Origin of the sequence: Salsuginibacillus halophilus (assembly GCF_003014715.1) — a bacterium.
Classification (GTDB): domain Bacteria; phylum Bacillota; class Bacilli; order Bacillales; family Marinococcaceae; genus Salsuginibacillus; species Salsuginibacillus halophilus.
Window position 1 is genome coordinate 1 of sequence record NZ_PYAV01000007.1, and the last position, 57,671, is coordinate 57,671.

The window sequence follows — 57,671 nt, forward strand, 5'->3', positions numbered from 1 at the left end:
ATTAATTGACTCACAGCAAAACCCTTGTCACATCAACTTTTATTCAATTTCATGTTGGTTGCAATCAGCGCAGTGACCATATATTTCAAATTTATGAGCTGTGATCGAAAAATCTGTATTATCCATTTCTACACTATCCATCGGGCATGCATTCACATGCTCGGTTCGTCCACACGCTAAGCAGATCATATGATGATGGTGATGCGGGGTTTCACAAGTCAATCTGAAGCGTTTTTCACCATCAAGCTCAGTCATTTCTAACAGACCGATCTCTGCAAAAGTTGCAAGATTCCGGTACACTGTATCATAGCTCAGACCATCGTGACGGCTCTTCATATCTTCTAGGACATCCCGCGCGGAAATGTAGCGCTCTTCATCTAAAAAAAATTCGAGGATTTCACGGCGCTTTGCCGTATTTTTAAACCCTGCTTCTTTCATTTTCTCAAGCGCTGTCTCAAGTTTCATGAACGTCACTCCTTTGATTATTTCGGCGGGTAAGCATAAACTCAATACCATGCGCTGCAATTAACAACAGCACAGCTGTCATGACAATCGTACCCCCGGTAGCGACATTTAAATGATAAGACGTATAAACACCTGTAAGTACAGAGATCTGACCAAACAGTACACTTAAAATTAAATTCTGCCGAAAACTTTTAGCAAGACGAAATGCAGCTGCCGCCGGTAGCGTAACGAGCGCACCAACGAGCAGAATGCCAACCACTTTCATAGACATAGCGATTGTTAATGCAATCAAAACAGCAAACAGTGCATTCACTCTACCTGTTGATATACCGGAGACGCCGGCAAACTCCGGATCAAATGAGACAGCAAGAAGTTCTTTAAAAAAGAACAGCAGTACGGCAAGTACAACAGCCGCTGTAATGATCATAAACTGTAAATCATCCAGCGTTACAGAAACAATACTGCCAAATAAATACGTAAACCATTCATTATATCCGCGGTCTGCAATACTGATAAACACTGCACTTAAGCCAATACCTGCCGACAAAATGATCGGAACCGCAAGCTCTTGAAAATGTTGATATTCCGCACGAAGCCGTTCAATTAAAAGCGAGCCGACAAGTGCAAATACTGCACCGAAATACATTGGATTCACATTTTGAAAAACCACCGTCACCTGTGCTGCCAGCACTCCTGCTGAAATCCCTGTTAAAGTGACATGGGATAATGATTCAGAAATAATCGTCATGCGACGGACGAGTAAAAAGACCCCAATCAACGGACAGATTAAACCGACCAGCACCGCGGCAAACACACCGCGCTGAATAAAGGTTAGTTCCTGCAGTAATTCCATACTTCATTCGCCCCAATGGCTGTTCAGCCTCAATTTTACATAAAACGCGTACGTCTGAAAAGCTGTACGCTTATTCAACCGATGTAGTGCGTCGGTTGTTCATCTGTACTGCTACTTTTGTAAGCAGGCGCCGACCTGCCATAGATAAAAGCAGGAGCCCGACAGCTACAAGAACGATGGTCCCGCCGGCGGACCAATCGAGTTGAAATGCAAAAATCAAACCAGTAACAACAGAAACCTCTCCAATGAGCACAGCATAAACAAACATCTGCTTAAAACTCTTCGCCCACTGCATCGCTGCAGCGACGGGCAACGACATTAATGCTGATACGAGGAGAATCCCGACAATCCGCATCGAAGCTGTAATAACAAGCGCCACCATTACAATAAATAAAAGATGAAGCCATTGCCTCGGCAGTCCGGCTACAGCGGCATGCTCTTCATCAAATGACAAATAAAAAAGTTCTTTATAAAACAAAGTTAAAAGTACCGTAACAACAATTGTAATTATAGCAATCAACCGGACGTCTTGAATCGTCACTGCAACTACGCTGCCGAATAAGTAATTAAATAAATCTGTTGTAAAGCCGTCAGCAAGTGAAATAAATACGACACCAAGGCCAATTCCACCAGACAAGACAATCGGGATCGCCAGCTCTTTAAAGCTCGTATACATCCGCCGGAGCCACTCAATAAATAAGGCACCGCTCACCGAAAACGCTAAACCTAAATACAAAGGTGTAACAGCTGCAATCGTCGGGTTATAACGTGCTAACAGCATATGGAACGCAATGCCGGTTAATGTAATATGAGACAGTGCATCTGCAATTAAAGACATTCGTTTAACCACAAGAAAGACGCCGAGAACCGGCGCCAAAAATCCAATCATAAGACCCGTGAATAACGCGTACTGTAAAAAATCGAAACGAAAAAATGCTTCAATCATCAACCTCTGCCTCCACCCGCATGCGCAGGTTCATGCTCATGTGTAATTAACTGCACATCATGACCATAAAACGCGGATAAGTCTTGGTTTCTTTCAAATTCACCAGGTGTTCCGTGAAAGTGAAGATGTTTATTCAAGCAGGCGACATCGGTCACGTAGCGGGTCATCGCCCCAATATCGTGCGTAATCAACAGCAGCGTCAATCCGCGTTCTTGATTTAACTCCGACAACAAATCATAAAAACTCTGTACCGAATAAGCATCCACACCGACAGTCGGCTCATCCAAAATTAACAATTCCGGCTCACTAACTAACGCCCGTGCAATAAAAACGCGTTGCTGCTGTCCGCCGGAGAGCTCTCCAATATTTCGCTTTTCGTACTCGCTCATACCTACTGCCTGAATCGCTTCACGAACTTGTTGTTTATGCTTACGGTTTAAAAAACGGAGCATGCCGACTTTACCATAAAGCCCCATTGATACGACTTCAAAAACAGTTGCAGGAAAACCGGCATTAAAGCTGTTGGCTTTTTGCGAGACATAACCGATGCGGCTCCACGCTTTAAAACGCTGTTGTGGACGTCCAAAAAGCTTTACTGAACCACTTTGCGGAGATAATAAGCCGAGAAGAGACTTAACCAAGGTGGACTTCCCAGAACCGTTGGGACCGACCAAACCAACAAATGATCCCGGCTCGACGGTTAATGAAATATCTTCTAGTACATTTTGTGAGCCGTACCGATATGTTAAATGATCAATCTCAACCACCGGGTTTTCATTTTCAGTCACAGCTCATGCCTCCTTCATTTATCACTTTACTGAAATCAAAATAATTACGATTTAGCCAGCTCATAGTATAGCGAATTCCAGCCGAGCTGTAAACCATTCTGCTTCTGATTTTAAAGCCGTTGAGACAAAAAATGAGCCGCCCGCTTCAACGGGCGGCTGCAATTAATCGCCGCGTGCAGCAAGTTCCTTTTGTTCAGCTGCTTCTACTTGAATATCTTCAGCATACCAGCTTCGAGCTGTGCCATTTTCTTCTTTATAAGCTGCTAAGCCGCCTTTACCTCGATGATAAGCTGTTAAGGCATTATCCCAGTCCCCGTACTCCTCATACAGATAATCAAGGTAGGTGACCGTCAATTCCATGGAATAGTATGGGTTATATAATAATGAATGCTCGTACGGAAGCCCAGCTTTTTCTGCCATCCAAGGAGCTGTGTTTTTCATAAACTGGCCTAATCCATACGCATGACCGTACTGTGTTTCCGGCCCAACAAGATCAGGGTCAAATGTGTCGCCGGTTTCAATCCGCAGAAGCTCATATACAATGTGTGGATCAATATCTTTTTCCAGCGCCTTTGTCACTAAAAACAGTGACCAGTCTTCTTTAAAATCCCCTTCACTTTCTTCATGAAAATACGCAGCGGTTTCTTGCGCGTCCATCCATTCGTGATAACTCATATCCTCAAGATCACGATCAAACGTAATCGCCTCTAAGTCTTCTGTTTCCCAAACTTCAGCGTCATTTAGCTCTTCTTCTTTCTCTTCTAAAGCTTGAATCCGGTCCTCAAGTTGTTCTTGCTCAAATCCGGTCAGCATAAGAAAAGCCGTAAGAAGAAGAACGAGCCAACGTGCTGTCATTCGGACACCTCCATCCATAATCTAGGTCCTTTATCTTAAGATTTGTGCGAACTTAATAAAGAACCTTTTTTAACACACAATCATGTTGTTTCCCGTGTCTCTCTAGCATAAAACATGAAAAAAAGCGCCAAATACACCGGCGCTTAAACAACTCACAATTGATAACTATACCAAACAGGGTATAACTCGTCAACCAAAATATGATTAGAAAGTTTATCTTGCTTTACGAAAAATTAAGAAGATTTTACTAAAGATAGCCAAAGGTTCTGCTACGGCAGTAATGGAAACTTCGCATACACCGACGTTCCCTCGTTTTCTTGAGTTTCAATCTCAAATTCCCCGTGATGGTCTTCAACGATACGTTTGGAAAGTGGAATGCCAATCCCTGTGCCTTTATCTTTCGTCGTGACAAATGGTTCTCCAAGCTGTGCCAGTGTTTCATTTGGAATTCCCGGGCCATTATCTATAAATTCTATACAGTAAAAATCGTCTTTAACATACGTGTTCATGTGGATATGTTTCTTCTTTTGACTTTCTGGGAATGCTTCACAAGCATTTCTAAGCAAGTTTAACACGACTTGCTTCACCATCGTTTCGTTCATTAAAGCTTTGCGGCTGCCTTCATACAATGCTGAAGTGTATTCAATATTTTGAAGCATACATTCTGAACGAAGAATATCATCAATAGGAGCAAATAGCTTGCTCGGTGCTAAAATGACTGGCTCTGCATTTTGCCGTGCCATGGACAAAAAGTTCTCGATGATTTCATTCATCCGCCCAATCTCGGACATAATGGTTCCTGCATATTTGTCGAAGTTCCCTGTTAACTGGGAAAGCTGTAAAAAACCTTTGATGACTGACAGCGGATTGCGCAGCTCATGAGCAACACCAGCTGCAAGGTGTGAAACTGATTCCATCTGCTGCTTATACGTCAGCAGCTCTTGATACTTCTTCTGACTTGAGATGTCTTGAAACATAACGAGCACAATCTTTTCACGACGAATATACATGGCAGACATTTCGATACACGTCCAGCCTTGTTCATAGACATCATGTTGAAATTTCTCTTCTTCAAAAGCTTTTTTGATAAGGTTTGTTAACTGCTCCCCAGTAGACGCTTCACTACAGCTGAAACCACCGTCATTTAAAGCACCAAATTCTTCAAACCTGTCTTTATATGCTTGATTGACATGACGGACACGATGATTATGGTCAATGATCATGCATGGAAAGTAAGCTTCGTTAATAAAGTCTCTGCATCCCGGCATGATCGCATCCCAGTTTGTCCGACGCTCGCTTGGTCCAGCGGGCGCTTCTTGTAGCACAAAGTGACCTGCATCATACATCCCTTTATAGTTCAGGGTAAAAGTACGGCCACACCAGTGGTGAACGAGCGTTCGCTCTTTCATCCGCTGATCATAATAAAGATCTTGTAAAAATAACTGCCCGGCTCGTACGTTTTCCAGCGTTTCAAGCCAGCTCTCCGCATCTTTAAACAATGTTTTCGCCTCGCTATTGAGTGAAACAAGATTTCCCCGGTGTCCAAGCACAAGCTGTGCGCCTTCGCTTAATTTCATGAACGTGTCCGAAAAATCCTGAAGCTCAGGCTTATAAGTTAAGTTGACCATCAAAGTCCCCCTCTAACACATAACCTTTACTCATTTGTCAGAATTTTTTTCCTTTTTTATTCCAAATTGATTATACTAAATTTTAAACAGTAAATCTATAAAATTTTCCAAAAATCTATAATCTCTGTTGGATCTTTGAATGAAAAGTTGCTTCTTCTATGCTTCAAAACCCCCTTAATAGCAGATTTCACACGAATATTTTTGCATAAAAAATTTTTTGAAAATTATGTGCTGGTCACACCTTATCGTATGTTTCAGTTTTTTTTGTTAGAAGCTAAAAAAAGCACCTCATTTCGAGATGCTTCAGCGTGCAGATTAAATCTTTGTTGACTTCGCAATGTGGTGATGCTTTCGGCATTGAAGATAAGCGCGGTTTAAGTGTCTGCTCTCATCGTTTCTAAGATGCGCTCACGAAATGAGGCGTCAAACGACTTTTCCGAAAGCATTGCAATTTCATGAGCGTAAGGCGGCTTTTTATTTTTCTTATCTTCACCAACATAAGGCGTTTCTAAAATTTTAGGGATGTTTGCGAAACGCTCATCGTGCACAATCCTCTCAATCGCTTCATAGCCAATGTAGCCAAAACCAATGTTTTCGTGGCGGTCTTTACGAGCACCTTGTGGATTCTTACTGTCATTAATATGAAGAACTTTTAGCCGGTCAAGGCCAATCACTTGATCAAATTCATCAATGACACCATTAAAATCATTAACGATATCATAGCCGGCATCATGTACGTGACATGTATCAAAACAAACCGAAAGTTTATCATTTTCATCTACAAGCTCGATAATCCGGGCAATCTCTTCAAATGACCGCCCGACCTCGGAACCTTTACCAGCCATCGTCTCAAGCGCAATCTGCGCCTTTGTGTCTTTTGTTAAGACTTCATTTAACCCTTCAGCAATCCTTTGAATACCGGCATCAGCCCCTGCGCCGACATGTGAACCAGGATGCAGCACAATTTGTCCGGCACCAATCGCTTCTGTCCGCTCTAATTCAGACCGGAGAAAATCCACCCCAAGCTGAAAGGTTTCCGGCTTTTCTGTATTTGCAATATTAATAATATACGGTGCATGGACAACTACATCCTGAATGCCATTTTCCTGCATATGTGCATGTCCATTTTCGATATTTAAGTCTTCAATTGCTTTACGACGCGTGTTTTGCGGCGCACCGGTGTAAATCATCATCGTTGTCGCATTGTAAGAGGCAGCCTCTTCACTTGCATTTAAAAGCATCTTTTTTCCGCTCATCGATACGTGTGATCCGAGCAGCATGTCATCTCCCCCTCATTATTTCTTTATCTTTTCCCCCGTCTGCCTTGCTGTTTCTTTTTGTAACCAGGTTTCACCTGTTTCGGCTTTTTCGGCGGCGGGCCTGCCTCTTTAGCCTTTGTTGGTTGTTTCGGCTGTTTCCGCTTCGCCTGTCCCGGCCGCGAGCCACTGCCGAGGTGTTCAAGCACTTCCCATTCACCGCGTTTCACATCGCGGTAGCCGAAACGGATGCCGCGTGAGGCGAGCTTTTCAATTAACGTCTCCTCTTTTTTATCGACAATCGTGAACACTTCACCATCAGCTCCGGCACGACCTGTACGACCGGAACGGTGAATATAATATTCTAAATCCGACGGCAGCCCGGTGTTAATGATGTGGCTCACACCGTCAATGTCCATGCCGCGCGCTGCTAAGTCTGTGCATACAACAAACTGTACGCTTGCATCATTTAACCTGCGAAACACCTGCTTTCGCTGTCGTGGTGCGACCCCTCCGTGTAAAAGGTCTACATTAAATCCTTCAGCAATCATGGCGTCAAATAACTCATCAGCTTCTTCTTTCGTGTTGGCAAAAAGTAAAGCCAAATACGGACGAACCGCTTTTGCGGCACTCACTGCCATCTCCACACGCGTCCGGTTTTTCACCGGGATTAAGTAATGATGAATACGCGCCGGTGCTGCTTCTTCTGGTTTTACATGAGCGTGGCGCGGCTGATTCATATACTTGCGGAGAAACGGCTTCAATTTCTCTGGAATTGTCGCGGAAAATACCATCGTTTGTACATTTTCCGGCATACGTGCAGCAACTTGGTCCGTGAGCTCAATAAAGCCCATATCAAGCATTTGATCGGCTTCATCAATGACGAATGTGGCAGCGCGGTGCACATCAAGCACGTTTTGCTTCACGACCATATCATGCAGCCGTCCAGGCGTGGCTACAACGATATGAGGAGGATTTTTTAAACTTTCGACGTTTTGCTCCCGGTCCGTTCCACCAATCGCTTTTTTTGTCCGGATGGATGTATTTGGTTCATAAGCCAAAAGAGCTAACAACTCATCGTGAATTTGAAAGGCAAGCTCGCGCGTCGGCGCAGTAATGACTGCGTGCACATGCGCTGATTCTGGTTGAACGTTCTGCACAATCGGCAGAAGATAGGCAAGTGTTTTACCTGTTCCTGTCTGCGATTGACCGATCACATCTGTTCCTTTTAAGCCGGCTGGCAGCAGGCGCTGTTGTATATCTGTCGGTTTTGTAATCCGCCGATTTTCTAATACTTGAATTAATCCTTGGTTGATTCCCATTTGTTGAAATGCTTTTGTCATTATATTCACTCCTGACCTCGGTTGAAAGGCTCTAATATTTTAACACATCTCAGTTGACATCGACACATTTTGTCAGTGATTCAGCTAAATGAAGCTTACGGCTTTCGTTCTTTTACTCCAGATAGTATAATGAGGTTTGAGTCGAACAGAGCTTTGATTCTAGCTTTGAGGAGGCCTTTTGATGGAAGTATTGAAAATTTCTCCGCGCGGCTATTGCTACGGCGTAGTTGACGCGATGGTTCTTGCCCGCCAGGCAGCAGCAAATATGGATCTGCCACGGCCGATCTACATTCTCGGTATGATTGTTCACAATAAACACGTTACTGATGCATTCGAAGATGAAGGCATCATTTCACTGGATGGTCCAAACCGTTATGAAATCTTAAAAGAAGTTGAGCATGGCACTGTTATTTTCACCGCTCACGGTGTGGCTCCTGAAGTTCGCGAGCTCGCTAAAGAAAAAGGCTTAACAACGGTGGACGCTACATGCCCGGATGTGACCCGGACACACGACTTAATCCGCGATAAGCGGGATGAAGGTTATAAAATTGTCTACGTCGGTAAGCGTGGTCACCCAGAGCCTGAAGGTGCTGTCGGGGTTGCCCCTGACATCGTCAACCTTGTTGAAACAATGGATGATGTTGAAGCGCTCGATTTAGCCGAAGATGATAAGATCTTAATCACAAACCAAACGACGATGAGCCAGTGGGACGTTTCTGACATTATGAAGCGGACGATGGAAATCTATCCACAATCCGAAGTGCACAACGAAATTTGTATGGCTACGCAGGTTCGTCAAGAAGCTGTAGCTGAACAAGCGAAGGAGTGCGATTTATTAATTGTTGTAGGAGATCCGATCAGCAATAACTCCAATCGCTTAGCTCAAGTTTCTCACACCATTGCCGGTACGCCAGCTTACCGTATTGAAAGCGTAGAAGATCTTCAGTTTGATTGGCTTGAAGGGATCGAAAAAGTTGGGGTTACTTCTGGTGCTTCTACCCCGACACCAATCACAAAAGAAGTTATTACCTTCCTACAGCAGTACGATCCGAATGATCCAGCAACTTGGGATAAGGAAAGTAAAGTTGAAGGTCGTAAAATTCTACCAAAAGTAAAAGCGAAGAAATAAAATAAAGGCGGACAGCAGAGGGCTGTCCGCCTTTATTTTATTAGCTTATTGAAAACGAAACGGCTCAGTCGAACGTTGTGAAGCTAAAACTTCAACAGCAAACCCCATCTCGTTCACCTGATTTTGCAGTCGTTGTTGTACGCCTTCTTTCATAACCGCTTCAACGTGGTGCCCCGGGTCAACCATATTTAAACCTTCCATCTGCGCGTCTTGTGCCGTATGAAAGTAAATGTCGCCGGTCACATATACATCAGCCCCTTGCTTCTGTGCTTGTGGCCAGAACTTATTCCCGTCCCCGCCGAGCACGGCGACCCGCTCTACAGTCGCATGTGCCGGGCCGACAACTCGAACAGCCGGTACATTCAAATCTTCTTTCACTTTTTCAGCAAAAGCCTCTAATGTCATTGAGGATGCTAACTGACCGATCCGCCCGAGACCGTAAACTTCTCCCGGAAGTTCTACAGGATAAATATCGTATGCCGGCTCTTCATAAGGGTGGACACCGGTTAACACTTGAAGCACTTCAGGAAGTTTTGAGACAGGCACTACCGTCTCCATCCGCTTTTCATCGACAAATTCAAGCTCGCCCTGTGTACCGATGTGTGGATTTGTCTCATCCCCTGGTATAAATGTACCTGTCCCATCAACACCATACGTGCAGTGACTGTAATCGCCAATATGTCCGGCTCCTGCATCACCGAGGGCTTGACGCACTTCTTCAACGTTTTCCTGTGGCACAAAGACAACGAGTTTTTTTAACTTTTCTTCGTACGTTGGAACAAGAACATTTGGAGACTGAAGCCCAAGTGCTTCAGCGAGCATATCATTGACCCCGCCACGAGCTGCATCTAGGTTTGTGTGTGCTGCATAAACGGTAATGTCATGCTTAATGCATTTTTCAATGATCGGACCCTGCCCGTGCTTTACATCAATTTCTGTCAGCGGCTTAAAAATGAGTGGATGGTGAGCAATAATTAAGTCCACACCCTTTTCAATTGCCTCATCGACGACAGCTTCTGTAACATCAAGGGTCGTAAGTACTTTTTGCACCGGTTGATCGAGCGTGCCGATCATCAATCCGCCCGGATCCTTATCTAAAGCAAGTTTCCGTGGTGACCATTGTTCAAACAAAGAAATGATCATATCTTTTTGCGCGACTTTACTCATAAAACCGCCTCCTCTACAATGTTCATCTTTCGTTTGAGCTCATCTCGTTTTTGCAAAACAGCTTCGTCATCAGCTGCATGCTCGAGCGCTTTTAATACACGTTCCCATTCTTGATATTCCCGCTTCCATTTTTCAATAAAAGCAGTTTTTTTCTGCTGAAGCAAAAATGGGCCAAGTAAAAGTGCTGCATCTCTGTCAACATCTTGATAAGGTTTATAAGGATCACCTGATTCAGCGGCAAGTACTTCATAAAAACGATGACCTTCCTGAACAACATCTTCAGCAACAAGTTCATACCCGTGATCGATCAGAAAGCGGCGAATAGAAGCTGCTGCCATATTTGGCTGCAGTACAAGCCTTTCTTTACCACTCAAGCGCGATTTTCCTTCTGTAAGCAGCCGGGCAATTAGCTCACCGCCCATCCCGCAAATCGTAACAACATCTACAGCTTCTTCAGCATGAAGCACAAATAAGCCGTCGCCATGCCGGGCTGTAATTGTAGAGGCAGCGCCGTAAGCATCAATGTTTTTGACAGCAGCTTCAAAAGGTCCTTGATTGACTTCTCCGGCAACCGCTTCATCAATTTGTCCCCGCTTGTGCAAAGCTAGCGGAAGCAAAGCATGATCACTTCCAACATCGAGCAGCTTTTTCTGACGATGAACAAAGCTTGCGACTGACTCAAGCCGTGGTGAAAGTTGAATATCTCCCACGCCAAATTCTCCTTTCACATAAAAGAAGCTTCCCTCCAATTCACCATACAGTTTCGCTGCATGAGTGCCCTGTTGGAAGAAAGCTATCTTGTCTTTCATTATGTTTATCATTTACTCATAGTTTTCAACATACTCTGCTACGGCTTCTGCATCTTCTCCTTCAGCAGTGCCTGCAGGCATAGAACCTGGGCCTTCTTCAATGGCTTGAAGTGTATCATCGGCATCATAACCGTCAATAGCCGGACCACTTCCACCTTCAAGGTTGTCCCCGTGACACTGGAGACAGCTCTCCTCATAAACAGCCTCTCCATGTTCAATTGGGTCCTCAAACTCCTCTTCTTCTTCCTCTCCATTTTCCTCATCGTCTTCTAAAATTTCGGCCTGCTGTGTTACACCGAAAAACGAAATGGATAACATAAGAAGAATACCAAAAATCGCAATCATTAAAAACGGGATGAGCGGTGATCGTTTCATACGCTTTCCCTCCTTTGCCGAAAATTTTAACTTGCTTCCACGATGTTTATTTTACTCGAAAATCACCAGTTAGAAAAGCATTTGCTTAGACTTTTGCCTAATTTGTCACGTGCTCATCTTACCAAATGATAAAAAAGCCGGCCATAAGCACAACACCTGCAGCGCCGGCAATGGTTAAGTATTTCAAACGCCAGTAAACTCCGGCTGCAAGCCATCCCGCACAATTCATAAAGACGGTAAGTATCACCGGCAGACTCCCATCTCCACCATAAACATCGGCCATTTGGGTTGTCGTTAAAAACAACATCAACGCCCCTGCAAATATAAAAATATGCCTTAATAAGTCTACACGGGCTTTCATCCGATAACTTAAATAAAGCGTTCCAGTGATGAAAAGGAAAGCGGTTAGCATTTGCAAAAGAAAGGAAATTTCAGTAAAATAAAACATGACAAGCAATAAGAAGAAAGCAGATAACACGAACGTAGCTGCCCAAATCTGCTTTAACCGCTCAATAAAAAAAGAGCGGCTGCTTGCTGTTTCTTCTGATGTCTCACCTTCTGTATAAAGCATAAGTAAAAAATCACAATAAGCTGCCGGCAGCAGTTGATGCTTTTTCCAATACTGAATTTCCTGGATGATGATGTCTTTTCGATCCTGGTCTTGTGCCATAATGATCCCCCGGATAAAGCGATAATAAACAAGGTTTTCCTGTTCGGAAAACCTTGTCGAGTATTTTATTCCATGAAATCTTTTAGACGTTTACTCCGGCTCGGATGGCGAAGCTTACGAAGCGCTTTTGCCTCAATTTGACGGATACGTTCGCGCGTAACACCAAAGACTTTACCTACTTCTTCAAGCGTACGTGTACGGCCGTCATCAAGACCAAAACGGAGGCGGAGAACATTTTCTTCCCGATCAGTTAACGTGTCCAGCACATCTTCAAGCTGCTCTTTAAGCAGTTCATATGCTGCTGCATCAGAAGGCGCTAGTGCTTCTTGGTCTTCAATGAAATCACCAAGATGAGAATCGTCTTCTTCACCAATTGGTGTTTCCAGAGATACAGGCTCTTGCGCGATTTTAAGAATTTCCCGCACTTTATCCGGGGTTAAGTCCATTTCCTCGGACACTTCTTCCGGTGTAGGCTCACGACCAAGATCCTGTAGAAGCTGACGCTGCACACGGATCAACTTGTTAATCGTCTCAACCATGTGTACCGGAATACGGATGGTGCGTGCCTGGTCAGCAATTGCACGAGTAATTGCCTGTCGTATCCACCACGTCGCATACGTACTGAACTTATAACCTTTATTGTAGTCAAACTTTTCAACAGCTTTAATTAAGCCCATGTTACCTTCTTGAATTAAATCAAGGAAGAGCATGCCCCGTCCGACATAACGCTTGGCAATACTTACAACAAGACGCAGGTTGGCTTCAGCTAAACGGCGTTTCGCCTCTTCATCACCTTGTTCAATGCGCTGTGCCAGTTGAATCTCCTCATCTGCTGATAGAAGTGGAACACGGCCGATTTCTTTTAGATACATACGCACCGGATCGTTAATTTTAATTCCCGGCGGCACACTTAAATCATTTAAATCGAGTTCGCCTTCTTCTTTTTCAACTTGTTCCATACTAGGAACTTCTTCGCCTTCATTTTGAATGTCCACGCCTTGTTCACCAAGGTATTCAAAGAATTCGTCCATCTGCTCAGAATCCTGGTCATATGGTGCCAGCTTCTCGGTAATTTCTGCGTACGTCAAAACGCCACGCTTTTTTCCGAGTTCAAGCAGTTGGTCTTTCACTTGATCAATGGTCATTTCACTATCCGCGATGGGGCGCTCCTGCTGTTGTTGTTCTTGTTCCTGCTTCTCTGCCATGCGGGACCCTCCTTCCAATCTTCACACTTATCATCAATGATCGGCTTCGCAAGTCGTATGCTCGTTCACATCGGCGCATGCCGTTGGTTTTGTAATGCCTTGCGGAGTTGAAGCACTTCGTTCGCAAGTGCGACAGCTTCTGTCATGTCCTGCCGCTGCTCTGCCAATTTCACCTGTTTTTCTTTTTCTTCTATTTCTACCCACTTTGGATACATTCTAATCTGTTCAATATAATCGAAAAGCGCTTCTTCAGTCAAGTATTCCCCATTTTCGATCATGTCAATCTCACATACCCGCCTTTGTAACTCTTCATCTTCAAGGCGCTCTAAAAATGCGCTCACATCCGGTGGACGGCCTTCATTATAGTACGCATAAAGATAAGCTGCGATGGCTGTATGCTCATTAACGTTAAATTCCCCGCCAAGCTGCTGTTCCACTGTATATGCGGTCGACCGGTCTCTAAGCATATGGTGCAGCAGATGACGTTCAGCATTCTCAAAGCGTGAGCGAAGCCGTCCGCTTTCAAAAGTTTTAGGTGTACGTTCACGTTTTTGCTGCTGTGGCGCTTCACCGCGGCGCCGTTTTTGCTTATACATTCTGTACTGCTCCTGCTTTAATGCATCAAGAGACAGTGAGAACTCTTCGGCAAGCTGCTGCATATAATGTTCGCGCTCGACTGCACGCGGAACGTCTGTTAAAGCCGCAAGTACATCTTCGATATAAGCCAGGCGGTCTCCTTCCTGCTGAAGGTTTCTTCCTCGTTTTAACGACTGAATCTTGAAGGCCACAACTGGTAGAGCCCCTTCAATGATATCGCTCAAAAATGCCTGTGTACCATAAGAACTGATATAGTCATCCGGATCCATGCCTTCCGGTAAAAGCGAAATCCGTATATCTACATCACCGCCATCAAGCAGTTCAGCTGCTTTAAGTGCAGCCTCAACGCCTGCACCATCGCCGTCGTAGCAAACTGTAACCTGCCCTGCATTGCGGCGGAGAACACGGGCCTGTGCTTCGGTAAAAGACGTACCAAGCGTTGCAACACCTTCTTCAAGACCGGCGCGATAGGCAGCAATCACGTCCATGTAGCCTTCAAATAATACCGCACGTCCGGAGCGGCGGATCGCCTGACGGGCTGCAGCAAAACCGTACAATGTTTCATTCTTTTTAAACACCGGCGTCTCTGTGCTGTTTAAGTACTTCGGTTCATCTTCTCCAAGCGCCCGGCCGCCAAATGCAATAAGTCGTCCGCGCCGCTCAGCAACCGGAAACATCACCCGGCCACTGAACCTATCAAAGTACTCACCGGTCCGGTCAGAGCGAACCAGCAGCCCTGCTTCTGTCATACGCTCTAGCGAATAACCCCGCTTTTCAAATAAAGAAACAAGCGTCTGCCTGTGTTCTGGAGCATAACCAAGTTGATAAGCCTGCATCACTTCTTCTGTTAGGCCGCGGCTCTGTAAATATTCATAAGCCGCCTCACCTTGAGATGTATTCATCAAAAGGTGATGAAATAACTTTGCTGCAAGCTCATGACCCTCAATCATCTCCCTTTCCGAAGCTCGTTCTGGACTGTTGTTGTACCCGTCGTGCGGTAATGAAATCTCGACGCCGGCCACCGGTGCCAGCTGGGAGACAGCTTCTGGGAAGCTGATTTGTTCCATTTCCATCATGAAGCTGATTGCATTTCCACCGGCCCCACAGCCGAAACAATGATACAACTGCCGCTCTTCTGATACCGAAAACGATGGTGTGTTTTCTCCGTGGAACGGGCAGAGCCCCATATAGTTTCGACCTTGCTTAGTCAACTGAACGTAGGTGGAAATTACATCGACAATGTTCACACTGCTTCGAACTGCTTCCACCGTTTCTTCAGGAATCCGCTGGTTCATCCACGATCACCTGCTTCATTAGTCTACGTGTACGAACGTTTTAATGCACAAACGATTCCTTCCCTGCTTATGTTGTATTCGACGGGCTTCTTGAAATTCCTTTCGAAAATTGCAGAAGGTGCAAATTTCACTCGCTTTTTGTCCCCGAGACGGGCAAAGAAAAAGCGCCGGTACAACCGCCCGACGATGATCGTCCTGTTTGTTCACGTTAGAAGACACATTAAATCATTATAATAAAAAAATTGCCGTTTGCCTACGAAAACGCACAGAAAATTTCTGTACGTTTTCTTAAATCACTTAACTTGAAACATGCTTGATATAACATTGGCTGTTTCTTCAACGGCTTTATGGCTCACATCGACAACGGTACAGCCGATTCGCTCCATGATTTGCTCTGCATAGTGCAGTTCATCATAAATTCGGTTTTTACTTGCATAATCCGCCTCCGGTTTTAAACCGAGTGCCCGAAGCCGCTCCACCCGGATATCGATTAATTTCTCCGGGCTGATTTTTAAGCCGATACACTTATCAGGACTTACTTTAAACAATTCTTCCGGCGGTTCTACTTCCGGCACAAGCGGTACATTTGCAACCTTTAATCGTTTATGCGCCAAATATTGTGACAGCGGCGTTTTTGACGTTCTTGATACACCGATTAAGACGACATCTGCTGCCATGATACCGCGAGGGTCCCGGCCGTCATCATATTTTACTGCAAATTCAATGGCCTCAACTTTTCGAAAGTAGTCTTCATCAAGCTTATAAACGAGCCCAGGCTCATTTTTAGGGGCTTCTCCAGTCATTTTTGAAAGAGGATCCATCACCGGACCTAAAATATCAACCGTCTCCACGCCTAAACCGTGTGCCCGGTCTAGTAAGTAATTGCGCCTTTCAGGTACAACGAGTGTAAAAGCAACGAGGGCGTTCACTTCCCGGGCCAGCTTCAACACTTCTTCAATCGTTCCCTCGTCTTCAACATAAGGGATTCGGCGCACTTCAACACCAGCCTCGCCGTACTGACTGGCAGCCGCCTTTACAACAAGTTCGGCCGTTTCCCCAACCGAATCTGAAACAACATAAACAATGGCTTTATTTTGTAAACTCATAGTTCTCTCCCTTCAAGGCCTGTGGTGCACGGGAACAAGCTTTTGCAGACAAAGCTTCAGCCTATTGTAAAAGCATATCTTTTTACGAAAAGAACCTAACTTTTATGATGTAGCTAAAAGGTTTCTCTAAATTATTCATGTTCATCATTGGCGATTTCAACAAGCAGCTTCGTAATATTTGTTTTCGTCAGGCGTCCAACGACCTCAAAACCTGCACTGTCTTTACTTTTCACAACAGGGAGAGCATCAATTTGAAACTCAATCAACTTGCTCGCCGCTTCAATGATATAATCATCCTTTTCACACACCGTTAAGTTTGGCGCACGGGTCATGATAATGCTGACCGGAATACTTTCAAGCTCTTGCTTTCCAATACTTGCCCGAAGTAAGTCTTTACGAGACAAAATGCCGACAAGTTTTCCGTGACTATCTACAACAAATAAGGTACCGACATCTTCAAGAAACATGCTGCAAATTGCATCATAAACCGATGATGATTCTTTTACAACAACTGGTAATGATTGGTGATCTTTCACTTTTAACTGCTTAATTTTTTCTGTTAAAAGCTGTGAACCTGTTTTCCCCGTGAAATAATACCCGACCCGCGGCCGGGCATCCAAAAATCCAGCCATTGTTAATATGGCCAGATCCGGCCGAAGAGTGGCCCGGGTTAAGCTTAATTTATCTGCAATTTGTTCACCTGTGATCGGTCCTTCTTCTTTTACAATCGTTAAAATGTGTTCCTGCCGTTCTGATAATTCGATGGTCATCACCGCCTTCATAACACAAATGTGTTATGCTATTTCGTCTAATATTATATACGAATCAGGCGGCCTACAGCAAAGAAAAGTTTACGCAGCACATAAATCGCGTATGCTTATTCACTGGCAAAAACAACAGCCTGGAAATCAGCGAACGCATAAATCATCGCTGCTAAATGTTTCATCTGCAGCAAACGATTGTGACGTACAGCTTCTTCCTCAGCCATAACCATCACTTCCTCAAAGTATTGATCAATGACCGGCGCAAGGTTTGCCAACTGCTCATAGGCCTGCTTCGTATGGTGGTCGCTCAACAACTGCGGCAGCTCCTCCAGTTCGTGATAAGCGTTATAAAGCGCCTTTTCTTCTTCTTTTTCAAAGTGTTCCGGCTGTACTTCCCCTGTCAGGCCTTCTGCTTTCTTTGCAATGTTGTTAACGCGGCTGAACGCTTCAACTTCACGCTTAAATGCTGCATCTAAAGTTTTTGCCTGCAGCAGTTCTGCTTTTTCAAGAAGTACATCAAGACGGCCCGGTGCATGAGCAAGTACTGCATCAATGATGTCATAACGGATACCTGCTTCTGTTAGTTCGTTTTTCAAGCGGAGACGGAAAAAGTCAAGCAGCTCTTCTTTCAGCTTTTGCTCATTTTCTGTCTGTAAACCTTCTTGAAGTACAACTTGCACCGCCTCATCAATCATCACTTCAAGTGCCTGCGGCCAGCGGTGTGTCATTACCGTCTGTACAACACCAGCAGCCTGGCGGCGGAGCGCGTAAGGGTCTTGTGAGCCTGTCGGTATAAGCCCGATTGCAAAAGATGTAACGATCGTATCAAGCTTGTCTGCACACGCAACAATGGCCCCCGGGGTACTTTCAGCTGGTGTATCATCGGAATGGCGCGGGCTGTAGTGTTCATTAATAGCTGATGCAACCGCCGGTGTTTCCCCGGCTTCTAGCGCGTACTTTTCACCCATAAGCCCTTGCAGTTCTGAAAACTCGTCCACCATGAGTGTGACCAAATCAAACTTCGCAATTTCAGCCGTACGCACCGCCTCCTCAGCGGTAGGCTCTTCGACTTCAAGCAGGTTGTTAAAGCGTTCAGTCAACTTTTTCGTACGGCGTACTTTATCACCCATCGTTCCAATATTTTCGTGGTGTACGATACTGTCAAGCTGCTTAACCGCTTCATCTGGTGCAAGCTTTAAATCCTCACGGTAGAAAAAGGCCGCATCAGCAAGACGGGCGTGCAGTACTTTTTCATTTCCTTTACGAACATTATCAAGATGCTCGTGATCACCGTTACGTACAGTGATAAAGTATGGAAGCAGCTTGTCGTTTTCATCTTGAACCGGAAAATATCGCTGATGTTCTTTCATCGATGTAATTAATACTTCTTCTGGAATTTCGAGAAAGCTCTCTGTGAACGAGCCATACAGCGCTGTCGGATACTCAACGAGATGCGTCACTTCATCAAGCAGCGCTTCATCCGCCGGGATTTTCCAGCCTTGTTCTTGTTCAATCATCACAAGCTGCTTACGGATCGCTTCTTTACGTTCGACAGGGTCTACGATGACATGTTCACTAAGCAGCTCTTCACGGTACTTAGAAGCTTCTTCAAGCTCCCGTCGTCCGCCGAGCGGGCGGTGGCCGTAAGTTACGCGATTAGTTGCTACATCCGTAATTTCAAACGGAATGACTTCACTGCCATACAACGCAACAATCCAATGAATTGGGCGAACAAAGCGGAGGCTGTAATGGCCCCAGCGCATATTTTTTGGAAACGACAAACTCGTAATCACCGTCTTCATTTCCGGCAGCAGTTCAGCAGCCGGACGTCCTTTGCGCTCAATCGAGGCAAATACGTATCTACCTGCATCTGTATCTTTAATTTCAAGCTGCTCCGGCGCTACACCTTGACCACGGGCGAAGCCGAGTGCCGCTTTTGTCCATTCGCCGTTGTCATCAAGTGCGATTTTTTCTGCCGGGCCGCGCGCTTCTTCTACGACATCTTCCTGCATCTCAGCCAAACCATCAATCAAGAGGGCGAGACGACGCGGCGTTGCATAGCTTTGTACACGTTCATACGTAAGGCGGCGGCTCTTTAACCACTCAGCTGCAGCCTCTTCAAGCTGCGTCATTGCATCCGGCACAAAACGAGCCGGCATTTCCTCCATACCAACTTCAAGTAAAAACGGCTTACTCATTCGTCTTTTCCTCCTTCAACATCGGAAATCCAAGCTCTTCACGCTGCTCTAAGTATGCTTTTGCACATTTACGGGCCAAATTACGAACACGGCCGATGTACCCGGTCCGCTCTGTAACTGAAATGGCACCTCCAGCATCAAGCAAGTTGAAAATGTGAGAACACTTTAATACGTAATCATAAGCCGGGAAGACGAGGTTCTCTGCAAGCGCACGGTGCGCTTCTTTCTCGCTCATATCAAAGCTGTCAAACAACATTTGATGATCGGCTACATCAAATGTGTATTTCGAGTGTTCATACTCCGGCTGATAAAAAACATCTCCATACGTAAAGCCTTCGACCCATTCGAGTTCAAAAACGTTATCTTTATCCTGAATATAAGAAGCAAGACGCTCGATCCCGTATGTAATTTCAACACTTACAGGATCAGCGTCTAAACCACCTACCTGCTGAAAGTACGTAAACTGGGTGATCTCCATACCGTCGAGCCATACTTCCCATCCAAGTCCTGCAGCACTTAAAGCTGGGTGCTCCCAATTATCTTCAACAAAGCGAATATCATGTTCGCGCGGGTTAATGCCGAGCGCCTCTAAACTTTTAAGATACAGATCTTGAATATTTGCAGGCGACGGCTTCATGATCACTTGAAACTGGTGGTGCTGATACAACCGGTTTGGGTTTTCACCGTAACGACCATCCGCCGGACGCCGGGACGGCTCAACGTAAGCAACATTCCACGGCTCAGGCCCGATGCTTTTCAAAAATGTCATCGGATTCAGCGTTCCAGCTCCTTTTTCCACATCATATGCCTGCATAATCAGACAGTTTTGTTCAGCCCAGAAGTTCTGAAGGTTTAAAATCATATCCTGCACATTCATATTGAACCCTCCCAAAAAAATAAAACCGTCCCTACGCCTTGTGTAAAGGCGTAGGGACGGTATAATCCGCGGTTCCACCCTACTTGCCCGCACTTAAAAGCGGGCCGCTTTCATCCTTCGTGCTCAGAAGTGCCTTCACTGCCATCACTTGCCGGGCTTCCACCATCCCCGGCTCGCTTACAAGCGAGCGGACAAATACTACTCTTCATCTTTGCACAACTATATCATTTTGGCGTTCAACTTTTTGAACGACTGATTTCGCTAACCATTATCATAACCCCACCGCTTCCATTGGTCAAGGAATCGTTTCGATTTTAATACAAGACCCGCATAGCTATCGTAGTATGCATCAATGACAGTTTCAATTTCACGCCGTGTTTCTTCTTTTAATGAAATACTCCCAAGCTGCTCCGGCGCTACATGCATCAGCTGCTGCAATACCCTGACAGAGGCTTGTGATATATCGTAACGACGCGGGTCAATATGTATACAACGATGACATAAAAAGCCTGCCTCACGAACAGAAAACGAAAATTTCCCTTCCTGGGAGCTACAGTTAACACAACGCTCAAGTAACGGTTGAATACCTGCAGGCACCGTCATCTTCAACTCTAAGTAACCAAGCAGCACATCCGGAGGGTCTTCAGCATTCATCCGCTCAAGGACTGCGCTGAGCAGCTCAAACCAGCGTCCGCTTCTTTCTTGGTCATTTGTCGCTTTATCCATCAGTTCAACAGCACAGCTCGCGTACGCCGTTAAGAGTAAATCTTTCCGGATCGACGGAAAAGATTGAATGACATCCCCTTGACTTAAGGTGTGTACACCTTGGCCACTTCCCGCTTTATAAACGTAAATCCCATGCGCAAATAACTGCACGCTGGAAGCCAGCGTGCTTTTCGTCTTTTTTGCGCCTCGGGCCATAACGGCAATTTTTCCCCGTTCTTTTGTCAGCAGGGTGACAATCACATGCGATTCACCGTAATCGACGGTACGAATGACGACCCCTTCAACTTTTTGCAGCATCACAACTCACTCCGGAAGTTCTACCTGGAGTTCCCCAGATACTTCAGTTTCATGCTGGCTATTTTGAGAGCCATCACTTGTTTCTGCTTCTTTTAGATCTAAATAAACATCAACGCGTCCAGTTCGTTCAAACATGGTCCAATCTGGAATTTCCATTGGTGATCCCTCTTTCCATGAGAACTTCATTGTACAGTTTATAGTTTCGCCAAACGACAGCCGATGATGTCATCTAAAATCAACCAGATTCGGAAGCAGTTAGTAGTCGCTCTCGTTATAACCATATTCCTGCAGCCAGCGAGGCCGGTTGCGCCAGTCTTTTTCTACGTTGACGAACAAATCGAGAAAGACGTTCGAACCAAACATTGCTTCAATATCTTCACGTGCCTCCTGGCCGATTTTTTTCAGCATCGAGCCTTGTTTACCAATAATGATCCCTTTTTGCGAACTCCGCTCTACAGTAATCGTTGCGCTGATATACACAGCCCCGTCTTCACGTTTTGTCAGCTCATCAATCCGGACAGCAACCGAATGCGGGATTTCATCGCGGGTATGGTGAAGAACTTTCTCACGGATAAATTCAGATACAATAAACTGTTCAGGGTGGTCTGTTACATGATCATCCGGGTAATATTGCGGACCTTCATCCATATAATTTAACAACTGCTCTTTTAACGTTTCAATGTTGTTGCCTTTTTCAGCTGACACAGGAATGACTTCGGAAAAGTCATACTTATGACGATAAGTCTCAATTTTTTTCAATAACTCATCGGGATGAACAAGGTCAATTTTGTTAATGACGAGAAAAACAGGTGTCTTCGTCTCTTGCAAAAGCGATAAAATGTATTCTTCACCCGGCCCGAAACGTTCTTCAGCATCTGCTAAAAAGAGGATGACATCGACTTCACGAAACGCATTGATCGCAGAGTTGACCATAAAGTCGCCTAGCTTATGCTTCGGTTTGTGCATACCAGGAGTGTCAATAAACACAATTTGAGCGTCCTCGGATGTGTAAACGCCCTGCACTTTATTTCTCGTCGTTTGCGCTTTGTCACTCATAATCGCGAGTTTGTAGCCGAGAATTTCATTCATTAACGTTGACTTGCCGACATTCGGACGACCTACAAGCGCTGCAAACCCTGATTTAAACTGATCAGTCATGAAGATCGCCTGCCGAGAACGCCCCCGGCAGTAGTTCACCGACGGTTGTTTCTGTAATATCCCCTTTTAAGTTGCCGAGCACAACGACAGCTTCAGGGCTGAAAAATTCCATTAACACTTGACGACATGCACCACAAGGCGCAACCGGGCCATCTGTATCGGCGGCCACTGCAATCGCACTGAAACCTTGTGCGCCTTCAGACACTGCTTTAAATACAGCAGTTCGCTCAGCGCAGTTGGATAAGCCGTAAGATGCATTCTCTACATTACAACCAGTAATGATATTTCCTTCTGATGTTAACAGCGCCGCACCAACCGGAAATTTTGAATAAGGTACGTGCGCATGTTCGCGTGCTTGAATCGCTTCGCTCATAAACGATTGACGGTTCACAACACAACGCCTCCTTTCACATACGTATGTTAAAACATTTGAAGTATCGGCTCATAAAATACCCAAACACCGACGACAGCTGCCGTCACTGCATAAATCAGCACAGCAGCTGCCGCGATGTCTTTAGCGGTCTTAGCTAAAGGATGATAGTCTTCTGTAATTAAATCGACCGTCCGCTCAATTGCTGTGTTCATCGTTTCAAGTGCGAGCATACCGCCCACAAGAAAGATTAACAGCGGGATATGAGCAGGATCCACCGGTAAGTACCAGGCAGCCGCAAACACGATTCCCCCGGCGGCAAGATGCAGCTGCATGTTCTGCTCTGTGCCTGCGGTATGTAAAAAGCCGCGGGCCGCAAAACGAAATGAGCGGAGCAGCCGGCCGAGCCCGCGCTGGCCTTTAGCGTCCAAGGCCGAATTCAGTCAGTATAGTTTCCTGCCGGGCAAACATTTCTTCTTCTTCTTCCTTTGTCCCGTGATCATAACCAAGCATATGCAAAAAACCATGAACAGCTAAAAAGGCAAGCTCGCGCTCTAAAGAATGACCGTAAGCGCCTGCCTGTTCCTCTGCTTTTGGGATTGAGATCACGATATCACCTAAAAGGTCAGGAATATCTTGATCCACATTTAAAGCTTCTTCTTCACCTTCGTTCAAGGCAAATGTTAAAACATCTGTCGCCTCATCTTTATCTCGATAGTCTTTGTTCAAGTTTTGAATGACATCGTTTTCCACGAACGTCACCGAAATTTCTGAGCCTTCCGGAATGCGTTCGTAGGCACAGCTGTGCTGTAAAACTTCTGTCACGAGCTTTTCATGCTCCTCGGATAAACGATCTGTTTCATCGATTAAATCCACCATGTACTTCATACGCTGCCTCCTTCCAATTTAACGGTCTTCAACGGCATCATAAGCTTCAAGAATGCGTTGTACAACGGTATGCCTGACAACGTCGGAACCTTGTAAATAGACGAAGCCGATTTCATTGACATCTTTTAAGATGCCTTCTACTGTCTTTAAGCCGGACTTTTGACCGCGTGGCAGATCAACTTGTGTTAAATCGCCGTTAACGATCATTTTCGAACCAAAACCTAGCCGGGTTAAAAACATTTTCATCTGCTCTGCTGTTGTGTTCTGCGCTTCATCTAAAATAACGAACGCATCATCAAGCGTTCGACCGCGCATATAAGCAAGCGGTGCCACTTCAATTGTGCCACGCTCCATCAACCGATCTGTATGCTCTGCACCAAAAATGTCATGGAGTGCATCATAGAGTGGACGTAAATACGGGTCAACCTTTTCCTTTAAATCACCTGGTAGAAAGCCGAGGTTTTCGCCAGCTTCAACTGCCGGACGGGTCAGTACAATCCGCTGTACATCCCCTTGTTTTAAAGCTGCAACTGCCAGAACGACAGCAAGGTAGGTTTTTCCAGTCCCGGCAGGCCCAATGCCAAACACTAAATCATGCTTACGAATCGCCCGGACGTAATCTTTCTGTCCTAGCGTTTTCACTAAAATCGGTTTGCCTTTGGCATTTGTTGCAATTTGTTCTTGATACAGCTCATACAGCTGATCAAGCTGGTCATCAAGTTTTAACTGAACAGCATAAAGCACATCCCGCTCGGAAATGTGCACACCCTGCCGTAAAAGATGAATGAGCGCTTCCATGACATCTGAAACGGTTTGGGCTTCGCGCTTCTCTCCAGTTACTACAAGAGACTCTCCCCGGGTAATAATGGAGACATCAAGTTTTTCTTCAATACGTTTTAAATGGACATCGCCCGGCCCGAACAGCGCCTGAGCTTCAGGTGCATCTTTTAAGCCGAGCTGAATGACTTCACGGTGTTTATCTGTCAATCGTCTCAATCTCCTTGTATCATCGGCGCATCTTCAGCGATGTTTTGCATGACTTGGTAGTGTAGAGATATTTTCACTTTACCATTCTCGTCACGCCGGTGCAAAATTTTTTCTCCCGTTACTTCTGCATCTTCAGGCAGCTCTTTTTTTAATTCATGTGAGGTTAACTCAACCGCCGTAATTTCCATTGCATCATCCGGAAGCTCTGCCGTTTGCTGGGACTGCTCATAATACGTAATACTTTTCGTTTGCAGCGGCAGCTCGTAACCAAAAATCCGCCATGAATGGGTATTTGCACGCACGACAGGTTCAGTAAATGCCTCTGAAGCTTGATTACCCCAAATCGGAAGGGTCAAACCAAAAGCATTCATTTGATATGCCACTTCACGCTCACCGGACAACAAAGAAAGGTCCGGACCCGGGGTGAAGGTAACATCCGCTTCATACCACACTTCTCCGAGAACTTCACCTTCAGCTGCTACGGACTGCGGTGGTGTGTTGTCACTACTTTCTTCCCCAGGTTCTGGCGGATTTAAAATGCCGGAGATTAACACTTCACCCGGCTGAACAAAATCCCCTGGTTCTTTCACAGCAGTACCTTGTTCTACATACATTTCTCGTACAACTGCACGTTTTGTAGAAACGATATGCTGTTCATTTTTTTCATCAGCTTCATCCGGCAGGGTCTGCTCCACAACTTGCAGTTTCAAACGTGTTCCCTGCAGCCGCACTCCGACCCAGGTTACACCATCCACAGCTGAGACAACCTCCTTTTGTAAAACATCAAGCGGAGGCAGTTCCGTATGACTTGTTCCGGGGGTAATATGTTCTTCCTGCATCCATTGCTCAATCATGTGTTCAACTTCAGGAGATGCACCTTCAATATCAACATTCCAAACAATGTTTGAAAGCATGTACAGGATGAAAAAGAAAAAAAAGGGTCCTGCTAAAAATCCAGGCTGCTTTTTTAACCAGTGAAGCGCAAACGGCCATCCTTCTTTTGATAAAATTTTCATACGGACATTGTACGACCGGGCTAGCGAACGCATCCGCACTGCATCCACTGGATCGATCTTAACTTTGTAAAACGTAGGTGATTTTGCTTCAATCCGTTGAAAATTGACCTCTTCTTTCATGGCTGCATTAACAAGTGCAAGAACCTCCTCGCCTTCAAGCGACAATGTCACCTGCCCTTGTCTCATATTGAATGAACGTTTCACGTTGGCTTCCGCTCCTCTGTATAAGCCATAGAGTGAATACTCCCTTGAATGACCATGGTTGTACCTGAAATTTTCACAATTTCAAGCCCTTCGCCATTGATTGCAAGTAAGCCATAAGCTGTATTAACGATAAGGAGGTCCGGATGATACTGGCGAATTCCTAGATGTTGATCCAGGCGGCATTCAAACTGACCGATCATCGTGACACGCGGGACATCTAAAAGGACATCCGCCGGCAGATCAAGTTTTGAAGCCATCCATTGTTTAATACGTTTCTTTTTCAAGCCGGCTCCCTCCCCTCGCTCTGCAAGCATTGTATGTATGAAAATTGCAGGCTATGAGCATAAAGAAAAGCCTGTTACGACTTAGTCGGTCGTAACAGGCTTTTCTACCAGCATACATTTACTGATTTTTATGGCTGCGATGCAGCCCTTCAGTTTGATGTGGTCGCTTCGCACGCGGGGGTCCAAAGACTTCAGACCAAACGAATGCTTTCATCGCCTCATCTTTTGTTAAATGCTCTGTCTCTAAATTTAACTTTGCGTTCGATACGCGGCGCTTAACTTCCTGGCCGACGGCTGAATTTGCAACATCGCCTGCTGCTTCGTTTAACCGCTCTTCGGCCTGCTCACGTTTTCGCTGTAAATCTTCCATCTGTTTACTGTATTCATCGAACTTTTCCGATTGAATCACAGGTTCATCGCTTTCGTCACGCTGTGACCGGCTGGCATCAGGAACGCGCCTCGTCGGCGGCGCCTCATCGCTTGCTTCTTCTTGAAAGACTTCACGCCAGTCTCGAGGCGCACCACGCTGGCCGCCGCCGGAAGAAGGACGACTTTGACCCCGGCCTTGCTCCTGTTGTTGCCCCCCTTGACGGCGGAACAGGCTCATAAGCCCGGCAATTAACAAGATCACCCAGAAAAAGTTCGCTAACAGCAGCTGAAACAAATCTTCCATTCAGGTTCACCCTTTCTTCCCACGGGTGCGTCGTTCAGCCGTGCAATATTAGTAGTTGCGGGATCCGCCCGACTTATGATCATCATCATGATGCTCTTCTTCATTATCACCAGTTGCTTTACCAATCGACTCTCTCATATCCGTGTCTGCCATGACGTTTTTCATGTTCATGTAATCCATCACGCCAAGGTTACCGGATTTAAGTGCTTCGGCCATTGCCATTGGTACTTCAGCTTCAGCTTCAACAACTTTGGCACGCATTTCTTCGACGCGCGCTTTCATTTCCTGCTCCTGAGCCACAGCCATCGCCCGTCGCTCTTCGGCTTTTGCCTGAGCAATCTTCTTATCTGCATCAGCTTGATCCGTCTGCAGTTCTGCACCGATGTTTTTACCAATGTCGATATCTGCAATATCGATTGAAAGTATTTCAAAGGCTGTCCCGGAATCCAAACCTTTTGACAATACCGTTTGAGAGATCATATCCGGATTTTCAAGTACGTCTTTGTGATGATTAGATGAACCAATTGTAGAAACAATGCCTTCACCAACACGGGCGATGATCGTTTCTTCACCTGCACCACCTACAAGGCGGTCAATGTTGGCGCGCACCGTGATACGGGCCTTTGCTTTCACTTCAATACCATCCATTGCCACACCGGCGATAAATGGTGTTTCAATCACTTTCGGGTTAACGCTCATCTGCACCGCTTCTAGTACATCACGGCCGGCAAGATCAATCGCTGCACAACGCTCAAACGTCAAATCAATGTTTGCACGCTGCGCTGCAATCAATGCGTTAACTACCCGGTCTACATTACCACCTGCAAGGTAGTGACCTTCAAGTTTATTTGTTTCAATTTCAAGCCCTGCTTTTACCGCCTTAATCTGCGGGTTTACAACGCGGGCCGGAATAACGCGGCGAAAGCGCATTCCCACAAGCTGAAAGATACCTAACTTTACGCCGGCAGCCAAGGCAGAAATCCAAAGCATCACCGGAACAAACGTAAACAACACGGAAAGAAGAATAATGACGATCGCAAGTACGATCACTAACGTCAGATCAAATGGTAGTCCTTCCAATGCGAAACCTCCCTATAAATAATTAAGTCGTTTCTTCGACTTCACGGACGACAATCCGATGTCCTGATGCTTTAACAACCCGAACATTACGCCCTTGTTCAATATATCCTCCTTCGGATACAACGTCAAGGCGCTCATCTTGAAGCAGCATTGAACCAGCCGGACTAAGCGGTGTCAGCGTCTTTCCGATTTCATCTACTAAATCGGTCCGGCTTTCATTGGAAATATAACCTTCTTCAGCTGTTGCTTCTTCATGAAGTACCATTTTTTTCATTGGTCCACGCTGTCCAAAGTATTTAAACAAAACAATCGCGGTAATTAAGGCAAGCCCGAACGCAATCAATAAAGCTACAAGCATATAAGCTGTTGAATACGAAGCCATTAACATGCTCGAAACAATTGCGCCCAGGCCGAGAATGCCGAAGATACCAAAACCAGGTACAAAAATCTCAATGGCTAACAATACCGCTCCGATTCCGAATAAAATGAGCGTTTCATACCCGGCAAAACCGGCAAATAAATGTCCGAAGAAGAAAAGTCCGAGTGATGAGAGACCGAGCAGTCCCGGCAGACCAAACCCTGGAGAGAAAAACTCAATCATTAAACCAATCGCTCCTGCAGACAATAAAATTGGAATAACCGCTGGATGTGTCACCCAGCGGGCCAGCTGTTCTGCAAAGCTGACCTCAGCCTCTACAATTTCAGCCGAATCCAAATCATATGCGGCTAAAAGCGATTCCCGGTCTTCTACGACTTCTTCAGCATAGCCGACACTTTCTGCTTGAGCTGCTGTTAAGGTTAATAATTCACCTTCACCTACGCCGAGTTCTTCAATTTCAAGGTCCGGGTTTGTCATTGCTAGGGCATATTGTGGATCACGGTCATTGCGTTCAGCAGCTCCCTGCATATTACCTTCCCAGGCAGACTGTGCTTTATCTTCAGCTGCCGTGCCAGAACCGTCCACAACTTGCGCTGCACCCATGGTTGTACCCGGCTGCATCGCAATATGATCAGCATTCAACGCAATATACGCCCCAGCTGACATCGCTTCACCGGTCACATACGCTGTTACCGGCACATCAGCACCTCGGACAATATCAGAAATATTGTTCGCTGCATCAACAGCACCGCCAGGGGTATCAATTTCAAGAACGATTAAATCCGCCCCGTCGTCAACCGCTTGAGACATTGAGCGGTCAAGGAAAGCTTCAAGTCCTCGTTCTACCGCCTGTTCTACCGGAATAAAATGCACTGATGTTTCCGCCTCTGCTTTCCCGTCATTTGACCACGCTGAAAGCAAAAGCGTTGTTGCTCCTAAAACGACAGCTAATATACTTAACAGTTGTGTAAGCGAAGCTCTCAAAAACTTCACCTCCTGTTCTTCTGCATCATTTCGTACTTTTATTTAATCAAAGTTTTCTTCCTTGAACAAGCAAAACAAACCGAAGAAGCGACAAAAACCCCCATGATTCAACTCATGAGGGCTTTTGCGCATCTTATGAAGATACAGCCTGTAACGCACCGGCCTGTCGTTTTACACATAACAGTTTGCAAACTTCGTCCCAACGTTACTGCTTAACGCCGTTGAAAGAATCAACCTGCGCCTGCACAACAGGGGGATTCATCCTGCGAAAGCTGCTCGTCCGGGCACCGGTACAGCTGCAATATCTTCACGCCATATAGCGGCATTTTTAGAATTTACGTTTGCGAGCAGCTTCAGATTTTTTCTTACGCTTAACACTTGGCTTTTCGTAGTGTTTACGCTTTTTAACTTCTGCCATTTTCCCTTCTTTCGAAAGGTCTTTCTTAAAACGGCGAAGCGCTGCATCAATGGATTCGTTATTGCGGATCCGCGTTTCAGACATGATGAATCCCTCCCTCCAATAAAACCGTTCACTCATGACCTTCAAGTTCTATGCAGGAAGTGTCATTTCCTTTGATTATAAACGATATCGCACTGGAGTGCAATAGGCAACATGCGGCTAATTCTTTACGATTCAGCGCCGGCAGCTATTGCAACACTCGCGCTGGCGCCGATCCGATCCGCACCAGCTTCAAGCATGGCAAGCGCTGTCTGCGTGTCACGGATCCCACCGCTTGCTTTTACTTCAGCCTGTTCACCGACAGCTTCTTTCATTAAGCGTACATCCTCTACAGTAGCTCCGCCACCGGCAAATCCTGTAGACGTTTTCACAAACTCTGCACCTGCTTCAAGCGACAGACGGCAAGCCCGCTTTTTTTCTTCGTCTGTAAGAAGTGCTGTTTCAATAATCACTTTCGTAATCGCGCCGCCGGCACGTGCTTCATCAACTACGGTTTGAATATCTGTTCTTACATAATCATCGCTGCCTTCTTTTAAACAACCGATGGAAAGGACCATATCAATCTCTTCTACACCTTTAGCGACAAGTTCTTTCGTTTCTTCCTGTTTCATTTTTGTTGTTGTCGCTCCAAGAGGAAATCCAACAACAGCACAAACCATAACGTCTGTGCCCTCGAGTTTTTCAAGCGCTGTATCTGCCATAATAGGGTTAACACATACCGAAGCAAACTCATGCATTTTCGCTTCTTCTGCAAGTTTTACAACATCAGCTGTTGTCGCTTCCGGCTTAAGTAAAGTGTGATCAATGGTCTTTGCAATCGTACTGCTCATTTGAAACATCCTTTCTGATCTTTAAAATATTTATACATGTGCTGCTGTTGTTGAGACGTCTTCTTCAACAATTTGGACAAACGTACCTTCGTTCACTGGATAGCCCGCCTGCTCTAGACGAACGTACACCCGCTCTCCGATCAGCGGTGTGCCACCTTCAAAAGATACCTTTAAATAGTTGCCGGCATACCCCGTTAACGTCCCATCTTCATGCGCTTCTTCGGGAATCACTTCTAAAATATTACCTTCATGGCGTGAAGCATAAACTTTCGCCAATTGATTGGAGAGCTCAATCAAAGCATGGACCCGCTCATTTTTCGTATTAGAATCTACTTGATCTTCCATACGTGCAGCTGGCGTACCTGTTCGTTTTGAGTACGGAAAGACGTGCAGTTCGCTGTAACCGATCGACTGAATGAATTGATAAGTTTCTTGAAACTCTTCTGCTGTTTCTCCCGGAAAGCCAACAATTACATCTGTGGTGACAGCAAGGCCCGGCAGCGCTTCTTTTAAGCGGGTGAGGCGCTCTTGATAAAACGCTGTTGTATATTTACGACGCATCCGTTTTAAGACCGAATCTGAACCACTTTGCAGCGGTACGTGTAAATGGTTCACAATCTTTTCTGACGCATCAATGGCAGCGATGACTTCTTCTGTGATCTGGCTTGCCTCAATTGAAGAAATGCGGATACGCTTTAAGCCTTCCACCTGTTCAAGGTCATGAAGGAGCGCAGCAAAATTGTAAGATTTAAAGTCCTCACCATAGCCCCCGGTATGAATGCCGGTTAATACGATTTCTTTGTATCCGGCTTCAACGAGCTGCTTTGCCTGGGCCAGCACTTCATCCGGCTGCCGCGACCTGAGCAGACCACGGGCCCACGGTATGATGCAAAACGTGCAAAAGTTGTTGCAGCCTTCTTGAATTTTAAGCGAAGCCCGCGTCCGGTTGGAAAAGTCCGGCACGTCCAACTCTTCATACACGCGATTTTTCATGATATTGCCAACCCCGTTGATCGGCTGACGTTCTTTTTGAAATTGTTCGATGTAGCCAAGCATTTTTGAACGGTCCTGGGTGCCAACGACAATATCAACACCCGGAATCTCCATGACTTCTGCCGGTGATGTTTGGGCATAACAGCCGGTGACACAAACAACAGCATCCGGATTTTTACGAATGGCCCGGCGGATCACCTGACGGCTTTTTTTATCTCCGGTATTTGTCACTGTGCACGTATTAATCACATAAACATCAGATGTTTGATCAAAATCGGTTTGATCATAACCTGCTTCTTTAAAAAGCTGCCAAATAGCTTCTGTTTCGTAATGGTTAACTTTGCAACCGAGCGTGTGAAAGGCAACTGTCGCCATTTCAACTCACCTCATACTTTCAAAATAGTAGCTGACCGCCGAGAGAATATAAAGCGGAGCGGTTTCAGTTCGTAGAATCCGCGGACCTGCGCTCACTGGGTGAAAACCGGCAGCGATTGCAGCTTCTGCCTCACTTTCACTGAAGCCGCCTTCAGGACCGACAGCAACGAACAGTGTTCCACCAGATGGTATATGCTGCATCGCTTCGTGAAGGGTGTTATGCTCACCTTTTCGTCCAGTTTGTTCGTAGACGAAAAAGCAGCTGTCAAAGCTTTCAGCAGAAGCGATCAGCTCGTTGAAGTCTTGAACAGGGTAAATATCAGGAATGATGCTCCGTTCGGCCTGTTCAGCTGCTTCTTTTGCAATTTTTTCAAAGCGTTCGAGTTTCTTATCCGCCTTGCTCTCATCCCATTTTACGACAGAGTGATCGGCACGGAAAGGCTGAATTGCAAACGCACCAAGTTCCGTACTTTTTTGAATCACCGTTTCAAGCTTATCTTTTTTTGCAAGCCCTTGGCCGATCGTCACCTTCACCGGCAGTTCAGCTTCACTTGCGAGCGTTTCTTTAAGCTGGCCTGTAACTTCTGAAGAAGAAACGGCTGTGATTTGATATACACCTTGAAAACCATGATGATCAAGGGCAATAATTGCATCCCCTTCACCGAGGCGCATCACTTTTGAAATATGCTTAGCATCGTCACCTGTGATGAACACTTGATCCGCCTCAAATTGTTCCGGCGTAACAAAATAGCGCTGCATGAAGACCGCCTGCCTTTCTGCTATGCTTCTGGTGCTTGTACAGCAATCGCCACCCAGTCTTCAACCTCTGCTGTACGAAGCACTTGAAACCCTTCGCGCTCAAATGCGTCAATCACATCCTGCTTGCGGCGCCCAATAATTCCGGCCGAAATGAAGCACCCGCCTGGGCGGATCACCCGGTGCACATCCGGGGTTAAGCGAAGAATGATATCTGCAAGCAGGTTCGCTACTACGACATCCGCTTCTTGAGTGCCAACAGCCTCAAGTAAATCATTCTGCTGTACAGTAATCTGCTCATTCACGTCGTTTAACCGAATATTTTCACAAGCTGAATAAACTGCAACCTCATCCACATCAAGTGCGGTAACCTGCTTTGCTCCAAGTTTTGCAGCAGCGATGCTTAAAATCCCAGACCCTGTGCCAATATCAATGACTTCATCATTTTTTGTAACGTATTGTTCCATTAACTGCAGCGACAGCACCGTTGATGGGTGTGTGCCGGTACCAAAGGCCATTCCCGGGTCAAGCTCAATCACTTGTTCATGAGTATTTCGCGGCTCGTACACTTCCCAGCTTGGCACAATTGTCATGGTATCTGATACAACAACAGGCTTGTAATACTTTTTCCACGCATGGGCCCAGTCTTCTTCCTCTACTTTAGCTAAAGTGATCTTATTGGCGCCCAGCTCCACATCATAACGCGGTAATTCATTAATGCTTGTCTTTACGTTTTCAACCACGGTTTTAACAGTTTCATTTTCCGGAAAGTAGGCTTTTACCCGAACACCTTCAGCAGGGTAGTCTTCCGGCTTAAATTCATAAACTTCATCTTCTGTGCTTTTCTCATTTGCTTGAAAGTCAGCGGCGTCTTCAATGACAACACCGCTCGCTCCGGCTTCATGCAAAATGTTTGAGATCGGCTCGACTGCCGACTGTGTTGTTTCGATTGCAAATTCAACCCATACCAAAGGCAACCGCTTCCCTTCCGTAAAATTTCGCATTGCTATGTACAACTCCCCTGCATTATACCGAGGCAAACTTCATAAAACAATGGCCTTCACCTGCGAACAGGCGAAAGCCATTGGTCACTGGTTTTGTTAGCTGTTGCCTTTAAAAGCCCGCTTCATTTTAGCGAAAATGCTGTTGCTTTGTTCATCAACTTCATCTTCGCCACCTTTTTCTGCTAAGTCACGAAGCATCTGCTTCTGCTCTTCATCAAGGTTTGTCGGCGTTACAACACGCACCTGTACAAATTGATCTCCTTGTCCGCGGCCGTGAACATTCGGAATGCCTTTGTCGCGGAGTCGGAAACTTTTACCGGTTTGTGTGCCCGCTGGAATGGTAAGTTTCACTTTACCATTCAGTGTCGGCACTTCAACTTCATCTCCAAGTGCAGCTTGGGCGAATGTCAGCGGCAGTTCACAGTGAATATCATCACCATCGCGTTCAAAGAATTCGTGTGGCTGTACGTTAAAAATGATAAACAAGTCGCCTGATGGCCCGCCGTTTGCACCAGCTTCACCTTCCTGCGGCATACGAAGCTTCTGACCGTGATCCACACCTGCCGGCACTTTTACAGACAACTTCTGTGTACGGGAAACTTTTCCGCGGCCATGGCAATTGGAACACTTATCTTTCACCGTCTGACCTGCCCCTTGACAGCTGTCACAGACGCGGCGGTTCACAACCCGGCCAAATGGCGTGTTCTGTTCAACGTTCAGCTGACCACTACCACCGCAGCGCGTACAAGTTTCCGGACTTGTACCCGGCTTGGCACCGTCGCCTCCGCACGTACCGCAGTTTTCTTCACGCGGAATCTCAATTTCAGTTTCTTTACCAAAGGCAGCTTCTTTAAACGTAAGGTCCATCGTGTACTGCAGATCTGCACCTTGGCGCGGCGCATTTGGATCCCGGCGGCCACCTCCACCAAAGAACATATCAAAAATATCGCCGAAGCCGCCGAAGTCACCAGCGCCTCCGCCGCCAAAACCGCCTTGTGCACCAGGGTCTGCTGTGCCAAAGCGGTCGTAGTTCGCACGCTTTTGCGAGTCGCTTAACGTATCATACGCATCTTTGACTTCTTTAAATTTTTCTTCCGCCCCATCTTCACTATTTACATCCGGATGGTACTTACGGGCGAGTTTTTTATAAGCTTTCTTGATTTCTTCATCGGAAGCATCCTGGCTTACGCCAAGCACTTCATATAAATCTTTGTTGCTCATGCCCTTCTCACTCCCAATTGGCTAATACATAACGACTATCTTAACATGTTGTGTCCGCCTGCGGCAATTCACTTACACACAGCGTCCACCCAAAAAAAGTCAAAGTCAAGAAGACCTGACTTTGACTTTTTTAAACGGGCAGTGTTTTACTGCTTATTGTTATCATCGTTTACTTCTTCATAATCTGCATCAACAACGTCTTCTTCAGCGCCGCCTTCTGCTCCTTGCTCCGCTTCTGCCTGCTGTGCTGCCTGCTCATAAAGCTTTTGCGACAAGCCCTGCACAATTTCCTGCAGCTCATCTTTCTTCGTGCGGATTGCTTCAATATCTTCGCCTTCAAGCGCCTGCTTCAGCTCATCTTTGACAGCTTCAGCTTTATCTTTCTCAGCCTGCTCAACGCTTTCGCCGAGATCATTCAACGTTTTCTCCGTTGTAAATACGAGCTGGTCTGCTTCGTTGCGCAGTTCAACTTCTTCACGGCGCTGCTTATCCGCTTCAGCGTTTTCTTCAGCGTCTTGTACCATCTGTTCGATTTCATCTTCACTCAAGCCGGAAGAAGAAGTGATGGTGATCGACTGCTCTTTATTTGTACCGCGGTCTTTCGCACGTACGTTTACAATACCGTTTGCGTCGATATCAAACGTAACTTCAATCTGTGGTACGCCGCGTGGTGCCGGTGGAATATCACTCAACTGGAAACGGCCGAGCGTCTTGTTGTCAGATGCCATTTCACGTTCACCTTGGAGCACGTGGATATCAACGGACTGTTGATTATCTGCAGCCGTGGAGAACACCTGGGATTCGCTCGTTGGAATCGTCGTGTTACGCTCGATCAACTTTGTCATGACCCCGCCCATGGTTTCAATACCAAGAGAAAGCGGTGTAACGTCAAGCAGTACAACGTCTTTAACGTCGCCGGCAAGTACGCCAGCCTGAACAGCGGCACCAAGTGCTACAACTTCGTCCGGGTTTACACCTTTGTGCGGATCTTTTCCTGTTGAGTTTTTGATGCCTTCCTGTACCGCCGGAATACGCGTAGAACCGCCGACAAGAATAACTTTATCAATTTCACCAGCGCTTACACCCGCGTCCTTCATCGCACGGCGTGTTGGCTCCATCGTTTTCTCAACAAGATGATCGGAAAGCTCTTCAAACTTTGCACGTGTCAACGTTGTTTCCATATGCTTAGGCCCTGAGCCGTCTGCTGTAATAAATGGCAGGGAAATTTGCGTCTGTGCGACACCGGACAAGTCTTTTTTCGCTTTTTCCGCTGCGTCTTTCAAACGCTGCATCGCCATGTTGTCCTGGGAAAGGTCAATGCCTTGCTCTTGTTTGAACTCTTTCACAAGATGGTCGATGATCACTTGGTCAAAGTCATCGCCGCCAAGCTCATTGTTACCAGACGTTGCTTTTACTTCAAAGAAACCATCGCCGAGCTCAAGGATCGATACGTCAAATGTACCGCCACCAAGGTCATAAACGAGAATTGTCTGGTCATCTTCTTGATCAAAGCCGTACGCAAGAGAAGCTGCTGTTGGCTCGTTAACGATACGCTCAACTTCTAGACCTGCAATGCGACCCGCGTCTTTTGTTGCTTGACGCTGGGAGTCGTTGAAGTATGCCGGTACAGTAATAACCGCTTTGGATACTTCTTCGCCAAGATATGCTTCTGCATCAGACTTCAGCTTCTGCAGAATAATCGCAGAGATTTCCTGTGGTGTGTATTCTTTATCATCAATTGTTACTTTATAGTCTTCACCCATATGACGCTTAATGGACTGTACTGTGTTTGGGTTTGTAATCGCCTGACGCTTTGCAACTTCACCCACCTGGCGCTCACCGTCTTTAAACGCAACAACAGATGGCGATGTACGGTTACCTTCCGGGTTTGGAATAACGGTAGCTTCGCCGCCTTCCATCACTGCAACACAAGAATTTGTTGTACCTAAATCAATACCAATTACTTTACTCATGAATAATTCCTCCTGTCCAAAGTAGTTCCTCAATGTTTCTTTTTCTAATACTAGTCTCGCGTTAACGACCTACTGGTTCACTTTCACCATCGCCGGTCGGATGACACGGTCTTTCAAAAGGTAACCTTTCTGCATCACTTCGACAACTTCGTTAGAGTCATGACCTTCCTCATCAACCTGCATTACAGCTTGATGTACTTCCGGGTCAAATTGATAGCCTTCTGCTTCAATTTCTTCGACACCTTCGTTGGCAAGCGCTTCTTTCAGCTGCTTATATACCATATCCATGCCCTGGGTGAAGTTTTGTACCTCTTCACTTTCCGGGGCGGTCTGCATGGCACGCTCAAAGTTGTCAAGCACCGGAAGTAAAGATTCTGCAAGCGGCTGCGCCCGGTACTTTGCAGCTGCTTCCTTTTCTTCGCGGCTGCGACGCTTAAAGTTGTCATAATCCGCCTGCACGCGCGCTGTGTAGCTTTTCCAGCGCTCGATTTCTTCCTGCAGCTTCTCTTCTTCTGTCACCGCTTCATCTGCGTCTTCAGAAGCTTCTTCTTCAGCATCAGCTTTTGTTTCTTCTACTTCTTGTTCATCCATCAATTCTTCGTCTGTACGCTCGTGTTTAGCCACAGCGTTCACCTCCAAATGTCCTCAAACAAGGCGGGATTGTCCCGCACTCGGAAGTTTTACTCCCGGTGGTGCCAGGATGTCAACATTTTCGTTAAGTCGTGGGTTAAATATTGAAGCAAGCCGATAACTCTTGAATATTCCATCCGTGTCGGACCGAGAATGCCGATCGTGCCTACCGGCTTGCCGCCAATTTGATACGTTGCCGTAATCATACTGACATCTTCGAAAGCTTCGATGTCATTTTCTTCACCAATTTTCACAGTGATTCCACTTTGCGTCGGGACCATCAGCTGATGCATCTGCTCATCTTTTTCAAGCAGCTCAAGCAGCGAGCGAACTTTATCTACATCTTTAAATTCCGGCTGTGAAAGCAGGTTCGTCTTACCGCCGTAATAAACTTTTTCGGATTTGTCCGTGTGCAGCGCATTTTCTAAACTGTGCATCACATCCATATGTTGAGATAAGTGCTGCTCCATAACAGAAGCCACTTCTTGATAAAGCGCCTTATTTAACTCAATTAATGGAACACCTTGAAGCCGGTCATTTAAAATGCGGACAACCTTTTCAAGTTCTTGCGCTTCAAGTCCTTCCGGCAAAGTAATCTGCCGGTGCTCTACGCTGCCTGTATCGGTAACGAGCACCGCAACGGCCGTACTTTCATACAGAGGAACAATTTGCAGATGCTTCAATTTCGTATTAAACGCATCCGGACCAAGCGCTACTGAAATGTAGCTCGTTAAATCCGATAAAACTTCTGCCGACTTACGAATCACATCTTCAGTTTCTGTGATCCGATCTGCAAACAACTGCCGGATATCGACAATATCACTTTCTGATACCCGCCGCGGCAAGAGCAGATGGTCGACATAATAGCGATATCCCTTATTTGAAGGAATACGCCCTGATGAACTATGCGGCTTCTCCAAAAAGCCGAGCGTTTCTAGGTCGGCCATTTCATTTCGCACAGTTGCAGGACTGTAGGAAACATCCTCACGCTTTGAAATGCTTCTAGAGCCGACAGCTTCTGCCGTTTTTGTATACCCGTCAATGATGGCTTCCAAAATAAAAAGCTGACGTTTCGTTAACATCAAAGCATCACCTCTATTAGCACTCAATTTAACCGAGTGCTAAATCTATTGATACGTTATCAAACGGATTTATGTTTGTCAATGAGGTGATAAAAATACATACAGCCTGCTGGAATATCATACTAAGTGTGGGTAACGGCTTAAGAACATTGCACCAAGCCTTTTCAATCACCTAAAATTTATTTTCGTTTTCAAGGAACCGGACAAACACTTCATTTCCAAGCAAGCGACCTTCTTCAGTAAGTGCAACCCAGCCGTTTTCCACCGTGAGCCACCCTTTGGCAGTAAGCTCCTCTAAAGCGCCTGGAAATGCATCAGCCACTGTTTCACCGTATTTTTGTTCAAACCGCACAAGCGGCATCCCTTCATTCATCCGCAAGCCGAGAAACATTTCTTCTTCCATTTGCTCGCGGCGGGAAAGTTGATGCCGCTGTCGTTCCGGAAGTTCGCCATTTTCAATTGCGCTAATGTAATGCGGGACCGGCTGAATATTTTCATACCTGGCGCCTTGGAGATATCCGTGTGCGCCGGCACCAGCAGCCACGTAGCTTTCATTGTGCCAATACACTTGATTATGACGGCTTGCTTGTCCGTCTTTTGCAAAGTTTGAGATTTCATATTGATGAAATCCTGCATCCGCTAACACCCGTTCCATAGCTTCATACATGTCTGCTGCCTCATCTTCGGTCACGGTCGGAAGTTTACCCGCCCGCCACCAGTTATAAAACCTCGTTTTTTCTTCAATCTTTAACGCGTAAGCAGAAATGTGGCTCACATCAAGCGCTGCGGCAGTTTGCAGCGTATCATGCCAAGAGCTCATGGTTTGTTCCGGAAGCCCGAGCATTAAGTCAATAGAGATGTTAGAAAAGTTAAAAGCCTTCGCACGATGAACTGCATTTTTGGCATCACTTGCTGTGTGACCACGTCCAATTTTTTGAATTAATTTATCATCAAATGTTTGTACACCGATGCTTAGGCGGTTCACACCATGATTGAAAAGCGTGTGGAGCTTATCATCGTCAGCATCATCAGGGTTCATTTCTACAGTGAATTCAGCGCCTGGCGAAACCCCTGGCGTCTTAACATGTACCGCCTGCAAAATCCGCCCAAGTTGTGCTGTGGTGACTGCAGATGGAGTACCGCCGCCGATATAAATGGTTTCAAGCGGCGCTGTTTCACCAGCAAAGCGCCAAGTAAGCTCCTGCTCAAGTGCATCAATATAAGCATCTACCGGTTGATTCTCAATGAAAAATTTATTGAAGTCACAGTAATAACAAATATAACTGCAAAACGGAATATGGATATAAAGGGAACGAGCCATAAAAATGCCTCCTTTTCAATCATCACAGAAAAAAGCGCCGCCTGATAAGGCTGCCGCGCTTTTACCGGTCTTACTTACGAATCTTCTTTATTGGCATCCATTTGTAACACAGACATGAATGCTTCCTGCGGTACTTCAACTTTACCGACGTTTTTCATCCGGCGCTTACCTTCCTTCTGTTTCTCTAGAAGTTTACGCTTACGGGATACGTCGCCGCCGTAACATTTCGACAATACGTTTTTACGGATCGCCTTAATGGTGGAGCGGGCAATCACTTTGTTACCTATACTTGCCTGTACCGGCACCTCAAACTGCTGGCGAGGAATCAGTTCTTTTAACTTTTCTACAATCGCCTTGCCACGGTAATATGCCATATCCCGGTGAACAATCACTGAAAGCGCATCTACTTGTTCGCCGTTCAATAAAATATCCATTTTTACAAGTTTTGATTCTTTATAGCCCATCAACTCATAATCAAAGGAAGCATAACCGCGCGTATTTGACTTCAACTGATCGAAGAAATCGTAAACAATTTCTGTAAGCGGCAGGTCATATACAATGTTGACCCGGTTTTCATCAAGGTATTTCATATCTTGAAATTCGCCGCGTTTTGCCTGGCAAATTTCCATTACCGGACCAACAAAATCGTTAGGGACCATCACATTCGCTTTAACGAATGGCTCCTCAACCGCCATCACCTGTTGCTGGTCAGGCATGTTGGACGGGTTATGAATTTCAATGACTTCACCGTCGTTTAAGTAAACGTTGTAAATCACACTTGGCGCTGTCGTAATTAATTCAATTCCGTATTCACGTTCAATACGCTCTTGAATGATCTCCATATGCAAAAGCCCGAGGAAGCCGCAACGGAAACCGAAGCCAAGCGCTTGTGAAACTTCTGCTTCAAACTCAAGGGAGCTGTCGTTAAGCTCGAGACGCTCCAGCGCATCGCGAAGACCTGTGTATTGGTTAGGGTCAACTGGATAAACCCCGCAGAAGACCATCGGTTTCATTCGTTGATAACCAGGAAGCGGCGCTGGAGCAGGTGCGTTTGCATGCGTAACCGTATCACCTACACGGGAGTCGCCTACATTTTTAATTGAAGCAGTAATAAACCCGACATCACCTACACTAAGCTCATCAGCGGAAACCGGATTTGGCTTAAACACGCCGACTTCACTTACTTCAAATTCTTTTTCCGTCTGCATCATCCGGATTTTTTCACCTTTTTTAATCGTTCCTTGGACAATCCGGACATAAGCGATCACACCGCGGTAGGAATCGTAAAGGGAGTCAAAGATCAATGCCTCGAGGGGTTCATTTACATTTCCCTGCGGCGCAGGAACCCGCTTAACAATGTGTTCTAAGATTTCTTCTGTCCCGGTGCCATCTTTTGCAGAGGCTAAAATGGTTTCAGATGTATCCAGGCCGATCACATCTTCGATTTCTTTTTTAATCCGCTCTGGTTCTGCACTCGGTAGATCAATCTTGTTAATCACCGGAATGATTTCTAAGTCGTGTTCTAAAGCAAGAAAAACGTTTGCAAGCGTTTGTGCTTCAATACCTTGCGAAGCATCGACAATTAAAAGTGCACCTTCACAAGCTGCCAGGCTGCGTGATACTTCATAAGAAAAATCGACGTGCCCCGGGGTATCAATTAAATGGAAAGTGTATTCTTCACCGTCGGCAGCTTCGTATTTCAACTGCGCCGAATTCAGTTTAATTGTAATACCGCGCTCACGCTCAAGGTCCATCGCATCAAGGGTCTGCTCCTGCAGATCACGTTCACTAACAGTTTTGGTATGCTCTAAAATTCGGTCGGCAAGGGTTGATTTGCCGTGGTCAATATGCGCGATAATCGCAAAGTTGCGGATGCGCTCCTGCCTTTGGTGCTTATCTTCAGAACTCATAACTATATCCTCCTGCTCTTTGTGTGGGTTCTTTTTCGCTGAAAGAACGAACACTAGCGTTCCAAGAGCAACGAAACTATCGTTCATTATACCAACCACACCAGCATTCGGCAATGAAAGGCAGGCTTATTGGCTTGTAGAGCCGAGCAGTCTGCCAAGATCGCTGAATAAATTGCCCCGGTCTTTTTCAGCTGCTTCCCCTTGCTTCTCATATAAATCCTGCCTTACTTCCGGCATCTTCGTATCATCAGCTGGCACTTCTTCGATTTGTTCGATTTCTGCCGGCGTTCCATCAGGGTGAAGCTGCAGCACATTCTCGATTTGCTCATAAGCGTAATGATGGCCAATCACAACACCAGCTAAAACTGCAGCTGCAACGACAAATAACCGTTTAAGCATTTAATCATCCTCCTTGTAGTACGTATGAATCGCCTCGGCCATCACATCTGCTGAACGATAAGCTTCTTCTAACGTATTTTCTACACCGCCGATCTCAATTAAAACCGACTGCGGTGATAAATCTTGATTATAGCGTCCATTGGACCCACGCCCACCTTTCACAATAACCCCGCGGCTCAAACCTGGGTGTGTATCTTCAAGAATGTGATGAAGCTCTTCAGCCATCGCTAGATTCTTTTCATAATCTGCATGATTTTCACCAATCACAAAGAATGTACGTGCATAGACCTCACCATTGATCGTAACTGTCGTAACATCACGGGGCTGGGAGTCACGATGGACATCAAAAAACATTTCGAGCGTATCCGATTCTTCTTTCGCTTCCTCCACCAACGGCCGCGACACATCATAAGAATCTGCAAAATCCAAGCCCCTGTCCTGGAGTTTTTGTTCAATATCAGCTTTGTCTACCTCTGATCCAATCCCGAGCTCTTCAAGGCGCTGACCTAACCGCTCGCCGACAAGGGTTATGTTTTGTTCAGCATGAAACGCAACATTCGCCCCTTCTTCAAGCTCAGGGAAGAAGGATTCACGACTGTGTGAGTGAATGATATGAGCGATCGGATCTTCAGAGGGAGAAGTGACTTCCTTTTCTTCTTCACCTTCACTCTCTTGCTCATCTGCAACAGCTTCTCGTTCTTTCATTAATTCTTCCATAGGCGGAGCTGATTCTACGGTCATATTTGTAATATCTGTGCCTTCCCCGGCTACAGCAATTCGTCCGTCATATAAAACAAACCCGGGGATTTCATTACCGAGAAACGTACGCGGGTCATTTACATTGACCGTGGTTACAAGCTGGAACATGGAATGGGCCGGGGAAGGAAGCGCAACCTCCGGCATTTCCTCCTGCATATATCGGTTTTCTAAGCCGTACCACGATGCAAGCATGTCCACCTGCATTTCGTTTGTCCATTCATGAAGTAAAGAGGAAGATAAATGGCGGTTATGATCAAATGACGTGAGCACTGCAATGAGTAGAAAAATAAAAAAACAGCTGCACCCTGCTGTGAACAGCCACTGCTTAACGACAGAATAATGCACAGTCACACCTTGCCATGATCTCTGCTTCTCCACGGTTCCACCCCCTTCTTGTCCAAGCCTATGCCCTTCTAAGCGAAAACAGAACAAAAAACCTGCGCTCATGAACCGTGAGCGCAGGTTAGCGTGCAGGCAAACTTTATATAAAAGCGGGGGCTGACGTCGCTTTTCAGCTCGTTATTCTGCGTAGACGTCGCCGCCGATGCTTGTCAGCCTTGTTTAATTTCATGGTCATGAATTGTAGAGGCCTTTTTGATCAAGCAACATCTACATGAATCAATTTCATAATGACGGTTCATGAGTGATCAAGCGAACCACATACATTGGAAATGCTTGCTGATCTTTAAATTGACAAGTGACCGAAACGAAAGACGGCGACTCCCGGAGGTTTAAGCGCAGGCTGAAGATCCACTTGTTCGAATAGAAATCAATTCGAACAAGTTAGCTGAAGCCAAACCCTCGGGAAAGCGTCCGTCGGTAGTGCTGGTCACGTTCATGATTCATTTTTCACCTCTTTATACGGCAGCCCGCGGACCTCACAGCAGTAATCTGTGCGTGGATTTTAAGTTTTTTACTTTGTCGAGAGTCTGAACCTGCGCTCATGAACCGTGAGCGCAGGTACTTACATTTTGGCGTTTTAATGCGTAAAGGTGCCAGTGTTTTTTTCATCGATCGCTTCATGAAAGGCTGCGTTCATCCCTTGAGCGAGCATATGCGCCATATCATCCATAAACGTATCAACTTCTTTTGGCGTCACCATTAAATTGTGCCCTAAAGGAGCAAGCACTTCCTGAATCAACTGCCGTTTTTCTTCTTCCTGCAGCTGACCTACTGCGCCGAGCCAGGCGGTGCGGTCTTCGTCGAGGGGCAGGTCATCAAAGCCCAGGTTCCGCCGTTCACCAAACGTCATACCAGAAGGTGCAAGGCGTTTCGCCGGTGCATCTCCTTCTTGTTTTTCCCGGCCTAAATGCTTTAACAAATAATCCATCGCATCGCTTGTAATTGAAACAGCATCAACCACTGTCGGAATGCCAACCGCAAACACCGGGACCCCGAGCGTTTTTTCGTTCAGCTGCTTGCGTTCATTTTGCACACCAGAGCCAGGATGAATGCCTGTATCGGACATCTGCACCGTTGTGTTCAACCGCTCGAGTGATTTTGAAGCAAGCGCATCAATTGCAATGACAGCATCCGGCTCAATTTGTTTCACAAGTGCATGAATAATATCTGAAGTTTCCACCCCGGTCACACCCATGACACCAGGCGCAATTGCACTCACCGGCCGGTATCCCTTTTCAACCGTTTCCGGAGCTTCTTTAAACAAATGACGGGTCACGTGCAGTTCATCCACCGTTTTCGGGCCGAGCGCATCCGGGGTTACTTCGCGGTTACCAAGCCCGACAACTAAACATGAGGCATTTGGTGAAATATGATGTTCGTTTAAAAACTGCACAAATGAACGAGCAAACACACGCGACAACGTTTGTTGTAAATTTTGATCGCCACCGCGCAGCCCTTGTGCTTCTAACGTGACATAACGCCCTGGATCCCGCCCTGTTTTTTTAGCACCTTCTTCATCAATCACAACGCGTACCACGTGGATGCCTTCATCTTCTGATTCTTCGATTTGTACGCCGCGCCGTTCGTTTTCTTCATGTTCCTGCTGCTTTTCAACATACTCATCTTCCACCATTAAATCTGAGTGATAACGAAATTCCGGCTTTTTCTTTTCAGACATACGCACCCTCCACCTTGGCATTCAGTTATTTTATAGCGTGTACAAAAAATTCTGTTCTATGCATTGTATTGCACTCGGCGCCACTCTTTGGTACAATCTCCGTTGTGTTATGCACGTTTTCTCATCGAGGAGGTGAAATCATTGGCTAATATCAAATCTGCTAAAAAGCGTGTGCGTATCAACGAAGAGCAGCGTGTGAAAAATCAGGCGTTCCGTTCTTCGATGCGTACAGCTGTCAAAGAGTTTGACAAAAAAGTTGACAACAATGACGTTGAAGGCGCAAACGAAATCTTCACACTTGCTGTGCAGAAAATCGACAAAGCTGCGGACAAAAACATGATTCACAAGAATCGCGCGAGCCGTAAAAAGTCCCGCATCCAACAGCGTCTTAACGAAGTTAACCAGTAACTGCTGCGGCAGTGCAAATGTCTTTCGCGAAGGACGTTTCAAAAAAACCGCCCAGGTGCCTTTGAGCACCTGGGCGGTTTTTTATGTCTGAATCAAGCTTCTTTTTTTAAGTGCGGAATTTGAGTGACAAACAATTCAAGAGCAAGCTCTTTCTCCATACGTCCCGTTTTTAATGTTTCATCAAGTACTGCAAGTTCTTTTAAAATTGCCTGCAGTCCTTTTTCTGAAAAGTTTTGGCTCTGCTTACGCGCCACTTTCACAGCATAAGGATGAACTTTCACAACCCCGGCGATTTTTTGTTCAGAATAACCGCGGCGTCCAAGCTCTTTTGCCTGCAGCATCATCCGAAACTGACGGGCGATTAATGCAGTCAGTTTCACCGGTTCTTCATTTTGCTTTAACAAGTCGTACATTGTTTGTAAAGCCTCTTTTACTTTTTCTTTCGCAATGAGGTCCACTAAATGAAACACATTATCTTCAAGCGTTTTCGGGGCTAAAAGCTCAACCGCTTCACTTGTAATAGTACCATCGTCTCCTGCATACAAACAAAGTTTATCGAGTTCTGAAGCTAACTGCATTAAATCATTTGCAAACCTTTCAGCAAGCTGCTGCCTTGCTTCTGCTGCAATTGCTATATTTTTCTCTTTCACATACGTATCAATCCACTTTGCGAGCTCCCCGCCTTCAAGCGGTGCGGCTTGAAGTACCGCTGCATGTGACTTTAACTGTTTTACAACCTTCTTACGTTCATCTAATTTTTCATACGGTGCGGTAATAATCATCACCGTTTCCGGCGGGGGCGAAGCCGTGTAGTTTTTTAAGCGCTCAAGATCATGTTCAATTTTCTCCGTATCTTTTTGCCCCGTTAAAAACGAAGCGTTGCGTGCAATCACAAGCCGGCGTTCGCCGAAAAACGGCAGGGTCTCTCCTTCATCAAGCGCTGCATCCACTGGTGTTTCACGCATATCATAACGCGATAAATTAAAATCTTTTTCATCTTCATCAAGGACCGAAGCTGTAATCTCCTCTAAAACATCTTCGATTAAGTAATCTTCTGTACCGTATAATAAATAAAGCGGGTGAACTTCTCCTCGTTTCAGCTCCCGTTTTAATTCGGCGTAACTCATATGCCAACGCCCTTTCCCTCTTTTTCTTCATTCTACCGCAAGAACACACTGAGGCAAAAGAGCGAAACAAAGGAAAGCAGCCACGCACAAGGCCGCTTCCCATTTATTTAAACGCCGAAAACAAGGCCTAGGAACCCTTGAGTTCAGCGGCGTTGGTGTATTTGTTATCTTATCCTATGCAGGTCAGCTTTATCTGTGTTAACTCTTGGAATGGCTTTTTTCTCCGGTACATGCATCCCGGGGAAATGAAATTTGTTTGACGATATGGATTTTTTCAACCGCTTCGCTTATACTAGAGGTTAGCAAGGAGGGACAGCTGATGAATAACGAATTTGAAAAGGACGTTCAAAGTAAACGCAATGACTTCAACGATTCAGTCGTTGGTTTTGTTGTTTCTTTCGGCTTCTTTGCCACAATTTTTGTCATTGGTTCGGCCATTTCTGTTTTAGCAACATGGTAAATCAAAGCTGCCCCTTAAGTATTCAACGGGGCAGTTTTTTTTAATTTGTTACTTCTTTTTGCCTCCGAGCTGCTTCAAACTTCCCTGGCACACCCTCTTGAAACGTGTAGCGAACCGCCCCTAACTGATCGGTCCGCAATGCAGGCACTTCATTCATTTCAAGCCGCTCAATGACTTCCTCATGCGGATGGCCGTACAGGTTGTTACGACCAGCACTAATTAACACAGCTTCCGGGCTGACAGCTTCTAAAAAATCCGGGGTTGTTGACGTGCGGCTGCCGTGATGACCTGCTTTTAAAACGTCCACCTCCTCTAAGGCACGTTCCTGTTGAACGAGCCGGCGCTCACCTTCTGTTTCTAAATCCCCCATAAACAACCATTCCATCTGTCCGATCGTTTTCTGAAGGACAATGGAACGATCATTTAAATCCGTCTCATGACCAATAGGTGCTAAGACTTGGACCGGGGCATCACTGCGCATCCAACTGTCTCCTGCCCGTACTTGAATGAATTCACTACCTGCTTCAGCTACAGCATGCAAAAACCGTTGTTCTCCCGGTTCATCTACAGCTACCGCGCCGTAAACAACCTTACGAACATCAAATGCCTCCAATAAATGAAATGCACCTCCGTAATGATCCCAGTGCCCGTGCGTAATAATTAGTCGATCAATCTTTGTAATCCCCTGGGACTTTAAATACGGACCGACAACATCGCGCCCTGGTTCAAACGGTTCGCTTTGTTCGCGCCAAGACTCATCTTCATTTATAAATGACACAATACCGCCGGCATCGATCACATCAACAGCCTCTCGCTGCGGCCACTGAATAACAATGCTGTCACCTTGTCCGACATCAAGCATAGTCACTTTACCTGTTTGGTCAATTGAAGCTGTGATCGCCGGCCATCCTAAAAGAAGAACCCAGCCGGACCAAGCAATAAACATTACGCGGCGGTGGCATTCAAAACTAAGTAATAGCCCGGCAGTAGCAAGAGATAACACAAAAACATCACCCAGTGACGGTTGACCGAACACAATAAAACCAAACCGCCAGCTTTCTACCGTTATTAATGCATCATGAATGAACGACAATATGCTGTTCACTGGAGAAAAAATGACGAGTAAAGAAGGGTGAATGAAAACTATAAAAAAACTGAGTGCTGCAGCCGGCATAATGAAAAGTGTCATAAATGGCACAAACCAAAGATTTAACAGCGGGCTAATCCAAGAGAATTCATGAAAATGATACAGCAGCACAGGAACGGCTGCAATTTGGGAAATGAGTGAAACAAAAAAGAGTTGTGAAAGGTAGTTGCGCTTTTTTTCAAACAACCATCCGCGAGACAGGATGATCGCAGCTGTAATTAAAAATGAAAGTTGAAAACCAATGTGTTGAATATAATACGGATCGGCCCAAAGCATTAAAAGTGCTGCAAACCCTAAACCATCAAGCGGCGAGAGCTTCCAGTGAAAGCGAAGTGCCAAAGCGACAAGCATACCGATCAGCGCCGCCCGCACAACTGAAGGTGCAGCCCCTGTCAAAAGCGCATACAGCGGTAACAGCCAAACGAGCGAGGTGAGCGCCTGCACTTTTGTAAGCGCAAATCGGATGAACACCCTGTAAACGACGAAACTTACAATCCCGACATGCAGACCGGAAACAGCAAGAACGTGAATTAAACCGAGGCGCTGATACATTGTTTCAACTTCTGGATCAAGCAGTTTACGTTCACCAAATAACAAGGCCGCTGCAACACCAGCAAAAGGATCTTCAAGGAGCGATGCCACCTGAGACACTCCGGCTTGCCTGTAATGTTCCAAATAATCCAGCCACGTATACGCCGGCTGACAATCTACAGGAATCGCCTCTAAGAACCACTGCCAGTGGATCTGCTCGGTATATAAGTACTCCTTGTAATCAAAAGCGTGAAAATTTGTAGCTGTAGAAGGCCGCTCGAATTCACCTGTCATGTAACACTCCATGCCTTGCTTTAAAGCTTCACTTTTTTGTTTTTCTGCTTCATTTTGTAAAAAAGCAAACGCTTGTACCTGGATTCCCTCTGCTGCAATCTCTACCGGCATTCGAAGCCGATCACCATCAACTTGGGGTGTTTCAGAAATCACAGCATAGGCTGAACCTTCTTCAGGCAGCTCGTCAGCTTGGTTAGCAGCATCAAAAACAAGCACCCACATATAAATTACAGCAACTGCAGCTGTTAAAAAAACCGGCTTCAACCAGCTCGGACGAAATACATACCGCAGCCAAATGACATAACAAAGCATCCCGACCACGCCGAGCCACCCTGCACCATGCAGTGCAGCGGTGCAAGCACCGGCAGCGCCCACCGCTAAGTAAATCCACCGCCCGTTCAAAGGCATCACCTGCCTGATTAATAATGTTTTTCTCTGCCTTACCTTAAAATGCAGCGTATTTTCAGAGAGGATCCAGGTTTATATCACTCATTTGACATTCATAAGCTTAATGTCCAAACAATCACGTCTAAGAACCAAAATTTTTGCAGGAATATAAAGTTTTGAGTTTATTGAGGATTAGGAATTGTTAACGAAAAGTAGAAAGGTTAACATAGCGCAGCAGGAGGGCTGCCGCGCTCGTTATACCGAAGTTGTTGATTATTTGTAGAAAAGTTGATTGATGCGCTCGTACCATTCGCGTATCTCTTCACCTTCAACGCCTGCTGATTCCAGCCGTTTTAACACATCAGCAGCAAGCGCCATCTTTTCTTCACGGTTTTCTTCAAACAAGCCTTCTTCAAGCTCTACTTGCTCTACCACTACGCCGGCCTGTTCAAATAATTCAGCGGCATACGGGTGATTTTTATAATCCACCGCATAAATGATCCGCTGAATGCCAGCTTGAATAATCGCTTTAGCGCAATGTACACATGGATAATGAGTCACATAAATTTCTGCTCCTTCAGCGTTGACACCGAATTTTGCACATTGCAAAAGCGCATTCATTTCTGCGTGTATCGTACGGATGCAGTGCCCGTCTACAACGTAGCACCCTTCTTCAAGACAATGATCGCCTCCGGAGATTGAGCCGTTATAACCGCCGGCAATGATCCGCTTTTCACGAACAATGGTTGCTCCCACCGCAAGACGGGGGCACGTACTCCGCTTTGCAAGCAGATGACTTTGTGCCATAAAGTATTGATGCCAAGACAAACGTTCCACACACTTCACTCCTGTGTCCATTTTCATTTTTCTAGTATACGAAACAACAGGAAAAAGCGCAAAAACGTTTAGGTGTGGCTTGCTGCAAGTGCCTGATCAATATCAGCTATAATATCATCAATGTGTTCAATACCTACAGATAAACGGATTAAATCCGGTGTTACACCGGCAGCCTTTTGATCTTGTTCACTTAACTGCTGATGCGTCGTACTTGCAGGGTGAATAACAAGCGATTTCGCATCCCCTACGTTTGCAACGTGCGAATGCAGCTGTAGAGCTTCAATAAATTTTCGTCCTTCATCAGTCCCACCGTCAATACCGAACGTTAAAATTGCGCCTGCTCCTTTTGAAAGATAGTGGTCTGCCTGTTGCTTAGACCGGTGGGATTCAAGACCTGGGTAACTGACCCATCGAACATTTTCATGCGCTTCTAAATGTTCAGCAACTTTTTTTGCATTTTCACAATGGCGTTCCATACGAAGGTGGAGTGTTTCAAGACCTTGCAGCAGCTGAAAGGCATTCATCGGCGCAAGAGCAGGGCCTAAATCGCGCATTAACTGAACCCGGGCTTTAATAATATAAGCAAGCTCGCCTACCGCTTCTGTATAAGATACCCCGTGATAACTTGGATCCGGCTCGGTTAACTCCGGAAACTTTCCGTTCGCCCAGTTAAACTTACCGCTGTCGACAATAACACCACCGATCGTTGTGCCGTGACCACCCATAAACTTCGTGGCAGAGTGAACGACAATGTCTGCGCCGTGATCCATAGGACGGCAGAGTGCAGGAGTAACAACGGTTGCATCAACCATTAACGGCAGATCATTTTCGTGGGCAACTGCTGCAACAGCTTCAATATCAAGCACATCCCCATTTGGGTTGCCAATCATTTCACCGAAAATCACCTTTGTATTCTCATTAATTTTTTCCTGAAAAGCTTCCGGGTTTGTCCCGTCAACAAGGTGAACGGTAATACCAAACTTCGGCAGCGTGTGTACAAACATATTATATGTGCCACCGTACAATGCACTTGATGCTACGATTTCACCACCGGCTTGGCATATGTTTAATATGCCAATCTGGATAGCTGACGTTCCACTCGCGGCTGCAAGCGCACCAACCCCGCCTTCAAGCGATGCCACCCGCTTTTCAAATGCGTCTTGCGTTGGATTCATAATCCGGCTGTAAATATTACCGAACTCTTTTAAAGAAAATAAATCCGCTGCATGTGCCGTGTCGTTAAACTGATAAGATGTGGTTTGATAAATCGGTACAGCCCGTGCGTTTGTTGCCGGGTCTACTTCCTGACCGCCATGTACTGCAAGTGTGTCTAAACTCCAATTATCTGCTGTCATCATTCCGCCTCCTTAACTTAAATGCACAAACAACATTAGTGAATAGAAATTTCGTCTTCCATCCGCTCCAGCGTAGCTGGACCAATGCCGCTAACTTCCGTCAACTCTTCTTTCGACGTAAATCGCCCATTCTCCTCCCTATAGGTCACAATTGCTTCTGCTGTCGCCGGACCAACGCCGTTAATTTCTTGCAGCTCTGATTCATCCGCTTGGTTAATTGATACCCCTACATCCCCACCTTTTCCAGCCGTGGCAGGTGAAAACTCTTCTTCTACAGCGGCTTCATCCGGGACGTAAATCACCATTTCATCATAAAGTCGCTCTGCTAAGTTCACTGCTTCTTCCTTTCCGGTTTCTGTTACACCACCCGCTTTTTTCACAGCATCCACGACCCGTTTATTTTCAGCAAATGCATACACCCCGGGCTCAACGACCTCACCTTTAATATCAACAGTGACCGTATCTATTTCTCCTTCTTCCACTTTTGGTTCCGCCTCAACTTTATCAGCTCCGGTATTTATGTCATCATCTGTAAACAGCAGCTCCGCCGGATCCTTGCTTTCTTTTGGTGCAATTGGTCCACCAGACACAATTAAAAAAACCCCGAGACAAAGAATCAAAACCGCAGCCCCGGCAGCGGCATAAACTTTTTGACGCTCACGTTTCATATACAGACAGCTCCTTCTATTTCAAGTCATTCTTCACGAAAACACTTACTTAAATGAATTTCAATATTCTTCATAAGGTGATAAAAGCCGAGCAATTAACGTAACCTTCACTTCAGACAGCCACTTTTAATTTTACGGATTATAAATCACTTCCAATGTATATCGTTCGTTTTATCGCTCATGAATGAAGTTAGTATAAATAGTGGGCACGGCACATTGGCACATGGTTACATGAAAGATAACAATGATAAAGGGCGTGAACTTAATGGCCAAAGGACAGAAACACCGGGATCCCGAATTCCAGCAGTATGTCTCCAAAATGATTGTGCAGGACGGCCACTCTATCGTGAAAATATCGAAAGAACTGGATATTCCGTATTCCACCATTCAGAAGTGGGTGCGAAAGTTCAGGGATCAGCAGCGAAAAGAAAAACAGGAAGCCCAGAGTCAGCTCCTTACCGCCTCAGAGTATAAGGAAATGCTGGAGAAAGAAAAGCAGGAGCGGCTCGAGCTTGAAGAGGAAAATGAAATCTTAAAAAAAGCCATGCACATCTTCACGCAAGAAAAATCCTAAGGTTCGAGTTCATTCATGAACATCGTGACCAGCACGCCCTAGAGAAGATGTGCCATGTCCTGGGGGTGTCCCGTTCCGGATACTATGCATATGTAGCACGTATAAGCCGGGAGGAAACAGAACGTGAAGCCTTCAACCGCCATCTGGATCAGCTGATCCTGCGTCACTTCCATACAAATTACGGGTGTTACGGCAGTCCGCGAATCTGGCGGTTATTGCGTGAGAAGGACGGCCTTAAGGTATCTGAGCGTAAGGTGACTCAGCGTATGGGCGAGCTTGGGCTGTATGCCGTGCAGAAAAAGAAGTATGTGGTGACAACGGATTCAGATCACGACGAAAAAGTCTTCGAGAACCACTTAAACCGATCGTTTCTTCCGGACTTCCCCAACACGACCTGGGCCACAGATATTACGTATACCTTCACTTTAGAGGGGTTCGTTTATCTAAATCCGGTGATGGATCTGTTCTCCCGCCGGATTATCAGCTATCGGATCGATGATCACATGGAAGCCAGGCTGTCGTTAAATGCCCTACGGGAGGCGATCGCCCGACGCCGCCCGGAGGAAGGATTTGTACACCATTCCGACCGCGGCTCTCAATATACTTCAAATGCGTACGTGAAGACGCTTGAGGAAGCCGGAGCCGTGATCAGTATGGGCCGGAAGGGCGACCCGTATGACAATGCCTGTATGGAAAGCTTTTTTGCGTCGCTTAAGAAAGAGTTTTTACACAAACAGACCTTTGCCACAAAAGAAGAAGCCTATGCGGCGGTCGACTTCTACATCCGCTTTTATAACCAGCATCGAATGCACTCCTCTCTGAATTACGTTAGTCCAATGGAGGCTGAAATGGCGTATACAAAGGCACATTCAGCGTACACCAAAACCAAAGAAGCACACTCAGTATCGTAAGATCAGGGAGAAAGTGAAGAGCCCGGAGAGTGCTTCGTTTTTTTTAGAAAATCAAGCAGCAGATTACGATTATAAATGTGCCAATCTGTGGCATATAGTGTCCACTTTATTGACAGGAGTCCATGAAGCGCCATTATGAAATTGACTTACCTACAAGTTTTATTCTAAAAACCTCACAAATGACATAAATTGAATTGATGAATTCGAAGTTAAGGAGATGAATATATGAAGGTTGGTGTAATTGGAACTGGAACGATGGGTGGCATGCTTGCAAAAACGATGGTTGAAAGTGGTGCAGTAGCCTCGGAAAATTTAATGCTATTCAACCGGACGAAAGCAAAAGGAGAAGCTGTAGCAGCTGCAACCGGCGGAAGCTGCGTGTCTACACTCCAGTCATTAATTCAAGCCGCGGACCTCATTTTTATTGCTGTACGACCGGATCAGTTTAGTGATGTGTGTGAAAACATAAGCGGGCTGCTAAAACAAGAGCAAGTCGTTGTCTCCATCACCAGCCCGGTGACTGCTTCAGATTTAGCTATGCTGCTTCCGTGCCGCACGGTCCAGTTCATCCCGAGCATTACAAATGAAGCACAAGCGGGTGGTTCTTTAATTGATTTTGGTGACGGATTTAACAGAGCGGAGCGCGCTGGTTTATCGGCTTGGTTTCGCCAGTTCAGCGAGCCGTTACCAATCATAGCTGATACGACACGAGCCGCTTCAGATTTGATCAGCTGCGGTCCGGCCTTCACAAGCTTTATTTTGCAGGAAATGATGACCGCTGCAGAACAAACCACTTCAATCCGCCAGCAAGAAGCAGAACAGTATATACGAGAGATGGTGATCGGGATGGGTGAATTGTTAAAACGCGGGTATTCGTTTGCCGAGCTTCAAGAAAAAGTATGTGTGCCAAATGGGGTGACAGGGGTCGGCTTGAAGGTGCTGGAGGAACAGCTTCGTGGTGTGTTTTCTCCATTATTTACAGCGACACATGCGAAGTTTGCGAAAGACGAAGAAATGGTGTCAGCAAACTTTTCGCATGCGCGCCAAAAGCTTAATGGAAATGGTTAAGCTTTATCATATCGAACTCTTGTTGAAAAGTACAGCAAAACTCAGCGTTCAGCTGTAAAGAAAAAACGTTCAGCCACTGCTTCATCAGGATGGTCAGCTTCGTAATGCACGCGGCTAAAACCTTGAGCTTCAAGCAGCCGGCGGTACTCCTCAGGCTGAAAGGTGCGCTGCATATGGGTTTCATCACTTCGTTCATACAAACCGGACGGGTGCTCTTCAAAGAAAGTTAGTTCGTGCTCAACGGAAAGCGGATCCTCTCCGGTAAATACATTCCAAATCACTGTAACGTCTTCTGATGCATCAGCAAACGATGTGCCCGGAAATACTTCTGTCATCTTGTAAGGGGTGTGAACATCAAACAAAAATAATCCTCCCGGCTTCAAGTGAGCTTTAACCCCGGAAAAAACGCGTTCAACGTCCGTTTCATCCCCGGCGTAATTAAGGGTATCACACCAAGCCATAACAGCGTCATACGTACCGAGTCCTTCTAACGCACGCATATCCTGGGCAAAAAGCGGCGGCTCATATCCGTGAGCCGCCGCTTTTCCTTGTGCAGCAGCTAGCATCTCTGCAGATAAATCCACACCAGTTACATGATATCCTTCATCAAGCAGCAGCAACATCATTGTACCGGTACCGCACCCAAGGTCAAGCACGTGATTAACCGCTTGCTCATGTTTTAAAAGTGAAGTTTTCACCCGCTCGGCCCATGCTTGATACGGTGCATCTTCCATTAAATCATCGTAAATCCAAGACAGCCGCTCATACATGCGTGCACGCCTCCGCGACGTTATACATTTTGAACTTCCATTTCTTTTGCGTCGCCCCAGAGTTTCTCCAAGTTATAATAATAACGCTCATCTTCGTTAAAAACATGAACAACGACATCATCTAAGTCAATCAATACCCATTTTGCATCGTCAAAACCTTCCATACGCTGAACGTTAAGGTCTGACAGGTGCGCCTGGTCTTTAATTTCACGGGCGATCGCTTGCACTTGCTTTGCTGAAGAACCGTGACAAATGACAAAGTAATCAGCAAGCAATGAAACACCTTGCATATTTAAGGCAGTAATACTTTTTGCTTTTTTATCATCTGCTGCATCAACAGCAAGTTTTAAAATTTCTTTTGGCTCCATAAATGGAATGCCCTCCTTTTTCGGTGGGTTGTCATGTTCTTTCCCTGAATGTGCTGCTTTTATGCAAGGATAAGCTCATTGTAAGCAGCTAGCGTTTTCTCAAAGACAGGCTGCCGCTTTTTGATAAGAAATGTAATTGTATTCCCAAGTGCTGTGCAGACTGCTTCGTCTAAGTCTTCATCTGCCTGTGCTCTTACATCTTCCACACCGGGGAAACGCCGGTTTGGTTCAATATAATCCGCTAAAAACAGCACTTTTTCCAGCACTGTCATCCCCGGTTTCCCTGTGGTATGCCATACAACTGCTTCTAAAATGGCTTCATCTTTCACCCCAAGTTCTTCCCGGGCAAGAACTGCACCGGCCGGAGCGTGCAGTAATTCACCGCCGTACGTAACAAATGCAGTATCCATTCCTTCATTTTTAATGATATCAGCCATCTCTTCTTTTGAACGAAACTTTGCATAATCGTGTATAATTGCCGCCCACGCTGCTCGCTCCACATCCGCCCCATACATTTGCGCCAGCCGTACAGCAGTATCTCTGACGCCAAGCGTGTGCGTATAACGATGCTCTGTTAAAGCGGCCTGCACCTGCTCTAAAACTTTTTCTTTATTCATATAACCGCCTCGCTTCAATTAAATTACGTACGCGCTCCGGCACTAAATAGCGGATGTTTTGGTTGTTTTGGATCCGTTCGCGCAATACAGAAGACGAGATATCAAACCGTGGTGCTTTCAAGTGGATTACACCTTCTTGAAATGGCGGTGACGCATAATAAGTTGGGCGGTCGAGTACAATAAATGTCACAAGCCTGCGCAGCTCTTCAATGTTTCTCCACGTATCAAGCGTATCCGCCATATCACCACCGACGATAAAGTAAAGCTCTGCAGGTGTTTCAATATCATTCATTAATGAGCGGACCGTATCGATCGTATAGGATGCACCTTCACGCTTTAACTCAACATCAGAAAAAAAGAAATGTTCATTGTCTTCAACCGCACTTGCGACCATATCTGCACGGTCATTCGTTGAGGCCATATTTTCCCGCGTTTTATGCGGGGGGATGTACGTTGGAATAAACCAAACTTCATCTAAACCGCAACCGATGAGTGCTTCCTGTGCAATCATGACATGAGCCATGTGCGGCGGGTCGAATGTTCCCCCTAGCAATCCGATACGTCTCATGACAAGAACTCCTTAGTCAGCCGGCAGTTCGATCTTCGGCTTAGTTTCCGAGCGACGGAACAAAACAATCGTTTGACCAATCACTTGGACAATTTCAGCATTTGTCCGCTCTGCTACTAGGCGGGCCGCTTCATGTTTATCTTCTAATGTATTTTGCAGGAGACTGATTTTAATCAATTCACGAGCTTCAAGCGCCTCGCGGATCTGCTGAATAAAATTCGGGGTAATCCCTGCTTTGCCAATTTGAAATAAAGGCTTCACTTGGTGAGCCTGCTTTCGTAAAAACTGCTTATCTTTCTTTGTTAACATCAATATTTCCTCCTAAGCGTCGCTTTACAACTTGTGTCATGGCTTGCAGGTCCGGGGCCTCCCCTGTCCATAATTCGAAAGAAAGTGCCCCTTGACGGACGAACATC

General features: G+C 45.9%; 61 protein-coding genes (1 of these 61 running past the window's edge). 6 read left to right on the forward strand and 55 right to left on the reverse strand.

Going from position 1 to position 57,671, the window contains the following annotated elements; all coding sequences use genetic code 11:
- Positions 1-39: 39 nt before the first annotated feature.
- The 8 genes from B0H94_RS07500 to B0H94_RS07535 all read right to left on the reverse strand — a co-directional run bounded on the left by B0H94_RS07500 (position 40) and on the right by B0H94_RS07535 (position 8,134).
- Complete coding sequence (locus B0H94_RS07500; protein WP_106588649.1) at positions 40-465, reverse strand: Fur family transcriptional regulator; 426 nt, start codon at positions 463-465, stop codon at positions 40-42.
- Positions 455-1,318: a metal ABC transporter permease gene (locus tag B0H94_RS07505; RefSeq protein WP_106588650.1), complete on the reverse strand. Its 864-nt coding sequence runs from the start codon at positions 1,316-1,318 to the stop codon at positions 455-457. Before B0H94_RS07505 ends, B0H94_RS07500 begins: the two co-directional genes overlap by 11 nt.
- 70 nt (positions 1,319-1,388) lie before the next feature.
- Positions 1,389-2,264 (reverse strand): metal ABC transporter permease, encoded by an 876-nt coding sequence (locus B0H94_RS07510; RefSeq protein WP_106588651.1) that lies wholly within the window; start codon positions 2,262-2,264, stop codon positions 1,389-1,391.
- Positions 2,264-3,052 (reverse strand): metal ABC transporter ATP-binding protein, encoded by a 789-nt coding sequence (locus B0H94_RS07515; RefSeq protein ID WP_106588652.1) that lies wholly within the window; start codon positions 3,050-3,052, stop codon positions 2,264-2,266. The genes B0H94_RS07510 and B0H94_RS07515 overlap by 1 nt, the downstream gene beginning before the upstream one ends.
- Before the next feature lie 162 nt (positions 3,053-3,214).
- A complete protein-coding gene (locus B0H94_RS07520; RefSeq protein WP_106588653.1) occupies positions 3,215-3,907 on the reverse strand; it encodes a lytic transglycosylase domain-containing protein in 693 nt (230 codons plus the stop codon).
- Positions 3,908-4,176: 269 nt separating this feature from the next.
- Positions 4,177-5,535 carry a sensor histidine kinase gene (locus B0H94_RS07525; protein ID WP_106588654.1) on the reverse strand — a complete coding sequence of 453 codons (1,359 nt, stop codon included), beginning with the start codon at positions 5,533-5,535 and terminating at the stop codon, positions 4,177-4,179.
- A gap of 374 nt (positions 5,536-5,909) precedes the next feature.
- Entirely contained in the window at positions 5,910-6,815 is a 906-nt protein-coding gene (locus B0H94_RS07530; RefSeq protein ID WP_106588655.1) for a deoxyribonuclease IV, read from the reverse strand.
- Between the two features lie 23 nt (positions 6,816-6,838).
- Positions 6,839-8,134, reverse strand: a complete 1,296-nt coding sequence (locus B0H94_RS07535; RefSeq protein WP_106588656.1) for a DEAD/DEAH box helicase — start codon at positions 8,132-8,134, stop codon at positions 6,839-6,841.
- A 181-nt stretch (positions 8,135-8,315) separates the two neighbouring features.
- Here B0H94_RS07535 and B0H94_RS07540 point away from each other — a divergent pair, with 181 nt between their 5' ends.
- The gene (locus B0H94_RS07540) at positions 8,316-9,263 is read left to right on the forward strand and encodes a 4-hydroxy-3-methylbut-2-enyl diphosphate reductase (protein WP_106588657.1); all 948 of its coding nucleotides are present in this window, start codon (positions 8,316-8,318) and stop codon (positions 9,261-9,263) included.
- A gap of 45 nt (positions 9,264-9,308) precedes the next feature.
- Here B0H94_RS07540 and B0H94_RS07545 read toward each other — a convergent pair whose 3' ends face one another.
- The 36 genes from B0H94_RS07545 to gpr all read right to left on the reverse strand — a co-directional run bounded on the left by B0H94_RS07545 (position 9,309) and on the right by gpr (position 45,165).
- Entirely contained in the window at positions 9,309-10,430 is a 1,122-nt protein-coding gene (locus B0H94_RS07545; protein WP_106588658.1) for a Nif3-like dinuclear metal center hexameric protein, read from the reverse strand.
- On the reverse strand, positions 10,427-11,140 hold the full coding sequence (locus tag B0H94_RS07550; protein ID WP_181315309.1) for a tRNA (adenine(22)-N(1))-methyltransferase: 714 nt from the start codon (positions 11,138-11,140) through the stop codon (positions 10,427-10,429). Before B0H94_RS07550 ends, B0H94_RS07545 begins: the two co-directional genes overlap by 4 nt.
- Before the next feature lie 111 nt (positions 11,141-11,251).
- Positions 11,252-11,614 carry a c-type cytochrome gene (locus B0H94_RS07555; protein ID WP_106588660.1) on the reverse strand — a complete coding sequence of 121 codons (363 nt, stop codon included), beginning with the start codon at positions 11,612-11,614 and terminating at the stop codon, positions 11,252-11,254.
- Between the two features lie 118 nt (positions 11,615-11,732).
- Positions 11,733-12,284, reverse strand: a complete 552-nt coding sequence (locus tag B0H94_RS07560) for a hypothetical protein (protein WP_106588661.1) — start codon at positions 12,282-12,284, stop codon at positions 11,733-11,735.
- Positions 12,285-12,349: 65 nt separating this feature from the next.
- The gene (gene rpoD / locus B0H94_RS07565; RefSeq protein WP_106588662.1) at positions 12,350-13,489 is read right to left on the reverse strand and encodes an RNA polymerase sigma factor RpoD; all 1,140 of its coding nucleotides are present in this window, start codon (positions 13,487-13,489) and stop codon (positions 12,350-12,352) included.
- A gap of 65 nt (positions 13,490-13,554) precedes the next feature.
- On the reverse strand, positions 13,555-15,381 hold the full coding sequence (dnaG, locus tag B0H94_RS07570; RefSeq protein ID WP_106588663.1) for a DNA primase: 1,827 nt from the start codon (positions 15,379-15,381) through the stop codon (positions 13,555-13,557).
- A gap of 293 nt (positions 15,382-15,674) precedes the next feature.
- Positions 15,675-16,487 carry a pyruvate, water dikinase regulatory protein gene (locus B0H94_RS07575; protein WP_106588664.1) on the reverse strand — a complete coding sequence of 271 codons (813 nt, stop codon included), beginning with the start codon at positions 16,485-16,487 and terminating at the stop codon, positions 15,675-15,677.
- A gap of 131 nt (positions 16,488-16,618) precedes the next feature.
- Positions 16,619-17,257: a transcriptional regulator CcpN gene (gene ccpN, locus B0H94_RS07580; protein WP_282432534.1), complete on the reverse strand. Its 639-nt coding sequence runs from the start codon at positions 17,255-17,257 to the stop codon at positions 16,619-16,621.
- 107 nt (positions 17,258-17,364) lie between these two features.
- Positions 17,365-19,449, reverse strand: coding sequence for a glycine--tRNA ligase subunit beta (gene glyS, locus B0H94_RS07585; RefSeq protein ID WP_106588666.1), 2,085 nt, complete (start codon positions 19,447-19,449; stop codon positions 17,365-17,367).
- On the reverse strand, positions 19,442-20,326 hold the full coding sequence (gene glyQ / locus B0H94_RS07590) for a glycine--tRNA ligase subunit alpha (RefSeq protein WP_106588667.1): 885 nt from the start codon (positions 20,324-20,326) through the stop codon (positions 19,442-19,444). Before glyQ ends, glyS begins: the two co-directional genes overlap by 8 nt.
- Positions 20,327-20,587: 261 nt before the next feature.
- Positions 20,588-21,349 (reverse strand): DNA repair protein RecO, encoded by a 762-nt coding sequence (gene recO / locus B0H94_RS07595; protein WP_106588668.1) that lies wholly within the window; start codon positions 21,347-21,349, stop codon positions 20,588-20,590.
- A gap of 6 nt (positions 21,350-21,355) precedes the next feature.
- Complete coding sequence (locus B0H94_RS07600) at positions 21,356-21,505, reverse strand: YqzL family protein (protein WP_106588669.1); 150 nt, start codon at positions 21,503-21,505, stop codon at positions 21,356-21,358.
- A gap of 99 nt (positions 21,506-21,604) precedes the next feature.
- Positions 21,605-22,507: a GTPase Era gene (gene era, locus B0H94_RS07605; RefSeq protein WP_106588670.1), complete on the reverse strand. Its 903-nt coding sequence runs from the start codon at positions 22,505-22,507 to the stop codon at positions 21,605-21,607.
- Complete coding sequence (locus B0H94_RS07610; protein ID WP_106588671.1) at positions 22,500-22,898, reverse strand: cytidine deaminase; 399 nt, start codon at positions 22,896-22,898, stop codon at positions 22,500-22,502. The genes era and B0H94_RS07610 overlap by 8 nt, the downstream gene beginning before the upstream one ends.
- 29 nt (positions 22,899-22,927) lie before the next feature.
- Positions 22,928-23,308, reverse strand: coding sequence for a diacylglycerol kinase family protein (locus B0H94_RS07615; protein ID WP_106588672.1), 381 nt, complete (start codon positions 23,306-23,308; stop codon positions 22,928-22,930).
- Positions 23,298-23,765 carry an rRNA maturation RNase YbeY gene (gene ybeY, locus B0H94_RS07620; RefSeq protein WP_106588673.1) on the reverse strand — a complete coding sequence of 156 codons (468 nt, stop codon included), beginning with the start codon at positions 23,763-23,765 and terminating at the stop codon, positions 23,298-23,300. Before ybeY ends, B0H94_RS07615 begins: the two co-directional genes overlap by 11 nt.
- A gap of 18 nt (positions 23,766-23,783) precedes the next feature.
- Entirely contained in the window at positions 23,784-24,752 is a 969-nt protein-coding gene (locus tag B0H94_RS07625; RefSeq protein ID WP_106588674.1) for a PhoH family protein, read from the reverse strand.
- A gap of 5 nt (positions 24,753-24,757) precedes the next feature.
- A complete protein-coding gene (gene yqfD, locus B0H94_RS07630; protein ID WP_106588675.1) occupies positions 24,758-25,972 on the reverse strand; it encodes a sporulation protein YqfD in 1,215 nt (404 codons plus the stop codon).
- Complete coding sequence (yqfC, locus tag B0H94_RS07635) at positions 25,969-26,256, reverse strand: sporulation protein YqfC (protein ID WP_181315311.1); 288 nt, start codon at positions 26,254-26,256, stop codon at positions 25,969-25,971. Before yqfC ends, yqfD begins: the two co-directional genes overlap by 4 nt.
- A 118-nt stretch (positions 26,257-26,374) precedes the next feature.
- Positions 26,375-26,929, reverse strand: coding sequence for a hypothetical protein (locus B0H94_RS07640; protein ID WP_106588677.1), 555 nt, complete (start codon positions 26,927-26,929; stop codon positions 26,375-26,377).
- A gap of 48 nt (positions 26,930-26,977) precedes the next feature.
- The gene (floA, locus tag B0H94_RS07645; protein WP_181315329.1) at positions 26,978-27,988 is read right to left on the reverse strand and encodes a flotillin-like protein FloA; all 1,011 of its coding nucleotides are present in this window, start codon (positions 27,986-27,988) and stop codon (positions 26,978-26,980) included.
- Between the two features lie 43 nt (positions 27,989-28,031).
- Entirely contained in the window at positions 28,032-29,381 is a 1,350-nt protein-coding gene (locus B0H94_RS07650) for an NfeD family protein (protein WP_427909936.1), read from the reverse strand.
- A gap of 319 nt (positions 29,382-29,700) precedes the next feature.
- Complete coding sequence (gene rpsU / locus B0H94_RS07655; RefSeq protein WP_106588680.1) at positions 29,701-29,874, reverse strand: 30S ribosomal protein S21; 174 nt, start codon at positions 29,872-29,874, stop codon at positions 29,701-29,703.
- A 125-nt stretch (positions 29,875-29,999) separates the two neighbouring features.
- Positions 30,000-30,662 (reverse strand): deoxyribose-phosphate aldolase, encoded by a 663-nt coding sequence (deoC, locus tag B0H94_RS07660; protein WP_106588681.1) that lies wholly within the window; start codon positions 30,660-30,662, stop codon positions 30,000-30,002.
- A gap of 30 nt (positions 30,663-30,692) precedes the next feature.
- Positions 30,693-32,030, reverse strand: coding sequence for a tRNA (N(6)-L-threonylcarbamoyladenosine(37)-C(2))-methylthiotransferase MtaB (gene mtaB, locus B0H94_RS07665; protein WP_106588682.1), 1,338 nt, complete (start codon positions 32,028-32,030; stop codon positions 30,693-30,695).
- A gap of 6 nt (positions 32,031-32,036) precedes the next feature.
- Entirely contained in the window at positions 32,037-32,789 is a 753-nt protein-coding gene (locus B0H94_RS07670; RefSeq protein ID WP_106588683.1) for a 16S rRNA (uracil(1498)-N(3))-methyltransferase, read from the reverse strand.
- Between the two features lie 20 nt (positions 32,790-32,809).
- Positions 32,810-33,763 carry a 50S ribosomal protein L11 methyltransferase gene (gene prmA / locus B0H94_RS07675; protein ID WP_345789037.1) on the reverse strand — a complete coding sequence of 318 codons (954 nt, stop codon included), beginning with the start codon at positions 33,761-33,763 and terminating at the stop codon, positions 32,810-32,812.
- 123 nt (positions 33,764-33,886) lie between these two features.
- The gene (dnaJ, locus tag B0H94_RS07680; protein ID WP_106588684.1) at positions 33,887-35,011 is read right to left on the reverse strand and encodes a molecular chaperone DnaJ; all 1,125 of its coding nucleotides are present in this window, start codon (positions 35,009-35,011) and stop codon (positions 33,887-33,889) included.
- A 146-nt stretch (positions 35,012-35,157) separates the two neighbouring features.
- A complete protein-coding gene (gene dnaK / locus B0H94_RS07685; RefSeq protein WP_106588685.1) occupies positions 35,158-36,984 on the reverse strand; it encodes a molecular chaperone DnaK in 1,827 nt (608 codons plus the stop codon).
- A 69-nt stretch (positions 36,985-37,053) separates the two neighbouring features.
- On the reverse strand, positions 37,054-37,608 hold the full coding sequence (gene grpE / locus B0H94_RS07690; RefSeq protein WP_106588686.1) for a nucleotide exchange factor GrpE: 555 nt from the start codon (positions 37,606-37,608) through the stop codon (positions 37,054-37,056).
- Between the two features lie 56 nt (positions 37,609-37,664).
- Positions 37,665-38,696 carry a heat-inducible transcriptional repressor HrcA gene (hrcA, locus tag B0H94_RS07695; RefSeq protein WP_106588687.1) on the reverse strand — a complete coding sequence of 344 codons (1,032 nt, stop codon included), beginning with the start codon at positions 38,694-38,696 and terminating at the stop codon, positions 37,665-37,667.
- 172 nt (positions 38,697-38,868) lie between these two features.
- Complete coding sequence (gene hemW, locus B0H94_RS07700) at positions 38,869-40,017, reverse strand: radical SAM family heme chaperone HemW (RefSeq protein ID WP_106588688.1); 1,149 nt, start codon at positions 40,015-40,017, stop codon at positions 38,869-38,871.
- Positions 40,018-40,091: 74 nt separating this feature from the next.
- Positions 40,092-41,927 carry a translation elongation factor 4 gene (lepA, locus tag B0H94_RS07705; RefSeq protein ID WP_106588689.1) on the reverse strand — a complete coding sequence of 612 codons (1,836 nt, stop codon included), beginning with the start codon at positions 41,925-41,927 and terminating at the stop codon, positions 40,092-40,094.
- A gap of 126 nt (positions 41,928-42,053) precedes the next feature.
- Positions 42,054-42,326 (reverse strand): hypothetical protein, encoded by a 273-nt coding sequence (locus B0H94_RS07710; protein ID WP_106588690.1) that lies wholly within the window; start codon positions 42,324-42,326, stop codon positions 42,054-42,056.
- On the reverse strand, positions 42,327-43,463 hold the full coding sequence (spoIIP, locus tag B0H94_RS07715) for a stage II sporulation protein P (protein ID WP_181315312.1): 1,137 nt from the start codon (positions 43,461-43,463) through the stop codon (positions 42,327-42,329).
- A 601-nt stretch (positions 43,464-44,064) separates the two neighbouring features.
- On the reverse strand, positions 44,065-45,165 hold the full coding sequence (gene gpr, locus B0H94_RS07720; RefSeq protein WP_106588692.1) for a GPR endopeptidase: 1,101 nt from the start codon (positions 45,163-45,165) through the stop codon (positions 44,065-44,067).
- Positions 45,166-45,297: 132 nt separating this feature from the next.
- On the opposite strand from gpr, the gene rpsT reads away from it, so the two are divergent.
- Complete coding sequence (rpsT, locus tag B0H94_RS07725; protein ID WP_427909939.1) at positions 45,298-45,573, forward strand: 30S ribosomal protein S20; 276 nt, start codon at positions 45,298-45,300, stop codon at positions 45,571-45,573.
- 92 nt (positions 45,574-45,665) lie between these two features.
- Here rpsT and holA read toward each other — a convergent pair whose 3' ends face one another.
- Positions 45,666-46,700 carry a DNA polymerase III subunit delta gene (gene holA, locus B0H94_RS07730; RefSeq protein WP_106588694.1) on the reverse strand — a complete coding sequence of 345 codons (1,035 nt, stop codon included), beginning with the start codon at positions 46,698-46,700 and terminating at the stop codon, positions 45,666-45,668.
- 319 nt (positions 46,701-47,019) lie between these two features.
- Between holA and B0H94_RS07735 the strand changes: the two genes are divergently transcribed.
- Positions 47,020-47,160: a YqzM family protein gene (locus tag B0H94_RS07735; RefSeq protein WP_106588695.1), complete on the forward strand. Its 141-nt coding sequence runs from the start codon at positions 47,020-47,022 to the stop codon at positions 47,158-47,160.
- A 40-nt stretch (positions 47,161-47,200) separates the two neighbouring features.
- Here the strand turns inward: B0H94_RS07735 and B0H94_RS07740 are convergent, their stop codons facing one another.
- The 4 genes from B0H94_RS07740 to B0H94_RS07755 form a co-directional block, all read right to left on the reverse strand.
- Positions 47,201-49,534 (reverse strand): DNA internalization-related competence protein ComEC/Rec2, encoded by a 2,334-nt coding sequence (locus B0H94_RS07740; RefSeq protein ID WP_181315313.1) that lies wholly within the window; start codon positions 49,532-49,534, stop codon positions 47,201-47,203.
- Between the two features lie 258 nt (positions 49,535-49,792).
- Positions 49,793-50,356, reverse strand: coding sequence for a ComE operon protein 2 (locus B0H94_RS07745; protein WP_106588697.1), 564 nt, complete (start codon positions 50,354-50,356; stop codon positions 49,793-49,795).
- 68 nt (positions 50,357-50,424) lie between these two features.
- Positions 50,425-51,711, reverse strand: coding sequence for a homocysteine synthase (locus B0H94_RS07750; protein ID WP_245893934.1), 1,287 nt, complete (start codon positions 51,709-51,711; stop codon positions 50,425-50,427).
- A gap of 35 nt (positions 51,712-51,746) precedes the next feature.
- A complete protein-coding gene (locus B0H94_RS07755) occupies positions 51,747-52,379 on the reverse strand; it encodes a helix-hairpin-helix domain-containing protein (RefSeq protein WP_106588699.1) in 633 nt (210 codons plus the stop codon).
- A 265-nt stretch (positions 52,380-52,644) separates the two neighbouring features.
- Here B0H94_RS07755 and B0H94_RS07760 point away from each other — a divergent pair, with 265 nt between their 5' ends.
- From B0H94_RS07760 to comER, 3 genes are all read left to right on the forward strand, one after another.
- Positions 52,645-52,953 (forward strand): helix-turn-helix domain-containing protein, encoded by a 309-nt coding sequence (locus B0H94_RS07760; protein ID WP_181315314.1) that lies wholly within the window; start codon positions 52,645-52,647, stop codon positions 52,951-52,953.
- 11 nt (positions 52,954-52,964) lie between these two features.
- Positions 52,965-53,864, forward strand: coding sequence for an IS3 family transposase (locus tag B0H94_RS07765; protein ID WP_245893940.1), 900 nt, complete (start codon positions 52,965-52,967; stop codon positions 53,862-53,864).
- A 225-nt stretch (positions 53,865-54,089) separates the two neighbouring features.
- Positions 54,090-54,932: a late competence protein ComER gene (gene comER / locus B0H94_RS07770; RefSeq protein ID WP_106588702.1), complete on the forward strand. Its 843-nt coding sequence runs from the start codon at positions 54,090-54,092 to the stop codon at positions 54,930-54,932.
- A gap of 41 nt (positions 54,933-54,973) precedes the next feature.
- Here the strand turns inward: comER and B0H94_RS07775 are convergent, their stop codons facing one another.
- The 6 genes in view from B0H94_RS07775 to aroE are tightly spaced (at most 59 nt apart) and all read right to left on the reverse strand, a layout consistent with a single transcriptional unit that may run on beyond the window.
- Positions 54,974-55,702 (reverse strand): class I SAM-dependent DNA methyltransferase, encoded by a 729-nt coding sequence (locus B0H94_RS07775; RefSeq protein ID WP_106588703.1) that lies wholly within the window; start codon positions 55,700-55,702, stop codon positions 54,974-54,976.
- Positions 55,703-55,722: 20 nt separating this feature from the next.
- The gene (rsfS, locus tag B0H94_RS07780; RefSeq protein WP_106588704.1) at positions 55,723-56,070 is read right to left on the reverse strand and encodes a ribosome silencing factor; all 348 of its coding nucleotides are present in this window, start codon (positions 56,068-56,070) and stop codon (positions 55,723-55,725) included.
- Positions 56,071-56,129: 59 nt separating this feature from the next.
- Positions 56,130-56,687, reverse strand: a complete 558-nt coding sequence (gene yqeK / locus B0H94_RS07785) for a bis(5'-nucleosyl)-tetraphosphatase (symmetrical) YqeK (protein ID WP_106588705.1) — start codon at positions 56,685-56,687, stop codon at positions 56,130-56,132.
- Complete coding sequence (locus tag B0H94_RS07790) at positions 56,680-57,255, reverse strand: nicotinate-nucleotide adenylyltransferase (RefSeq protein ID WP_106588706.1); 576 nt, start codon at positions 57,253-57,255, stop codon at positions 56,680-56,682. Before B0H94_RS07790 ends, yqeK begins: the two co-directional genes overlap by 8 nt.
- A 12-nt stretch (positions 57,256-57,267) precedes the next feature.
- A complete protein-coding gene (yhbY, locus tag B0H94_RS07795) occupies positions 57,268-57,564 on the reverse strand; it encodes a ribosome assembly RNA-binding protein YhbY (protein ID WP_106588707.1) in 297 nt (98 codons plus the stop codon).
- Positions 57,545-57,671, reverse strand: partial view of a shikimate dehydrogenase gene (gene aroE, locus B0H94_RS07800; protein WP_106588708.1) — the 3' end only. Its footprint extends 731 nt past the window's final position; only the last 127 of its 858 coding nucleotides appear in the window; its start codon lies off the right edge, out of view; the stop codon is at positions 57,545-57,547. Before aroE ends, yhbY begins: the two co-directional genes overlap by 20 nt.

What these genes read in the sequence shown, in the direction of transcription:
- B0H94_RS07500 (WP_106588649.1), bottom strand. Translation starts at nt 465, where the DNA reads ATGAAACTTGAGACAGCGCTTGAGAAAATGAAAGAAGCAGGGTTTAAA.
- B0H94_RS07505 (WP_106588650.1), bottom strand. Translation starts at nt 1,318, where the DNA reads ATGGAATTACTGCAGGAACTAACCTTTATTCAGCGCGGTGTGTTTGCC.
- B0H94_RS07510 (WP_106588651.1), bottom strand. Translation starts at nt 2,264, where the DNA reads ATGATTGAAGCATTTTTTCGTTTCGATTTTTTACAGTACGCGTTATTC.
- B0H94_RS07520 (WP_106588653.1), bottom strand. Translation starts at nt 3,907, where the DNA reads ATGACAGCACGTTGGCTCGTTCTTCTTCTTACGGCTTTTCTTATGCTG.
- B0H94_RS07525 (WP_106588654.1), bottom strand. Translation starts at nt 5,535, where the DNA reads ATGGTCAACTTAACTTATAAGCCTGAGCTTCAGGATTTTTCGGACACG.
- B0H94_RS07530 (WP_106588655.1), bottom strand. Translation starts at nt 6,815, where the DNA reads ATGCTGCTCGGATCACACGTATCGATGAGCGGAAAAAAGATGCTTTTA.
- B0H94_RS07535 (WP_106588656.1), bottom strand. Translation starts at nt 8,134, where the DNA reads ATGACAAAAGCATTTCAACAAATGGGAATCAACCAAGGATTAATTCAA.
- B0H94_RS07540 (WP_106588657.1), top strand. Translation starts at nt 8,316, where the DNA reads ATGGAAGTATTGAAAATTTCTCCGCGCGGCTATTGCTACGGCGTAGTT.
- B0H94_RS07545 (WP_106588658.1), bottom strand. Translation starts at nt 10,430, where the DNA reads ATGAGTAAAGTCGCGCAAAAAGATATGATCATTTCTTTGTTTGAACAA.
- B0H94_RS07555 (WP_106588660.1), bottom strand. Translation starts at nt 11,614, where the DNA reads ATGAAACGATCACCGCTCATCCCGTTTTTAATGATTGCGATTTTTGGT.
- B0H94_RS07560 (WP_106588661.1), bottom strand. Translation starts at nt 12,284, where the DNA reads ATGGCACAAGACCAGGATCGAAAAGACATCATCATCCAGGAAATTCAG.
- rpoD (WP_106588662.1), bottom strand. Translation starts at nt 13,489, where the DNA reads ATGGCAGAGAAGCAGGAACAAGAACAACAACAGCAGGAGCGCCCCATC.
- dnaG (WP_106588663.1), bottom strand. Translation starts at nt 15,381, where the DNA reads ATGAACCAGCGGATTCCTGAAGAAACGGTGGAAGCAGTTCGAAGCAGT.
- B0H94_RS07575 (WP_106588664.1), bottom strand. Translation starts at nt 16,487, where the DNA reads ATGAGTTTACAAAATAAAGCCATTGTTTATGTTGTTTCAGATTCGGTT.
- ccpN (WP_282432534.1), bottom strand. Translation starts at nt 17,257, where the DNA reads ATGACCATCGAATTATCAGAACGGCAGGAACACATTTTAACGATTGTA.
- glyS (WP_106588666.1), bottom strand. Translation starts at nt 19,449, where the DNA reads ATGAGTAAGCCGTTTTTACTTGAAGTTGGTATGGAGGAAATGCCGGCT.
- glyQ (WP_106588667.1), bottom strand. Translation starts at nt 20,326, where the DNA reads ATGAATGTGCAGGATATGATTTTAAACCTTCAGAACTTCTGGGCTGAA.
- recO (WP_106588668.1), bottom strand. Translation starts at nt 21,349, where the DNA reads ATGCTGCAAAAAGTTGAAGGGGTCGTCATTCGTACCGTCGATTACGGT.
- B0H94_RS07600 (WP_106588669.1), bottom strand. Translation starts at nt 21,505, where the DNA reads ATGGAAATTCCAGATTGGACCATGTTTGAACGAACTGGACGCGTTGAT.
- era (WP_106588670.1), bottom strand. Translation starts at nt 22,507, where the DNA reads ATGACTGATCAGTTTAAATCAGGGTTTGCAGCGCTTGTAGGTCGTCCG.
- ybeY (WP_106588673.1), bottom strand. Translation starts at nt 23,765, where the DNA reads ATGAAGTACATGGTGGATTTAATCGATGAAACAGATCGTTTATCCGAG.
- B0H94_RS07640 (WP_106588677.1), bottom strand. Translation starts at nt 26,929, where the DNA reads ATGGAAGATTTGTTTCAGCTGCTGTTAGCGAACTTTTTCTGGGTGATC.
- rpsU (WP_106588680.1), bottom strand. Translation starts at nt 29,874, where the DNA reads ATGTCTGAAACGCGGATCCGCAATAACGAATCCATTGATGCAGCGCTT.
- deoC (WP_106588681.1), bottom strand. Translation starts at nt 30,662, where the DNA reads ATGAGCAGTACGATTGCAAAGACCATTGATCACACTTTACTTAAGCCG.
- mtaB (WP_106588682.1), bottom strand. Translation starts at nt 32,030, where the DNA reads ATGGCGACAGTTGCCTTTCACACGCTCGGTTGCAAAGTTAACCATTAC.
- B0H94_RS07670 (WP_106588683.1), bottom strand. Translation starts at nt 32,789, where the DNA reads ATGCAGCGCTATTTTGTTACGCCGGAACAATTTGAGGCGGATCAAGTG.
- dnaJ (WP_106588684.1), bottom strand. Translation starts at nt 35,011, where the DNA reads ATGAGCAACAAAGATTTATATGAAGTGCTTGGCGTAAGCCAGGATGCT.
- dnaK (WP_106588685.1), bottom strand. Translation starts at nt 36,984, where the DNA reads ATGAGTAAAGTAATTGGTATTGATTTAGGTACAACAAATTCTTGTGTT.
- hrcA (WP_106588687.1), bottom strand. Translation starts at nt 38,696, where the DNA reads ATGTTAACGAAACGTCAGCTTTTTATTTTGGAAGCCATCATTGACGGG.
- hemW (WP_106588688.1), bottom strand. Translation starts at nt 40,017, where the DNA reads ATGGCTCGTTCCCTTTATATCCATATTCCGTTTTGCAGTTATATTTGT.
- lepA (WP_106588689.1), bottom strand. Translation starts at nt 41,927, where the DNA reads ATGAGTTCTGAAGATAAGCACCAAAGGCAGGAGCGCATCCGCAACTTT.
- B0H94_RS07710 (WP_106588690.1), bottom strand. Translation starts at nt 42,326, where the DNA reads ATGCTTAAACGGTTATTTGTCGTTGCAGCTGCAGTTTTAGCTGGTGTT.
- gpr (WP_106588692.1), bottom strand. Translation starts at nt 45,165, where the DNA reads ATGTCTGAAAAGAAAAAGCCGGAATTTCGTTATCACTCAGATTTAATG.
- holA (WP_106588694.1), bottom strand. Translation starts at nt 46,700, where the DNA reads ATGAGTTACGCCGAATTAAAACGGGAGCTGAAACGAGGAGAAGTTCAC.
- B0H94_RS07735 (WP_106588695.1), top strand. Translation starts at nt 47,020, where the DNA reads ATGAATAACGAATTTGAAAAGGACGTTCAAAGTAAACGCAATGACTTC.
- B0H94_RS07750 (WP_245893934.1), bottom strand. Translation starts at nt 51,711, where the DNA reads ATGACAGCAGATAATTGGAGTTTAGACACACTTGCAGTACATGGCGGT.
- B0H94_RS07755 (WP_106588699.1), bottom strand. Translation starts at nt 52,379, where the DNA reads ATGAAACGTGAGCGTCAAAAAGTTTATGCCGCTGCCGGGGCTGCGGTT.
- B0H94_RS07760 (WP_181315314.1), top strand. Translation starts at nt 52,645, where the DNA reads ATGGCCAAAGGACAGAAACACCGGGATCCCGAATTCCAGCAGTATGTC.
- comER (WP_106588702.1), top strand. Translation starts at nt 54,090, where the DNA reads ATGAAGGTTGGTGTAATTGGAACTGGAACGATGGGTGGCATGCTTGCA.
- B0H94_RS07775 (WP_106588703.1), bottom strand. Translation starts at nt 55,702, where the DNA reads ATGTATGAGCGGCTGTCTTGGATTTACGATGATTTAATGGAAGATGCA.
- rsfS (WP_106588704.1), bottom strand. Translation starts at nt 56,070, where the DNA reads ATGGAGCCAAAAGAAATTTTAAAACTTGCTGTTGATGCAGCAGATGAT.
- yqeK (WP_106588705.1), bottom strand. Translation starts at nt 56,687, where the DNA reads ATGAATAAAGAAAAAGTTTTAGAGCAGGTGCAGGCCGCTTTAACAGAG.
- B0H94_RS07790 (WP_106588706.1), bottom strand. Translation starts at nt 57,255, where the DNA reads ATGAGACGTATCGGATTGCTAGGGGGAACATTCGACCCGCCGCACATG.
- yhbY (WP_106588707.1), bottom strand. Translation starts at nt 57,564, where the DNA reads ATGTTAACAAAGAAAGATAAGCAGTTTTTACGAAAGCAGGCTCACCAA.